This is a genomic window from Streptomyces virginiae (genome assembly GCF_000720455.1).
In the GTDB taxonomy this organism is placed as follows: Bacteria; Actinomycetota; Actinomycetes; order Streptomycetales; family Streptomycetaceae; genus Streptomyces; species Streptomyces virginiae.
The window spans coordinates 1-56,440 of sequence record NZ_JOAK01000006.1 but is presented as its reverse complement, the minus strand read 5'-3'; the positions used below and the strand labels follow the sequence as shown (position 1 = coordinate 56,440).

General features: G+C 72.8%; 54 protein-coding genes and 1 pseudogene (1 of these 55 cut by a window edge). 32 read left to right on the top strand and 23 right to left on the bottom strand.

Annotation, left to right across the window (positions count from 1 at the left end):
* The 4 genes in view from IG86_RS0112290 to IG86_RS0112275 are tightly spaced (at most 10 nt apart) and all read right to left on the bottom strand, a layout consistent with a single transcriptional unit that may run on beyond the window.
* On the bottom strand, positions 1-888 hold the 5' portion of the coding sequence (locus IG86_RS0112290; RefSeq protein ID WP_234316344.1) for a GH1 family beta-glucosidase. It extends 492 nt beyond the left edge of the window; only the first 888 of its 1,380 coding nucleotides appear in the window; the start codon lies at positions 886-888; its stop codon lies off the left edge, out of view.
* Positions 885-1,778: a carbohydrate ABC transporter permease gene (locus IG86_RS0112285; protein WP_030828211.1), complete on the bottom strand. Its 894-nt coding sequence runs from the start codon at positions 1,776-1,778 to the stop codon at positions 885-887. The genes IG86_RS0112290 and IG86_RS0112285 overlap by 4 nt, the downstream gene beginning before the upstream one ends.
* Positions 1,768-2,838 carry a carbohydrate ABC transporter permease gene (locus tag IG86_RS0112280; RefSeq protein WP_078848644.1) on the bottom strand — a complete coding sequence of 357 codons (1,071 nt, stop codon included), beginning with the start codon at positions 2,836-2,838 and terminating at the stop codon, positions 1,768-1,770. Before IG86_RS0112280 ends, IG86_RS0112285 begins: the two co-directional genes overlap by 11 nt.
* Positions 2,839-2,848: 10 nt before the next feature.
* Positions 2,849-4,219 carry an ABC transporter substrate-binding protein gene (locus IG86_RS0112275; RefSeq protein WP_045937410.1) on the bottom strand — a complete coding sequence of 457 codons (1,371 nt, stop codon included), beginning with the start codon at positions 4,217-4,219 and terminating at the stop codon, positions 2,849-2,851.
* Positions 4,220-4,416: 197 nt separating this feature from the next.
* On the opposite strand from IG86_RS0112275, the gene IG86_RS0112270 reads away from it, so the two are divergent.
* The 5 genes from IG86_RS0112270 to IG86_RS42945 all read left to right on the top strand — a co-directional run bounded on the left by IG86_RS0112270 (position 4,417) and on the right by IG86_RS42945 (position 8,721).
* Positions 4,417-5,721: an ROK family transcriptional regulator gene (locus IG86_RS0112270; protein WP_030896728.1), complete on the top strand. Its 1,305-nt coding sequence runs from the start codon at positions 4,417-4,419 to the stop codon at positions 5,719-5,721.
* Positions 5,722-5,837: 116 nt separating this feature from the next.
* On the top strand, positions 5,838-6,677 hold the full coding sequence (locus IG86_RS0112265) for a class I SAM-dependent methyltransferase (RefSeq protein WP_037942325.1): 840 nt from the start codon (positions 5,838-5,840) through the stop codon (positions 6,675-6,677).
* A gap of 231 nt (positions 6,678-6,908) precedes the next feature.
* On the top strand, positions 6,909-7,325 hold the full coding sequence (locus IG86_RS42950) for an Ig domain-containing protein (RefSeq protein ID WP_030828197.1): 417 nt from the start codon (positions 6,909-6,911) through the stop codon (positions 7,323-7,325).
* 97 nt (positions 7,326-7,422) lie between these two features.
* Positions 7,423-8,043, top strand: coding sequence for a nucleoside/nucleotide kinase family protein (locus IG86_RS0112255; protein WP_030896724.1), 621 nt, complete (start codon positions 7,423-7,425; stop codon positions 8,041-8,043).
* 126 nt (positions 8,044-8,169) lie between these two features.
* Complete coding sequence (locus tag IG86_RS42945; RefSeq protein WP_030896722.1) at positions 8,170-8,721, top strand: hypothetical protein; 552 nt, start codon at positions 8,170-8,172, stop codon at positions 8,719-8,721.
* 54 nt (positions 8,722-8,775) lie between these two features.
* Here IG86_RS42945 and katG read toward each other — a convergent pair whose 3' ends face one another.
* Positions 8,776-10,968: a catalase/peroxidase HPI gene (katG, locus tag IG86_RS0112245; protein WP_030896721.1), complete on the bottom strand. Its 2,193-nt coding sequence runs from the start codon at positions 10,966-10,968 to the stop codon at positions 8,776-8,778.
* A gap of 309 nt (positions 10,969-11,277) precedes the next feature.
* Here katG and IG86_RS0112240 point away from each other — a divergent pair, with 309 nt between their 5' ends.
* Positions 11,278-11,706 carry a Fur family transcriptional regulator gene (locus IG86_RS0112240; RefSeq protein ID WP_030828186.1) on the top strand — a complete coding sequence of 143 codons (429 nt, stop codon included), beginning with the start codon at positions 11,278-11,280 and terminating at the stop codon, positions 11,704-11,706.
* A gap of 14 nt (positions 11,707-11,720) precedes the next feature.
* Here IG86_RS0112240 and IG86_RS0112235 read toward each other — a convergent pair whose 3' ends face one another.
* Positions 11,721-11,942, bottom strand: a complete 222-nt coding sequence (locus IG86_RS0112235; RefSeq protein WP_030828182.1) for a hypothetical protein — start codon at positions 11,940-11,942, stop codon at positions 11,721-11,723.
* A gap of 270 nt (positions 11,943-12,212) precedes the next feature.
* On the opposite strand from IG86_RS0112235, the gene IG86_RS0112230 reads away from it, so the two are divergent.
* The gene (locus IG86_RS0112230; RefSeq protein WP_030828180.1) at positions 12,213-12,968 is read left to right on the top strand and encodes a crotonase/enoyl-CoA hydratase family protein; all 756 of its coding nucleotides are present in this window, start codon (positions 12,213-12,215) and stop codon (positions 12,966-12,968) included.
* A gap of 19 nt (positions 12,969-12,987) precedes the next feature.
* The gene (locus tag IG86_RS0112225) at positions 12,988-13,587 is read left to right on the top strand and encodes a 2'-5' RNA ligase family protein (protein ID WP_030896720.1); all 600 of its coding nucleotides are present in this window, start codon (positions 12,988-12,990) and stop codon (positions 13,585-13,587) included.
* 209 nt (positions 13,588-13,796) lie between these two features.
* Here IG86_RS0112225 and IG86_RS41110 read toward each other — a convergent pair.
* Positions 13,797-14,492 (bottom strand): annotated as a pseudogene (locus IG86_RS41110) (LysR substrate-binding domain-containing protein); the annotation flags it as partial.
* A gap of 71 nt (positions 14,493-14,563) precedes the next feature.
* Between IG86_RS41110 and IG86_RS45025 the strand changes: the two are divergent.
* Positions 14,564-14,689, top strand: coding sequence for a hypothetical protein (locus tag IG86_RS45025; protein WP_267886303.1), 126 nt, complete (start codon positions 14,564-14,566; stop codon positions 14,687-14,689).
* Between the two features lie 822 nt (positions 14,690-15,511).
* On the opposite strand, the gene IG86_RS0112210 is transcribed toward IG86_RS45025, so the two are convergent.
* Positions 15,512-15,706 carry an antitoxin gene (locus tag IG86_RS0112210; protein WP_030828175.1) on the bottom strand — a complete coding sequence of 65 codons (195 nt, stop codon included), beginning with the start codon at positions 15,704-15,706 and terminating at the stop codon, positions 15,512-15,514.
* Between the two features lie 108 nt (positions 15,707-15,814).
* Complete coding sequence (locus IG86_RS0112205) at positions 15,815-16,132, bottom strand: SCO4225 family membrane protein (RefSeq protein ID WP_045937337.1); 318 nt, start codon at positions 16,130-16,132, stop codon at positions 15,815-15,817.
* A 321-nt stretch (positions 16,133-16,453) separates the two neighbouring features.
* Between IG86_RS0112205 and IG86_RS0112200 the strand changes: the two genes are divergently transcribed.
* Positions 16,454-16,690, top strand: coding sequence for a hypothetical protein (locus IG86_RS0112200; protein WP_030828171.1), 237 nt, complete (start codon positions 16,454-16,456; stop codon positions 16,688-16,690).
* A gap of 214 nt (positions 16,691-16,904) precedes the next feature.
* Here the strand turns inward: IG86_RS0112200 and IG86_RS0112195 are convergent, their stop codons facing one another.
* Positions 16,905-17,351 carry a C40 family peptidase gene (locus IG86_RS0112195; RefSeq protein ID WP_051785163.1) on the bottom strand — a complete coding sequence of 149 codons (447 nt, stop codon included), beginning with the start codon at positions 17,349-17,351 and terminating at the stop codon, positions 16,905-16,907.
* 312 nt (positions 17,352-17,663) lie between these two features.
* On the opposite strand from IG86_RS0112195, the gene IG86_RS0112190 reads away from it, so the two are divergent.
* The 3 genes from IG86_RS0112190 to IG86_RS0112180 are packed head-to-tail and all read left to right on the top strand — an operon-like array spanning position 17,664 to position 20,740.
* A complete protein-coding gene (locus IG86_RS0112190; RefSeq protein WP_045937338.1) occupies positions 17,664-18,992 on the top strand; it encodes an MFS transporter in 1,329 nt (442 codons plus the stop codon).
* Positions 18,989-20,176: an anhydro-N-acetylmuramic acid kinase gene (locus IG86_RS0112185; protein ID WP_037942322.1), complete on the top strand. Its 1,188-nt coding sequence runs from the start codon at positions 18,989-18,991 to the stop codon at positions 20,174-20,176. Before IG86_RS0112190 ends, IG86_RS0112185 begins: the two co-directional genes overlap by 4 nt.
* A 9-nt stretch (positions 20,177-20,185) precedes the next feature.
* Positions 20,186-20,740, top strand: coding sequence for a YbaK/EbsC family protein (locus IG86_RS0112180; RefSeq protein ID WP_030896712.1), 555 nt, complete (start codon positions 20,186-20,188; stop codon positions 20,738-20,740).
* A gap of 20 nt (positions 20,741-20,760) precedes the next feature.
* On the opposite strand, the gene IG86_RS0112175 is transcribed toward IG86_RS0112180, so the two are convergent.
* The 4 genes from IG86_RS0112175 to IG86_RS0112160 form a co-directional block, all read right to left on the bottom strand.
* On the bottom strand, positions 20,761-21,261 hold the full coding sequence (locus IG86_RS0112175) for a hemerythrin domain-containing protein (RefSeq protein WP_030896709.1): 501 nt from the start codon (positions 21,259-21,261) through the stop codon (positions 20,761-20,763).
* Between the two features lie 83 nt (positions 21,262-21,344).
* The gene (locus IG86_RS0112170; protein WP_030828158.1) at positions 21,345-22,007 is read right to left on the bottom strand and encodes a methionine ABC transporter permease; all 663 of its coding nucleotides are present in this window, start codon (positions 22,005-22,007) and stop codon (positions 21,345-21,347) included.
* Positions 22,004-23,020 carry a methionine ABC transporter ATP-binding protein gene (locus IG86_RS0112165; protein ID WP_030828156.1) on the bottom strand — a complete coding sequence of 339 codons (1,017 nt, stop codon included), beginning with the start codon at positions 23,018-23,020 and terminating at the stop codon, positions 22,004-22,006. The genes IG86_RS0112170 and IG86_RS0112165 overlap by 4 nt, the downstream gene beginning before the upstream one ends.
* Positions 23,017-23,895: a MetQ/NlpA family ABC transporter substrate-binding protein gene (locus IG86_RS0112160; RefSeq protein ID WP_045937339.1), complete on the bottom strand. Its 879-nt coding sequence runs from the start codon at positions 23,893-23,895 to the stop codon at positions 23,017-23,019. The genes IG86_RS0112165 and IG86_RS0112160 overlap by 4 nt, the downstream gene beginning before the upstream one ends.
* 272 nt (positions 23,896-24,167) lie before the next feature.
* On the opposite strand from IG86_RS0112160, the gene IG86_RS0112155 reads away from it, so the two are divergent.
* Positions 24,168-25,367, top strand: a complete 1,200-nt coding sequence (locus IG86_RS0112155) for a serine hydrolase domain-containing protein (protein WP_385873322.1) — start codon at positions 24,168-24,170, stop codon at positions 25,365-25,367.
* 107 nt (positions 25,368-25,474) lie between these two features.
* Entirely contained in the window at positions 25,475-27,013 is a 1,539-nt protein-coding gene (locus IG86_RS0112150) for a glutamate synthase subunit beta (protein WP_030828150.1), read from the top strand.
* A gap of 67 nt (positions 27,014-27,080) precedes the next feature.
* On the opposite strand, the gene gap is transcribed toward IG86_RS0112150, so the two are convergent.
* Together gap and IG86_RS0112140 are read right to left on the bottom strand one after the other, a co-directional pair.
* Positions 27,081-28,079 carry a type I glyceraldehyde-3-phosphate dehydrogenase gene (gene gap, locus IG86_RS0112145; protein ID WP_030828147.1) on the bottom strand — a complete coding sequence of 333 codons (999 nt, stop codon included), beginning with the start codon at positions 28,077-28,079 and terminating at the stop codon, positions 27,081-27,083.
* A 128-nt stretch (positions 28,080-28,207) separates the two neighbouring features.
* Positions 28,208-29,164, bottom strand: a complete 957-nt coding sequence (locus IG86_RS0112140; RefSeq protein WP_030828144.1) for a GlxA family transcriptional regulator — start codon at positions 29,162-29,164, stop codon at positions 28,208-28,210.
* 251 nt (positions 29,165-29,415) lie between these two features.
* Between IG86_RS0112140 and IG86_RS0112135 the strand changes: the two genes are divergently transcribed.
* Positions 29,416-31,443 carry a HelD family protein gene (locus IG86_RS0112135; protein WP_030896704.1) on the top strand — a complete coding sequence of 676 codons (2,028 nt, stop codon included), beginning with the start codon at positions 29,416-29,418 and terminating at the stop codon, positions 31,441-31,443.
* A 102-nt stretch (positions 31,444-31,545) separates the two neighbouring features.
* Positions 31,546-32,778, top strand: a complete 1,233-nt coding sequence (locus IG86_RS0112130) for an FAD-dependent oxidoreductase (protein ID WP_030828138.1) — start codon at positions 31,546-31,548, stop codon at positions 32,776-32,778.
* Between the two features lie 76 nt (positions 32,779-32,854).
* Here IG86_RS0112130 and IG86_RS0112125 read toward each other — a convergent pair whose 3' ends face one another.
* The 6 genes from IG86_RS0112125 to IG86_RS0112100 all read right to left on the bottom strand — a co-directional run bounded on the left by IG86_RS0112125 (position 32,855) and on the right by IG86_RS0112100 (position 39,441).
* Positions 32,855-34,579: an acyl-CoA dehydrogenase family protein gene (locus tag IG86_RS0112125; protein WP_030828135.1), complete on the bottom strand. Its 1,725-nt coding sequence runs from the start codon at positions 34,577-34,579 to the stop codon at positions 32,855-32,857.
* 88 nt (positions 34,580-34,667) lie between these two features.
* Complete coding sequence (locus IG86_RS0112120; RefSeq protein ID WP_030828132.1) at positions 34,668-35,240, bottom strand: PadR family transcriptional regulator; 573 nt, start codon at positions 35,238-35,240, stop codon at positions 34,668-34,670.
* A 100-nt stretch (positions 35,241-35,340) separates the two neighbouring features.
* The gene (locus IG86_RS0112115) at positions 35,341-36,717 is read right to left on the bottom strand and encodes a carotenoid oxygenase family protein (RefSeq protein WP_030828129.1); all 1,377 of its coding nucleotides are present in this window, start codon (positions 36,715-36,717) and stop codon (positions 35,341-35,343) included.
* A gap of 71 nt (positions 36,718-36,788) precedes the next feature.
* Positions 36,789-37,166 carry an SRPBCC family protein gene (locus IG86_RS38620; protein ID WP_078905877.1) on the bottom strand — a complete coding sequence of 126 codons (378 nt, stop codon included), beginning with the start codon at positions 37,164-37,166 and terminating at the stop codon, positions 36,789-36,791.
* 128 nt (positions 37,167-37,294) lie between these two features.
* Complete coding sequence (locus IG86_RS0112105) at positions 37,295-38,791, bottom strand: MFS transporter (RefSeq protein WP_030828122.1); 1,497 nt, start codon at positions 38,789-38,791, stop codon at positions 37,295-37,297.
* A gap of 83 nt (positions 38,792-38,874) precedes the next feature.
* Positions 38,875-39,441 (bottom strand): TetR/AcrR family transcriptional regulator, encoded by a 567-nt coding sequence (locus IG86_RS0112100; RefSeq protein WP_030828119.1) that lies wholly within the window; start codon positions 39,439-39,441, stop codon positions 38,875-38,877.
* 137 nt (positions 39,442-39,578) lie between these two features.
* Between IG86_RS0112100 and IG86_RS0112095 the strand changes: the two genes are divergently transcribed.
* The 12 genes from IG86_RS0112095 to IG86_RS0112040 all read left to right on the top strand — a co-directional run bounded on the left by IG86_RS0112095 (position 39,579) and on the right by IG86_RS0112040 (position 51,470).
* Complete coding sequence (locus IG86_RS0112095; protein WP_234316324.1) at positions 39,579-39,908, top strand: hypothetical protein; 330 nt, start codon at positions 39,579-39,581, stop codon at positions 39,906-39,908.
* A 68-nt stretch (positions 39,909-39,976) separates the two neighbouring features.
* Positions 39,977-40,900 (top strand): alpha/beta fold hydrolase, encoded by a 924-nt coding sequence (locus tag IG86_RS39840; RefSeq protein ID WP_078848607.1) that lies wholly within the window; start codon positions 39,977-39,979, stop codon positions 40,898-40,900.
* A 501-nt stretch (positions 40,901-41,401) separates the two neighbouring features.
* Positions 41,402-43,531: a DUF6777 domain-containing protein gene (locus IG86_RS43915; RefSeq protein ID WP_051785108.1), complete on the top strand. Its 2,130-nt coding sequence runs from the start codon at positions 41,402-41,404 to the stop codon at positions 43,529-43,531.
* A gap of 252 nt (positions 43,532-43,783) precedes the next feature.
* On the top strand, positions 43,784-44,221 hold the full coding sequence (locus IG86_RS0112080) for a hypothetical protein (protein WP_030896701.1): 438 nt from the start codon (positions 43,784-43,786) through the stop codon (positions 44,219-44,221).
* Between the two features lie 90 nt (positions 44,222-44,311).
* Positions 44,312-44,797, top strand: coding sequence for an ATP-binding protein (locus IG86_RS42940; RefSeq protein WP_051785106.1), 486 nt, complete (start codon positions 44,312-44,314; stop codon positions 44,795-44,797).
* A gap of 269 nt (positions 44,798-45,066) precedes the next feature.
* Entirely contained in the window at positions 45,067-45,669 is a 603-nt protein-coding gene (gene sigK, locus IG86_RS0112070) for an ECF RNA polymerase sigma factor SigK (protein WP_030828105.1), read from the top strand.
* Entirely contained in the window at positions 45,666-46,418 is a 753-nt protein-coding gene (locus tag IG86_RS0112065) for an anti-sigma factor (RefSeq protein ID WP_030828102.1), read from the top strand. Before sigK ends, IG86_RS0112065 begins: the two co-directional genes overlap by 4 nt.
* A gap of 137 nt (positions 46,419-46,555) precedes the next feature.
* Positions 46,556-47,821: an NAD(P)/FAD-dependent oxidoreductase gene (locus IG86_RS0112060; protein WP_030896696.1), complete on the top strand. Its 1,266-nt coding sequence runs from the start codon at positions 46,556-46,558 to the stop codon at positions 47,819-47,821.
* Positions 47,818-48,567 (top strand): DUF1365 domain-containing protein, encoded by a 750-nt coding sequence (locus IG86_RS0112055; protein ID WP_030828088.1) that lies wholly within the window; start codon positions 47,818-47,820, stop codon positions 48,565-48,567. The genes IG86_RS0112060 and IG86_RS0112055 overlap by 4 nt, the downstream gene beginning before the upstream one ends.
* Positions 48,564-49,889 (top strand): class I SAM-dependent methyltransferase, encoded by a 1,326-nt coding sequence (locus IG86_RS0112050; RefSeq protein ID WP_030896693.1) that lies wholly within the window; start codon positions 48,564-48,566, stop codon positions 49,887-49,889. Before IG86_RS0112055 ends, IG86_RS0112050 begins: the two co-directional genes overlap by 4 nt.
* Positions 49,886-50,707 carry a DUF1295 domain-containing protein gene (locus tag IG86_RS0112045; protein WP_030896691.1) on the top strand — a complete coding sequence of 274 codons (822 nt, stop codon included), beginning with the start codon at positions 49,886-49,888 and terminating at the stop codon, positions 50,705-50,707. Before IG86_RS0112050 ends, IG86_RS0112045 begins: the two co-directional genes overlap by 4 nt.
* A 73-nt stretch (positions 50,708-50,780) precedes the next feature.
* Entirely contained in the window at positions 50,781-51,470 is a 690-nt protein-coding gene (locus IG86_RS0112040; RefSeq protein WP_045937463.1) for an alpha/beta fold hydrolase, read from the top strand.
* On the opposite strand, the gene IG86_RS0112035 is transcribed toward IG86_RS0112040, so the two are convergent.
* Positions 51,471-53,597 carry an MMPL family transporter gene (locus tag IG86_RS0112035; RefSeq protein WP_030828073.1) on the bottom strand — a complete coding sequence of 709 codons (2,127 nt, stop codon included), beginning with the start codon at positions 53,595-53,597 and terminating at the stop codon, positions 51,471-51,473.
* Positions 53,598-53,839: 242 nt separating this feature from the next.
* On the opposite strand from IG86_RS0112035, the gene IG86_RS0112030 reads away from it, so the two are divergent.
* The 3 genes from IG86_RS0112030 (at position 53,840) to IG86_RS0112020 (ending at position 56,346) form a co-directional block, all read left to right on the top strand.
* Positions 53,840-54,454 carry a dihydrofolate reductase family protein gene (locus tag IG86_RS0112030; RefSeq protein ID WP_030828070.1) on the top strand — a complete coding sequence of 205 codons (615 nt, stop codon included), beginning with the start codon at positions 53,840-53,842 and terminating at the stop codon, positions 54,452-54,454.
* 3 nt (positions 54,455-54,457) lie between these two features.
* The gene (locus IG86_RS0112025; RefSeq protein ID WP_199814512.1) at positions 54,458-55,741 is read left to right on the top strand and encodes a ClC family H(+)/Cl(-) exchange transporter; all 1,284 of its coding nucleotides are present in this window, start codon (positions 54,458-54,460) and stop codon (positions 55,739-55,741) included.
* A 95-nt stretch (positions 55,742-55,836) separates the two neighbouring features.
* Entirely contained in the window at positions 55,837-56,346 is a 510-nt protein-coding gene (locus IG86_RS0112020) for an SRPBCC family protein (RefSeq protein WP_030896689.1), read from the top strand.
* The last annotated feature ends 94 nt before the right edge of the window (positions 56,347-56,440 follow it).

Here is a 56,440-nt window from a genome sequence, read left to right as displayed (position 1 = left end):
GGCGATGGCGGCGGGGTCCCCGGCGCGCTCGGGGAGGTCGACCCCGTACACCTCGCGCATGTCGGCGGGGAAGCCGCGGCCGTGGACCGGGTCGAGCCACCAGCGGTTGACGTGCCCGTCCATGCGGCGGGCGGCGGCCAGGTCGGCCTCGCGGGGGGTCGCGGGCTCGACGGTGGAGAGGTTGTTCACGATGCCGACCCGGGCGCCGGGCGCGGCCGCGCGGACGGCGCGGGCGGCGAGACCGTGCCCCAACAGCAGGTGGTAGGAGGCCCGGACGGCGGCGGTCAGGTCGGTCAGTCCGGGGGCCATCCGGCCCTCCAGGTGGCCGATCCAGGCGGAACACAACGGTTCGTTGAGGGTGGCCCACTGGGTGACGCGGTCGCCGAGGCGCGCGGCCACGATCCCCGCGTACGAGGCGAAGTGCTCGGCGGTGTCCCGTAGGGGCCAGCCACCGCGGTCCTGGAGGGCCTGCGGCAGGTCCCAGTGGTAGAGGGTGACGGAGGGCTGGATTCCGGCGGCGAGGAGCCCGTCGACGAGGCGGTCGTAGAAGTCCAGGCCCTTGGGATTGGCCGGGCCGTCGCCGCCGGGGACGACGCGCGGCCAGGCGACGGAGAGCCGGTAGGCGTTGGTGCCCAGCTCCCGCATCAGGGCGATGTCCTCGGGCCAGCGGTGGTAGTGGTCGCAGGCGGTGTCACCGGTGTGGCCGCCGTCGACGGCGCCGGGGACACGGGAGAAGGTGTCCCAGATGGAAGGGGCCCGGCCGTCCTCGGCGACGGCTCCCTCGATCTGGTAGGCGGAGGTTGCGGTGCCCCACAGGAAGTCGCGGGGGAGGGCACCGACGTCGACGGCGTCCATGCCGGTGCTGGGAAGGCTTTCGGAGAGGGTCATTTGACGGCTCCTGCCGTGAGTCCGGCCACCAAGTACTTCTGGAGCAGAAGGAATCCGGCGACGACGGGGATGCTGACGACGAGCGAGGCGGCCATGATCTGGTTCCAGTAGACGTCGTTCTGCGTGGAGTAGCCCTGCAGGCCGACGGCGAGGGTGCGGGTGGCGTCGTTGGTCATGACGGAGGCGAAGAGGACCTCGCCCCATGCCGTCATGAAGGCGTAGACGGCGACGGCGACGATGCCGGGCACCGCTGCCGGCACCACGACGCGGAAGAGGGCGCCGAGGGGCCCGCAGCCGTCGACGGTGGCCGCCTCGTCGAGGTCGCGCGGCACCGAGTCGAAGTAGCCGATCAGCATCCAGATGGAGAAGGGGAGGGAGAAGGTGAGGTAGGTGAGGATCAGCGCGCCGCGGGATCCGTAGAGGGCGATCCCGGTGGCGTTCCCCACGTTCACGAAGATCAGGAACAGGGGCAGCAGGAAGAGGATCCCGGGGAACATCTGGGTGGAGAGCACCGTCAGGGTGAACAGGCGCTTGCCGCGGAAGCGGTGGCGGCTCACGGCGTAGGCCGCGAAGACGGCGATGACCACGGACGCGACGGTGGCGGTGCCCGCCACGATCAGCGAGTTCACCAGGTACTTGGCGAGCGGGACGGTGTGCCAGATGTCGGTGTAGGGGCGCAGCGTGAGCCCGCTCGGGATCCACCGGAACCCTCCGGCGACGTCCTGGAGCGGTTTGAGGGAGCTGGTGACCATCACGAAGACGGGCAGCAGCGTGAAGGCCGCGAGGACGGTGAGGAAGACGGCCCGCAGCGCCCGGAACGAGGCCGGCGGATCGAGCGGGCCGCGGGTGCGGCGGCCGCCGCCCCGGGAGGAGTGCGTACTAGCGGGCATCGGCGTCCTTCCGGCCGCGACCGGTCAGGAGGAGGTACGCGGCGGTGACGAGGAGCAGGAAGAGCAGCAGCAGGACGGACATGGCCGATCCGGTGCCGAAGTTCCAGGTGACGAAGCTGGATTGGTAGATGTGGACGGAGACGAGGTCGGCGGCCTCGGGGGCCGATCTGCCGAACAGCAGGAAGGGGGTGTTGAAGTCGTTGAAGGTCCACAGGAACAGGACGAGGACGAGGACCTGGTTGACGGGGCCGAGCGAGGGCAGGGTGATGCGGCGGATCTGCTGCCACACGCCCGCGCCGTCGAGCGCCGCGGCCTCGTACAGGTCCCGGGGGATGTTCTGCAGGGCGGCCGTGACGATGAGGAAGGCGAAGGGCCAGCTCTTCCAGACGGAGACGGTCAGCATCGCCCAGAAGCTGTTGTCGCCGATGAGCCAGAAGGTGTGCTCGGCGCCGCCGAGGCCCAGCTGGTCGTGGATGACGTGGTTCACCAGGCCGTTGTCCCGCTGGAACATGAACGCCCAGGTGATGACCGCCGCGTAGGCGGGCAGGGCGTACGGGACGAAGAACAGCGCGCGCAGCAGACCGCGGCCGCGGAAGGAGTGCTGGGTGAAGACGGCGGCCGCGGTGCCCAGCAGCCAGCACAGGGCGACGGAAAGGAAGGTGAACAGGCAGGTGGTGAGGAAGGAGTCCAGGAGCGCCTTGCCGACGGGCCGGTTGACGTCGACGGCCAGCTCGTAGTTGTCGAAGCCCGTCCACGGGGCCCGGGACCAGTCCTGGATGAAGAACTGGGTGAGCTTGCGGAAGCTCATCAGGATGCCCATCACCATCGGGACGAGGTGGACGAGCAGTTCGAGCAGCAGGGCCGGCAGCAGGAGGAGGTAGGGCAGGGCGCCGCGGCGGGCCCGCCCCGGGCGGCGGGGGCCGCCGCCGGACCGGCGCAGGCGCGCGGCGACGCCGCCTCCGGTCCGGCCCGCGGCCGTCGGCCCGGCCGTGGGGGCGCTCTGGGGTGCGGTCCCCGGGGGGACCGTGCCGGGCGCGGAGGTCATGGGCGCGGAGGTCATGGCCGACGGCTCAGTTCGCCATCTGCTGCTGGGCCTTGGCGAGCTTGGCCCTGACCGACTCGGTGGTCACCGGCCGGCCCGCCGCGGCATCGGCGAAGAGCTCCTTGACGGCCGTGCCGACGGTCGTCTCGAACTGCGACTCCTCGGGCACCTGGGGGAGCGGGGCGGCGCTGGTGGCGAGCGTGTCGCGCAGGACGGTGAGGTCCTGGTCCGCGAAGGCGGGGTCGCCCTGCGCCGCCTTGACGGGCGGGATGGAGCCGTAGGTCCTGTTGAGGACCTTCTGCTCCTCGTCGCTCGTCATGAACCCCACGAACTTCAGGGCGCCGTCGAGGTTGTCGGTGTTCTTGAAGACGGCCATGTTGATGCCGGCGACCATGGAGTTGACGCTCGCGCCGCCCGTGCCCGGTGCGGCGCCGGCCGGGACCGGGACGGGGGCCGTGCCCCAGTCGCCCTCCTTCATGCCGTGGGCCTTGAACGAAGTGGCCGCGCTCTGCCACAGCACCATGGCGGTCCGGCCGCTCGCGAAGTCCTGGAGGGACTGGTTCTTGTCGTATTCGGCGTTGCCCGGCGCGACGATCCTGTCCCTGGCCATCAGGTCGACGTACTGCTTGACGGCGTCGACGTTGGCGGGGGTGTCGAAGGTGGGCTTGCCGGCGGCGTCGAAGAAGGAACCGCCGTGCTGCCGGGACAGGACGAAGACCTGGTGGATGTTGTTGGCGAGGTTGGCGCCCTCGGCTCCCAGCGCCCACGTGCCGGACGTGCCGCCGCCGCTGATCCTCCGGCCGGTCTCGACGAGCTCGTCCCAGGTGGCGGGCGGCTTCTCGATGCCCGCCTCCTGGAACATCCTCTTGTTGTAGTAGAGGGCGTACGCCATGGAGTAGAGGGGGACGGCGGCCGGGTCCTGGCCGGCGGCCCCGGCCGAGCCCATGGCGGACGCGACGAAACGGTCCCGGCCTCCGATGGCCTGGAAGTTCTCGGCGGTCCAGGGCAGCAGGGCCCCGGTGGCCTGGAGCGATGCGGACCAGGTGTTGCCGATGTTCAGGACGTCGGGGCCCTGCCCGGAGGCGGTCGCGGCGAGGATCCGGTTGAGCAGATCGGACCAGGGGATGACCTCCAGCTTGACCTTGATGCCGGTCCGCTCCTCGAACTTCTTCAGCTCCGGGCCGAGAGCCGCCTGGTCCGCGGCGATGTCGGCGCCTTGGTTGGAGGCCCAGTACGTGAGCTCGTCGGGGGCGGAGTTGGAGCCGGCGCCGTCGGTGGACCCGCCGCCGCACCCGGTGGCGGTGGCGAGCAGGGCGGCGACGGTGACGGCGGCGGCCGCGGCTCTGGCGGCGGCGTTGACGGCGGCGTTGGCTGTGGCGGTGGCTGCGGATCTGCGCATGACGGCTCGGTCCCTTTCGGAAGGGGTCGGGAGGAAGGCCGGTGTCCCGCGGCAATGCCTGGTGCGCTGGACCGACCGGTTTGGCCCAGGGCTTAATTTAGGACGTGAGTTAAGCCTCGTGGAAGGGTCGCGTCAAGTGGTCGCGCAAGGGTATGTTGCGAGCGGTGTCACGAGGACGTGACGGTGGAAGGGGCCAGATGACCACAGGGCGAAGCGGACGCACGGTACGGGACCTGCGGCGCGGCAACCGCAGTGCCGTGCTCCAGCGGCTGTACTTCGGGGGCCCGATGAGCCGCCAGGAACTCGGACCGGCGACCGGGCTGAGTTCCGGATCCGTCAGCAACGTCGTCGGTGAACTCGTCGCCGACGGGCTGCTGGAGGAGGCCGGCGTCGTCGACTCGGACGGCGGCCGGCCCCGTACCCTGCTGCGCGTCCGCCCCGGCAGCGCGTACATGATCGGCGTCGACGTGGGCGAGACCCGGGTCCGCGTCGAGCTGTTCGACCTGGCCCTGACCGAACTCGCCCGCACCGAGATGCCGTTGCTGCCGCGCGGCTGCTATGACGTCGGCCCGGTCGTCGACCACGTCAGGACGGGCATCGCCACCGTCCTGGCCGACGCGGGGATCGGCGCGGACCGGCTGCTGGGCGTCGGGGTCGGCGTGCCCGGCATCGTGGACCACGACGCACCGGGCGGATCCGTGGTCCACGGCCAGACCATCGGCTGGGACGCGGTCCCGCTGGAACGGCTGCTGCGGGCCACCGGGGCGCTGCCCGAGGAGGTCCCGTACCTCATCGACAACGGCGCGCGCACCCTCGGCCAGGCGGAGATGTGGTTCGGCGGCGGACGCGGGGCCAAGGACGCGGTCGTCGTCCTCTTCGGCTCGGGCGTCGGCGCGAGCCTGATCACCGACGGGTCGCCGGACGGCGGCACCACCGAGGGGACCCCTCTCGAATGGGGCCACCTGACCGTCTCGGTGCGCGGCAGGCGGTGCCGCTGCGGCGCGCTGGGCTGTCTGGAGGCCTATACGGGCGCGGAGTCGCTGCTGGCCCGGTGGGCGGAGCGCGGCGGCGGCCCGGCGCGGCCCGGGGCGGTGGACGAGGAGGAGGCCCTCGCGGAGCTGCTCGCGGCGGCGCGCGCGGCCGATCCGGTGGCCGTGGAGATCCTCGACGAGACGGCCGAGTACCTGGGTGCCGGCCTGTCGGACCTGGTCAACCTGTTCCAGCCGGAGCGGATCCTGATCGGCGGCTGGGCGGGGCTGCTGCTCGGCCCGTACATCCTGCCGTCGGTCCGCGAGCACGCGGCCCGCTACTCCCTTCGCCACCCGGCCGGACGGGTCACGGTGGGCCTCGGCTCGCTGGGACCGGACGCGGTCACGGTCGGCGCGGCCACGCTCCCGCTGTCGGCCTTCTTCGCCACGGGCGGACGCCGGGCCGCGCCGGAGCCGGCCGCGGAACCCCCGGCCTGGCACACGTCGCTCTCCACCCGGGCGGGCGGAGCCTGACGGAGCACGCCCGGTCCGGCACGCCCGGTCCGGCGCGGCGCGGTCCGTCACGGCACGGCACGGCACGGCGGACGGTGCACCACGCGCACGCGGCCGATCGAGGGGACAATTGCCCCATGGCTGACACAGGGCTGTCACCGGACGGCGCCGGATCCCCGGACGAGGGGCGCTACGGCGAGCGGGTCTTCCGGCCGGACCAGGGGGGCGAGGGCGACCGGATCGACCTCGGAGCCCTCACGTACGACGACACGTCCATGGCCCGGCTCCGCACCCTGGGGGCGGGCCCCGGCTGGACCTGCCTGGAGGTGGGGGCGGGAACGGGCACGGTGGCCCGCCGCCTGCTGGAGGAAGCGGGCGTGGCCGAGGTCCTCGCCGTGGACCGCGACGTCCGCTTCCTCGCCGCGCACCCCGTGACCGGACTGTCCGTGCTCCAGGCGGACGTCACCGCCGACGACTTCACCCCGGGCACCTTCCGGCTGGTCCACGCCCGCTTCGTGCTCATGCACCTGCCCTCCCCGCGCCGGACGGTCGCGGGGCTCAGCCGGCTGCTCGCCCCCGGCGGCGTCCTCGTCGTCAGCGATGCGGTCGACCTGACCACGGCCTCCGCACCCGACACGCCCTACACCCGTGCCATGCGGGCCATGTGGCAGGGGCTGCGCGACAGCATCGGCACGGACGTCACCCAAGTGCCGCGGTACCCCGAGCTGTTGAGGGAGGCCGGCCTGGAATCAGTGGCGGCCGAGATCCACGTACCGCCCCTCCAGCCGGGCAGCCCGATCAGCAGGTTCTGGGCCGACACCTGGGAGCGTGCCCGCGAGGCGATGGTGGGCACCGGCCTCGTCGACGACGGACAGCTGGACGAGGCCGTGCGCTACCTCGATTCCCCCGGATGCACAGGACTGTCCGCGGGCATGCTCACGGCCTGGGGCTGGAAGCCCGTGCCCGAAGGGTCGTGAACCACGACGCGCTCCACGGCTCCGCGGTTCCACGGCTCCGCGGTGCCAGGGGGCCTTTTCGCGGGGCGGGCGTCGAACGCGGGCGTGAGGGACCATCGACGCGGCGGGTGCGGCCGCCTATGATTCCGACGCCGTACCGCACCTCGAACACACATACCCAGCACGGGGGTTGAAGGCGCCCGGGACTCCTGCCGGAACCGCCCACGCCACCCGACGAGTTCGGAGGTCCTGTTGAGTACACACTTACGCACCCCGCGCAGACTGGCGGCCCTGGCCATCGGCCTGGCGGCCCTCCTGGCCGCGCCGACGGGCACGGCCCTCGCCGCACCGCAGGCCGCCGCCACCGGCGTCGTCCTCCGTGACGAGGCGGCCGCCCTGGCCGTGGTCAACCCCGGTAACCAGGTCGGTTACCAGTGGGACAGCGTCCGCCTGCAGATGAAGGCCACCGGCGGCGCCACACCGTACAGCTGGTCCGCGTCGAACCTGCCGCTCGGCACCTCGATCAACGCTTCGACCGGCCTGATCTCGGGCGTCCTGCGCGGCAGCGGGACCCGTACGGTCACCGTCACCGCCAGGGACGCCGCAGGCGCGACCGCCTCCACCACCTTCACCTGGCGCGTCATCCGCGACGCCTGCCCCCTCTGCTGAACGCGCCGGGCGGCGGCGCGGCGCGCAGCAGTGCGCGACGACCGCGGCGCCGCCGCCCGGCCCGCCCGCGGCGCGAGATCTCGGGCAGGATACGCACGTGCAGACGACGACGGAGCTGGTGGTGAGGGCGGCCGCGCTGGCCGGGCGGGGCGGCCGGCGGATCCTCGGCGTGGCCGGACCGCCGGGCGCCGGCAAGTCGACCCTCGCCGCCCGGCTGGCAGAGGAACTCGGTCCGCGAACGGCCGTGGTGGTCCCCATGGACGGCTTCCACCTCGCCCAGGCCGAGCTGGACCGGCTGGGGCGCGCCGACCGCAAGGGCGCCCCGGACACCTTCGACGCGGCCGGGTACGTGTCGCTGCTGCTCCGCCTGTGCGCCTCCGACGGCGCCACGGTCTACGCGCCCGCCTTCGACCGCTCCGTCGAGGAGCCGATCGCCGGGAGCATTCCCGTCCCGCCGGACGTACCGCTGGTGATCACCGAAGGGAACTACCTGCTGCACGACGCGGGGGAGTGGGCCGGTGTGCGGCCGCTGCTCGACGAGATCTGGTACTGCGCTCCGGACGAGGACACGCGCGTCCGTCGCCTGGTCGAACGGCACGTGCGCCACGGCAGGGAGCCGGCCGACGCGCGCGCGTGGGTGGCCCGTTCGGACGAGGCGAACGCCCGCCTCATCGCCCGCGGCCGTCACCGTGCCGACCTCGTCGTCGACACCGGCTGACGGCGGCCGGGGGGCCCGCAGGGTGCGGGCGTGGCGGAATGGCGTTGTCCGAATCCGCTGTTAGGGTGACGTGTGCTCGTCAAGGCGGGCGCATTTCGGTTCCTGATATTCCAACGGGGTTCAAACGTGAAGTTTCGTCATGTTCGTGCGATAGCCGTCTTCGGTATCGCCGTCGTCGCCCTGACCGGTGCCCGTGGTTCCCACGGCGCCAGCTGTGGCGGCGGCAGCCACTCCAGCTCCAGCTCCAGCAGCTCCGGCGGCAGCAGCGGCGGCAGCTCCACCAGCGGCAGCAGCGGCAGCAGCGGCAGCGACAGCACCAGCGGTACGAGCGGTACGAGCAGCAGCTCCGGTGGCACCACCACCGGCGGCACCAGCAGGGACAAGGCCGAGCGCGACATCAAGATCGACAGCTGCAAGCTGGACAGCACCGGCAAGAACCTGGTCGCCCGGCTGACCGTCACCAACAGCGGTTCTCTGGACCAGACCTACAGCATCACCATGAAGTTCAACCCGGCCGCCGGCTCCAGCGCGGTCGCGGCCCAGGCCCGGGTCACCGGACTCAAGGTCAAGGCCGGTGCCTCCCAGCAGACCGAGGCCACCGCGCCGTACACGGGCAAGGGCGACGGCAGCGAGTACAAGGAGTGCGTCGTCTCCACGGCCTCGAAGAGCTCCCTCTGACACACCGCTGACGTTCCGGCCGGCCGCCACGAGCGGCCGGCCGGGACGCTCGCGTCAGACGAGGTCGAACCGGTCGAGGTTCATGACCTTGTCCCAGGCCGCCACGAAGTCACGGACGAACATCTCCCGCGCGTCCTTGGACGCGTACACCTCCGAGATGGCCCGGAGCTGGGAGTTCGAACCGAAGACGAGGTCCACGGCGGTCGCGGTCCACTTGGGTTCGCCGTTGGAGCCGCGGCTGCGGCCTTCGAAGACGTTCTCGTCCGTGGCCGACACCTTCCACTGCGTGCCCATGTCGAGCAGATTGACGAAGAAATCGTTCGTCAGCGTCTCCGGCCGGTCGGTGAACACGCCGTGCGCGGACCGCCCGAAGCCGGTGTTCAGGGCCCGCATACCGCCGACCAGCACCGTCATCTCGGGCGCCGTCAGGTTCAGCATGCTGGCACGGTCCAGCAGCAGGGTCTCCGGCGACAGCTTCTCTCCCGCCGGCAGGTAGTTGCGGAACCCGTCGGCCCTCGGTTCGAGCACGGCGAAGGACTCCACGTCCGTCTGTTCCTGCGTGGCGTCCGTACGCCCCGGCGCGAACGGGACCGTGATTTTGTGCCCGGCGTTCTTCGCGGCCTGCTCGACCGCCGCACACCCGCCCAGGACGATCAGGTCGGCGAGCGAAACCTTCGTCCCGCCACCCTGGGAACCGTTGAAGTCCCGCTGGATCCCTTCGAGCACCCGCACCACTTCGGCCACCTCGGGCAGGTCGTTGACCTCCCAGTCCTTCTGCGGCGCGAGCCGGATCCGGGCGCCGTTGGCCCCACCGCGCTTGTCGGTTCCGCGGAAGCTGGCCGCCGACGCCCACGCCGTGGTGACCAGCTGGGAGACGGTCAGCCCCGAGGCGAGGATCCGGCCCTTGAGGGCGGCGACGTCCCCGGCCGAGACCAGCTCGTGGTCGACCGCGGGGACGGGGTCCTGCCACAGCTGCGGTTCGGGGATCCACGGGCCCAGGTACCGCGAGAGCGGCCCCATGTCGCGGTGCAGCAGCTTGTACCAGGCCTTGGCGAACGCCTCGGCGAGCTTGTCCGGGTTCTCGTGGAAGCTCTTCGAGATCGGCGCGTAGACGGGGTCCACCTTCAGCGCGAGGTCCGTCGTCAGCATCATCGGGGCGTGCCGCTTGGCGGGATCGTGCGCGTCCGGCACCGTGCCCTGCGCCGAAGCGTCCTTGGGGGTCCACTGCTGCGCCCCGGCCGGGCTCCTCGTCAGCTCCCAGTCGTACTTGAACAGATTGTCCAGGTACCCGTTGTCCCACTTCGTCGGCTCGGTCGTCCACGCGCCCTCGAGCCCGCTGGTGATCGTGTCGACGCCCCTGCCGCTGCCGTACGAGTTGTGCCAGCCGAGGCCCTGCTGCTCCAGCGGGGCGGCCTCCGGCTCCGGACCGATGTACTCGGGGTCGACCGCACCGTGACACTTGCCGAACGTGTGGCCGCCGATGATGAGCGCGACGGTCTCCTCGTCGTTCATCGCCATGCGCCCGAACGTCTCACGAATGTCCCTGGCGGCGGCGACCGGATCCGGATTGCCGTTGGGGCCCTCGGGATTGACGTAGATCAATCCCATCTGCACCGCGCCGAAAGGACCGGTGAGTTCCCGGTCGCCGCTGTAGCGCTCGTCCCCGAGCCAGGTGTCCTCGGAACCCCAGAAGACCTCCTCGGGCTCCCAGATGTCCTCCCGTCCGAAGCCGAATCCGAACGTCTTGAACCCCATTGATTCCATCGCGCAGTTGCCCGCGAAAACCAGAAGGTCGGCCCAGGAGATCTTCCGGCCGTACTTCTGCTTGACCGGCCAGAGCAGCCGGCGCGCCTTGTCCAGACTCGCGTTGTCCGGCCAGCTGTTGAGGGGGGCGAAGCGCTGCGCGCCGGAACCGCCGCCGCCGCGGCCGTCGGCGATGCGGTAGGTACCCGCGGCGTGCCAGCTCATCCGGATGAAGAGCGGCCCGTAGTGGCCGTAGTCGGCGGGCCACCATTCCTGCGAGGTCGTCATCACCTCGAAGACGTCCCGCTTCAGCGCGTCGACGTCGAGGGTCGCGAACTCTTCCGCGTAGTCGAAGTCCCCGCCCAGCGGATTGGCCTGGGGCGAGTTCTGGTGGAGAACCTGGAGGTCCAACTGATTCGGCCACCAGTCCCGGTTCGTCCTGGGACGAGTGGGCGCGGGGGTCGGGGAGGGGATTGCTGGGTTCTCGCTTTCGCTGCCGGACACGTCCGTCCTTCTTCCTGTCTCGGTGCTTCCAACTGCTGGCTGCTCGCTCTTGACGGCGTCCGTATGGTCGCGCACCGCAGACCGCGTGGCGGAGAGAACACGCAGGGCTTGCCCGCCCAACCGGCTTTCCCGGTTTCCGCCCGCGCGGGAAAGGGAGAGAACGAGGAAGATCGTATGATCATCGTTATCGGCCGGCCGTTATGGAAAGCCCCGCCCGCATCATCGCCGGGTAACCTGTACTCGCTTTTCGGGCCCGTGACAGGTCCGCCGACTTCCTTTGTCCCGCCGAGCCCGAACTGGTGAGCCGAAATGAGTGACCTGCTGGAGCGGCTGCGGGGGCGCGGCTGGCGCATGACGTCCCAGCGACGTGTCGTCGCGGAGGTCCTCGACGGAGAGCACGTGCACCTCACCGCCGACGAGGTGCACGCCCGTGCGGCCCGGCGGCTGCCCGAGATCTCCCGGGCCGGCGTCTACAACACCCTGGGCGAGCTGGTAGCCCTCGGCGAGGTCGCGGAACTCTCCGCGCACGGGCGTGCCAAGCGCTACGACCCCAACGCGCACCGCCCGCACCAGCACCTCGTGTGCTCCGGCTGCGGCCTCATCCGCGACGTCCACCCGACCGGCGACCCGCTGGCGGACCTGCCGGCGCAAGAGCGTTTCGGCTTCGCGGTGTCCGACGTCGAGATCGTCTACCGCGGGCTGTGCCCGTCCTGCACGGCCGGTCCGCCGCGCGCGTGACCACGGAGCGACGGCTACCACTCCGGGTGGACGTCGTGGCTGTCGTAGCGGTCGCCGGCGGCGGTGATCCAGGGCCGGAAGCGGCCGGGCCCGGTGCTGTCGTGGGCGTAGCCGACCGGCTCGCGGGTTTCGTCGGTCACGATGACGGCCCCGGCCCGCTGGGCACTGCGCAGGGCATGAGTCCAGTGGCGGCCGCGGTGGCCGGTGCGGTAGTCGGGGATCTTGCACTGGGACATCTCGGGTCTCGCCGTCTGCGTCTCTTCATCGGATTCGAACAGGACGTATACCCCCGTTCGACCCGGTTCGAACATGTATGTCCGGGCGGACGGCCGTCCCGCGGACCGGGCCCCTCTCGTGCCGGGCCCGTGATTGCCCCAGAGTGGTCGATCGCACCTCCTGCGCGTCCGCCCGCACCACTCGACCCATGGAGTTCCGCCGTGTCCACCACCTCCGAACCACCGGGGACGACACCCGCCGCCCCGCCCGCAGAACCGGCCGCCGTCCGGATCGAACGGGACGGTCCCGTCACCACGGTGATCCTCGACCGCCCGGGCGCACGCAACGCGGTCGACGGCCCGACCGCGGCCCGGCTCGCCGACGCCTTCCGCGCCTTCGAGGCGGACGAGGACGCGGCCGTCGCCGTCCTGTGGGGCGACGGCGGTACGTTCTGCTCGGGCGCGGACCTGAAGGCCGTCGGGACCGACCGCGGCAACCGGGTACGGGCCGAGGGCGACGGGCCCATGGGTCCCACGCGGATGGAGCTGACCAAGCCGGTGATCGCCGCGATCAGCGGGCACGCGGTGGCGGGCGGGCTCGAACTGGCCCTGTGGTGTGATCTGAGGGTGGCCGAGGAGGACGCGACCCTCGGTGTGTTCTGCCGTCGCTGGGGAGTACCGCTGATCGACGGCGGCACGGTGCGCCTGCCCCGCCTGATCGGCGAGAGCCGCGCCATGGACCTGATTCTCACCGGCCGCCCCGTGACCGCGGCCGAGGCGCACGGGATGGGGCTCGTCAACCGCCTCGTACCGCCCGGGGAAGCCCGCTCCGCGGCGGAACGCCTCGCGCACGAGATCGCCGCGTTCCCGCAGACGTGCCTGCGCCACGACCGGCTCTCCGTACGGGAACAGCACGGTCTTGGGGAGCGGGAGGCCCTGGCGGCCGAGTACCGGCACGGCCTCGTACCGCTCACCACCGGCGAGACCCGAGCCGGCGCCGACCGGTTCGCGGCCGGAGCGGGCCGCCACGGCTCCTTCACCGGGTGACCGGGGGCATCATGGCCGTGTGAACGTGTCCCCGGCCGCCGGCGGCGCAGCCGGCGTCCCCGGTTTCCTCGGGGTGGCCCCCACGCCCCGGACCGCCGTGGTGTGGCTTCCGCCGGCCGGCCTGTGGCCCGCCGTCCAGGGCATCCGGGCCGAGCACGACCCCCAGATCCGCCGCTGGCCCCCGCACGTGAACCTGGTCTTCGGTTTCGTCCCGGAGACCGACTTCGCCCGGGCCGCCCCGCTGCTGGCGGCCGTGGCAGCCGGCATCGAGCCGTTCGACGTCAGGCTCAGCGGGGTGCGCGCCTTCCGGCACCGCGGCTACGCCACCGTGTGGCTGGACCCCGCCGCGGCCGGCCTCGCCCCGTGGACGGCGCTCCAGGAGAGCCTCGCGGAACCCTTCCCGGCATGCCGCGGCCGGTTCCCGGAGTTCACCCCGCACCTCTCGCTCGGGCGTACCCGCGACCCCCGGGGCCTGGCCGCGCAATGCGCGGCCCGCCTGGGCAGCACCGCGGCACGGGTCGAGGAGGTCGTGCTGCTCGCCCGCCGCGATGACGAGCCCATGCGGCCCCGTGCCACGATCGGCCTGGGCACGGGCACGACCACATGGTCAGAGCGGTGACGCCGGCAGGGTGTCGCGCAAGCGCTCCAGGAGCGCCCGCGCCGCAGGACTCGCGGGCCCGGTGGCCGGCCAGACCAGGACGATGCGGCGCAGGCCGGGCTCCACGATCCGCAGCGAGCACAGCCCGCCGCCGGGCCGGGTCCCGCTTCCCCGAAGGGCATCACGGCGATGCCCAGGCCGCGGGCGGCGAACTGTGCGAGGACCTGCGGTGACGCCGCCTCGAAGGCGACCCGGGGCCGGAACCCGGCCCGGGCGCAGCCGCGTTCGAGTGACGCCCGTACGCCGGTACCGCGCGGCATGCAGATCAGCGGCCGGTCGCGCAGCTCGGCCAGGGGGACCGTGGTGCGGCCGGCGGGGACGAGCAGCGGGTCACCGGATGCCACGGCGGCGCAGAGCGGCACGTCGATGACCGTCCGGTGGGTGAGGCCGGGCGGAGGCTCCTCCCACGTGGGTCCGAGGAGGGCGATGTCGATCTCACCGGCCAGCAGCGCGGTCTGCATCCGCTCCGAGGTGTCCTCGGTCAGGGCGATCTCCAGGGCGGGATGGGCGCCGTGGAACTCCGCGAGGAACGCGGCCACGCCTTCGACGTCGAAGGCGTGGCCGGTGGCCCCGGAGAGCAGCCCGAGCGTGACCCTGCCGCGCAGCAGCCCGGTGCTCGTCCATGGTCTGCCGCACCGCGTCCGCGGCGGCCAGCGCCGCCCGCGCGTACGGCAGGACGGCCCGGCCACCTCGGTCGGCGTCACCGACCGGCCGGACCGGTCGAGCAGCGGCTGCCCGAGCTCCTTCTCCAACTGCCGGCTCTGGGCGCTGAGTCCGGGCTGGGCCAGATGCAGCCGGGCGGCGGCGCGGGTGAAGCCGCCCTCCTCGACGACGGCGACGAGATAGCGCAGTTGGCGCAGTTCCATAACCGGTGATGTTAGTGCGGAGCACATCAATCTATTGGAGCTATGGCGGAGTTGGCCGCAGGCTGGATCACATGGCGGACACGACTTCTCACCGGGCCTTGATCGCGGCGGAACGCCAGGAGCCGGCCGATCTGCTCGACGGCCTGCGGGAGGACCAGTGGAACGAGCCGAGCCTGCGCCGGCTGGCGGGTGCGTGAGGTCGTGGCCCACATGTCGATGGGGTTCCGGCTCTCCCTGCCCGCGACCATGGGCGAACTCGTCAAGGCGCGCGGGAACCTGCACCGCATGACCGACCGGGTCGCCCGCAGGGACGCGGCCGCCCATTCGACGGCCCGGCTCTCCGCGTTCCTGCGGGACGGCGCCCACCACCCGTGGACCCCGCCGGTCGGCGGGTCCGCGGCGGCCCTCGGCCACGACGTGGTGCACGGACTGGACATCACGGTCGCCCTCGGCCTCGACCGGCGCGTCCCCGAGGACCGGCTGCGCGTCCTGCTCGCCTTCGGCCGCAGGCTCCCGCCGGGCCGCCTCCACGGAGCCGTCCGGGACGGCCCCCGGCCGGTGTGCTGGGGCTCTGCCCCAGACCCCGCGCCTCAATCGCCGGCGGGGCTTGATGGTGCGGGCGGGTCGCGGGGCCGGGGAGGGGTGTCTCCTCGGCTCGGCGCGTCCGGGCCTTCTCGGTTGTGCTCGGGGGTTGCGCGCTCGTCCTGCGGGGACACCCCTCCCCGTGGGGGCACGGCGGAGTGTCCCCGCAGGACGAGCGCGCACCACCGGGCACAACCGAGACAGGCAGCACCGCGCGAGCCGAGGAGACACTCCGGCGGGGCCCCGCCCCACACCACCCAGCCCCGCCGGCGATTGAGGCGCGGGGCCTGAGGCAGAGCCCCAGAACACCAGCCGAGGCCCGGCCGCAGCCGGACCCGTTCAGGAACGCGCGAAACCAGCCCGGGCCGGCGCGGGGGCGGCCGGCGCCGGCTGGCGTCGCGTACGGAGGCGGCGCTGAAGGGGGCGCCGCAGCGGGGTCAGCCCTGGGGCGGCGGCGGGTTTCCCTGGTCGCGGCGCAACTGCTCCTTGAGCTTGTCCTGGGCGGTGTCGACCTGGCTGCTGTACTTGCTCTGCGTCCTGCCGTCGACGTAGTCACCGGCCTTGTCGATGCCCTGGTCGGCCTGGCTCTCGTGACCGCGCAGCATCTGCTTCAGCTTGTCCATCATTGACATGACGGCCTCCTTTGCGTCCGTCCCCCACGGCAAGGGTTGCCGATGATCGACCGGGCCGCATCTGCGAGGCTCTGACCTGGGCGAATACCCGTTCCGGTCGACGTCTGGTCAGAGGTCGACGCGGCTCGGTCCCCGGCGGACCGCACGGACGATCAGGCCGAGCAGGAAGGCCTGGAAGAGGTACGAGAACGCCAGGATGCACCAGATGGTGGCGTCGGTCTGCGCCCACGACCCCATCGAGTTGACCACCGAGAGCAGTACGGCCCCGGTGGGGACGGCCAGCATCAGGGCGAACAACCCGGCCGTCTGGTCGCCCCCGTCGCCGGCGCCGATCAGCAGCAGGAACGCGGCCAGGCCGAGGTACGCCCCCGACAGCCAGTTGCCGAAGGTGACGACGGCGAAGGTGCGCACCGGTCCGGAAAACATGGAACTCCTCGTGATGCCCGGGTGGGACGGTCGTGGGGCTTGATGATCACCATGGTGGGGCCGCCCCGCCGGGCGCGGCAGAGTACGCGTACTCAGGGCAGGTACTCAGGCGCGCCCTCCCACTCCACCCGGCCCCGCACCGGTAACGGACGCCGAGCCGGTGCCCGGAGCAGCCGGGACGGGTGCCGAGGGCGCCGGGTTCCGACGGGTACGGACAGCACCCGGGCGCCCGGCCGGCTCTCGGGGTCCGGGGTGTCATTGCGGACGGCCGACGCGCTGCCAATGGGCGGGACACGGCGGTCGGCATGGAACGATCTCCGCATGACAGAGAGCATGAGCCCGTACATGTCCTCGGCGCGGGTCACCGTCCTGGGGGTGCAGCCCGGCGACCCGCCCTTCCGGATCGTCGAGATCGACGGGGAGGTGGTCCGTATGGCGACATCCATGACCGACGTGATCCTGGCTGCCGCGGACGCGGGGATCACCATCCACGACCTCGACGATCCGGACGCGGTCCACTGGGTCGGCGGCGGAAAACTCACCTGGCGGCTGCACTAGCCGTACCGGGGCCCATCGGAGCCGTACCGGGCCCCTGGGAGCCGTGCCGGGCGGCTGCGCCGTGCCGTCGCCCGCTTCCAGGTCACGCACACCACCGAGAAAGGATCGGTGACCGGGGGGGGGCGGTCGACGTGCACGCGCGCGAGCGCCGGCCGCTGCCGGGCAGGCGGTGAACGCGAATGCGCCGCGAACGGGTGGTGGATCGGGTGGTGGATCAGGTGGCGCGTCCGTATCGGACCGCTTCGCTCCAGATCCGCTCCAGACGCACGGTCGTGCCGGGACGGGGAGCGTGCCAGATCCTGTCGTCGCCGGCGTAGATGCCGACGTGGGTCATGGTCGCTCCGCTGGGGAAGAAGACCAGGTCACCGGCCGTTCGATCGGCCTTGGGGATGTGGCGTGTGTGCTCGTACTGCTGATCGGCCGTGCGCGGGAGGCGTTTGCCGGCCTTCTTGAAGGCGTAGAGGGTCAGGCCCGAGCAGTCGAAGCGTCTGGGGCCGGTGGCGCCGTAGGCGTACGGCGAGCCCTGTTTGGAGGCGGCCACCTCGACGGCTTTCGCGCCGTACGACGGTGCCGCGTGGGCCGGGTCCGTGGGGCCGGCCAGGGCGCCGGCCGCGAGGAGCAGTATGAAGAAGACGGCACGTGCTCGGGGGCAACAGCACATCGGAGAAGTGCCCTTGAGGGCCTTCCGGAAGTCGGTCCTGGAGCAGGACATCGTGACACCTCCGCAATCGGTTGGCAGGCGACAAATCAGATCAGCGGCCTGGTCCTGTTCTCGGTGGCAGTCGTCTTGGCTCTGACGGCGGACCAGTTTTCCCGGACGCCCTGCCCCGGCCGCATCGGACACGATGTGATTTGTCCCGATTTTGCGTTCGATTCGAGATGATAGGAACGGATGGCCATCACACCGCCGCCGATGTGCTGAATCAGGACGCCGACAGGCATCGGCCGGCCGCCGAGCGGGCACGCAAGCCGGGTGACCCCGACCGAACTGCTCCCGGCGCCGCCACCCCACGCCGCGGCCCGCCGGGCCCTGCTCGCCGGCTCGGCGGGCAACCTCGTCGAGTGGTACGAGTTCGGCGTCTACGGCTGCTTCGCCACCGTCATCGCCGCCAACTTCTTCACCCCGCACCCGGGAACCCCCGGCGGCGGCGCCGAAGCGCTGGTCGCCACCTACGCCTCGTTCGCCCTCGCCTTCTTCTTCCGGCCCCTCGGCGCCCTGTTGTTCGGGCGCATCGGTGACCGCTTCGGCCGCCGCCCCGCCCTCGTGCTCGTCATCGGCCTCATGACGCTCGCCACCACCCTGATCGGGCTCCTCCCCACGCGCGCCGACATCGGCGCCGCCGCCCCCTGGCTGCTCACGTTCCTGCGCGTGCTCCAAGGGCTCTCCGCCGGAGGCGAGTTCGGCGGCGCGGTGTCCTTGATGGTGGAGTACGCCCCGCCCGGCCGCCGCGGCCTGTACGGCGCGTGGCAGTCCTTCACCGTCGCCCTCGGCCTGCTGGCCGGCGCGGGAACGGCCGCGGCCCTGGCCGCGGTCCTGCCGGCCGAGGCGCTGTACGCATGGGGGTGGCGGATCCCCTTCCTGCTGGCCCTGCCCCTCGGAACGGTCGCGCTGTGGCTGCGCACTGCGCTGGAGGAACCCCCGGGCGCGCATTCGCCCGGCCCGCCCGGCCCGCCCGGCGCGGCAGACGCGACCGGCCCGACCGGCCTGGGGGAGCAGGCCCGTGCCGTCGTACTCGGCATCGGACGGATCATGGGCTGGTCGGCGGCCGGCTACGCCTTCCTCGTCGTCCTGCCGTCCCATCTCCAGTCCGCGCTCGGCGCGTCGTTCCGCGACGCCCTGCTGGCCACCGCCCTCGTCAACCTCGGCTTCGCCGCGTCGATCCTGCCCGCCGGACTGCTCAGCGACCGTGTCGGGCGGCGCCCCGTCATGCTCGGCGGTGCGCTCGGGATCGCCGTACTCGCCCACCCCCTCCTGCACTTGCTCCAGTCGCCGGGGGCGTCCCCGCCGGCCCGGGCCGCTGCCGTGCTGACGGCCGGCGTGCTGGTCGGACTGCTCGCCGGGCCGGGACCGGCCATGCTGGCCGAGATGTTCCCACGACGCGTCCGCTGCACCGGGCTCGGACTGTCCTACGCCCTCGCCAACGCCGTGTTCTCGGGCTGCGCGGGGCTCTTCATCACCGCGCTCACCGCCCGGACCGCGGACACCGCCGTCCCCGCCCACTACGCCGCCGGCGCCTGCGCCCTCAGCGCCGTGGCGCTGCTGACCCTGCGCGGCAACGACCACCGGGAGCCGCTGAGATGAGGGTGATCGGCCTGATGTCCGGGACGTCGTACGACGCCGTGGACGCCGCCGCCTGCGACCTCGACCACCGGCCGGAGGACGGCGTACTGCGCCTCACCCCGCTGGGCATGGTCAGCGAGCCGTACCCGGCCGACCTGCGGACCGACCTCGCCCGGGCCCTGCCCCCCGCCCCCACCACACTCGCCGACGTGTGCCGCCTCGACACCCGCATCGGCCGGGCCTTCGGGCGGCTCGCCGTCCGCGCCGACCGTGAACTGTGCGAAGGCCGTGCCGAGTTGGTCGCCTCACACGGGCAGACCGTGTACCACTGGGCCGCGGACGGACGGGTCCACGGCACCCTCCAGCTCGGCGAAGCGGCCTGGATCGCCGAGGCCACCGGCCGCCCGGTCGTCTCCGGCTTCCGCACGCGCGACGTCGCCGCCGGCGGGCAGGGCGCACCGCTGGTCAGCCTGATCGACCTCATGCTGCTGCGCGGCCGCCCCGGAGTCCCGGCCGCCCTGAACATCGGGGGGATCGCCAACGTCACCGTCGTGCCCCGGCACGCGGACCCCGTGGCCTTCGACACCGGCCCGGGCAACGCACTGATCGACGCCGCGGTACGCGAACTGAGCGGCGGACGGCTCGCGTACGACGAGGACGGCGCGCTCGCCGCCTCCGGACGCGTGCACGAAGGCCTGCTGCGACGGCTGCTCACGGAGCCGTACTACCGGCTGCCCGCGCCGCGGACGACCGGCAAGGAGCTGTTCCACCAGGGGTATCTCCGTTCCCACCTGGGGGAGTTCGGGCGGCTCCCGCCGCAGGACGTCGTCGCCACGCTCACGCGTCTCACGGCCCGGACCGTCGCCGACGCGCTGCGGCCCCTGGGAGCCACCGAGGTCTTCGCCTCGGGAGGCGGGGTGCGCAACCCGACGCTGACGGCGATGCTCCGCGCCGAACTGGCCGGTACGCGGCTGCGCGCCTCGGAGGAGCTGGGGCTGCCCGCCGCGGCGAAGGAGGCGTACGCGTTCGCCGTACTCGGGTACCTCACCCTGCACGGCCTCCCGGGCAACGCGCCCGGCTGCACCGGGGCCGCCGGCCCCCGGCTCCTGGGGGCGATCACCCCGGGCCGCCGTCCGCTCCTGCTGCCCGCGCCGCCGTCGCTCGCCCCGCATGCACTGTCCGTGCGCGCGGACGGGCAGTGTTAACGTGCCGGTATGCGCGCTCCCATAGGGCCCTTCGACAACGCCGTGCCTGCTCCCGACTGCCTCGCGGAGCTGGTGGCGCCCGTCGCCCGGGCGGTCGAAGGATGGGCCGGGGACGTCCCCGCCGACCAGATCCTCTACGTCGACACCGACCCCGCCATCGCCGACACCGGCGCCTTCGTCGCGCACTACGGGCAGGACCTGCTCGGCCGGTCGGCGAACTGCGTGGTGGTCGCCGCCAAACGCGGCGGCGCGACCACCCTCGCGGCCTGCCTCGTGCCCTCCGCCGGCCGGGCCGACGTCAACGGCGCCGTCCGGCGCCACCTCGGCGCGCGGAAGGCGACCTTCGCGCCGATGGACATGGCCGTGGAGCTGACCGGCATGGAGTACGGCGGCATCACCCCGCTGGGCCTGCCGGACGGCTGGCCCGTCCTGGTGGACCCGGTGGTCGCCGACATGCCGTACGTACTGGTCGGCAGCGGCCGGCGCCGCGGCAAACTGATCGCTCCCGGCACGCTGTTCGCGCAGCTCCCCGGCGCGGAACTCATCGAGGGCCTCGCCCTCTGACGTCCCGGCCGGGGGGGCCGTCACTTCCCCACGATCTTGCGGACGTTCTCGATGCTGCCGCAGTCCGACGCCAGCTGCTTCTCCCGTTCCTCCAGGAACGCGGCACCCAGCTCCGCCCGGCGCTCGTCCGGGACGTTCTCCCTGGCGCCGTTGAGGATGGTCCGCTCCTCCTCGTCCAGGTGGTGGGTGACCGCCTTGACGAGGTCCTCCAGACGTTCGTCCCACTGGTCGGAGCCGACGTCTTCCACCTCCAGGAGCTTCAACAGCGCCTCGTTGCCCTCGGCGTGCTCCTCCTTGCCGTGCTCCACCTCGTCGTCGTCGACGCCCCGGAAGCGCTTGAGCGCGCCGTAGACCTTGGCCTCCTCGGCCTCACCGTGTGCGATGAGCAGCGCCGAGAACTGGTCCCGGGCCGCGGCGCGGTCCGCCTCGACGCTCCGCATCCGGCGGAACAGCTCCTCCATCGTCCGGTGGTCCTTGAGGATCACCGCGACCACGTCCTGGTCCTTGCCCTGGCCCGCCATTCCACACGCTCCTCGATCGGGGTTCGGTCACCTGGCGCTTGCTCGCTCGCCGCGGTCTGAAACATCCCGACCGTAGCCCGCCGTCAGCGGCGGAGCACCTTGCGGGACACCAGGTTGCCGAGCAGCTGGGCCGACTGGACCAGTGCGATCAGGACGAGCACCGTCACCACCATCACCGAGGTGTCGAACCGCAGGTAGCCGTAGGTCATCGCCAGGTTGCCGACGCCTCCGCCGCCCACCGTGCCGGCCACCGCCGAGAAGTCGATCAGGGCCACGAGCATGAAGGTCAGCCCCAGGACCAGCGGGCCGAGCGCCTCCGGGACGAGGACCGTGAGCAGGATCCGCAGCGGGCCGGCGCCCATGGACCGCGCCGCCTCGATCACCCCCGGTTCGACGGCGAGCAGGTTGGACTCCACGATGCGGGCCACCCCGAACGTCGCGACGACCGTCATGGGGAAGATCGCCGCGTTCGTACCGATCATCGTGCCGACCACCCCGCGGGTCACCGGAGCGAGCGCGACGATCGCGATGATGAACGGGACCGGCCGGATGATGTTGATGAGCGTGCCCAGGACCGCGTGCACGAACCGGCTGGGCAGGACACCGCCCTTGCGGGTGGCGTACAGCGTGAGCCCCACCGCCAGTCCGCCGACGGTCGACAGCGCCAGCGTGATGAGCACCATGTAGACGGTCTCGCCGGTGGCGTCGAGGACCTTGGGCCAGAACGTGCTCCAGTCGGCCTTCACCGGGCACCCGCTTCCGCCAGGCCGGGTACGCGGAGCCCGGCGACGACGGCTTCGACCGCGGCGGGTCGCCCGCGCAGCTCCAGGGTCACGCTTCCCAGGGGCCGTCCCCGGACCTCGCCGACACCGCCGTGCACCAGTGCGAAGTCCACGCCGTGGAGCTGCAGGAGCTCCGAGAGGCCCTCCAGGGCGGGGCTGCCGTCAGTGACGGGCAGGGTGACCAGGCGTCCCGGGTGGCGGGAGCGCAGCCGCTCCATGAGCGGTGCGTCCGGCTCGCTGTGCCGCTCGGAGCGCACGAAGGCGGCGGTGGTCGCGTGCCGGGGCCGCGCGAAGACCTCGTACACCTCGCCGCTCTCGACGACCTTGCCGTCCTCCATGACCGCGACGCGGTCGCACAGGGTCCGTACGACCTCCATCTCGTGGGTGATCAGGAGGATCGTGACGCCCAGCTCCCGGTTGACGCGGCCCAGCAGGGCCAGCACCTCTCCGGTGGTCTGCGGGTCGAGGGCGGAGGTCGCCTCGTCGCACAGGAGGACCTTCGGGCGGGTGGCGAGCGCGCGGGCGATGCCGACGCGCTGGCGCTGTCCGCCCGAGAGCTGCTCGGGGTAGCGCCCGCCGTGGCCGGCCAGTCCGACGAATTCGAGGGTCTCCTCGGCGCGGGCCCGGGCCGCGGCGCGGCCCATCCCGGCCAGGCGCAGCGGGTAGAGGACGTTGCCCAGCACGGTGCGCGAGCGGAACAGGTTGAACTGCTGGAAGATCATGCCGATTTCGCGCCGCAGGGGGCGCAGCCGGCGTTCCCCGAGCGCCGAGATGTCCTGGCCGTCCAGCAGGACGCTGCCCGAAGTGGGCTCCTCCAGGCCGTTGACGAGGCGCAGCAGCGTGGACTTTCCCGCACCGCTGTGGCCGACGACCCCGAAGACCGTGCCCGCTTCGACGGACAGGCTGACGCCGTCGACGGCGCGCGCTCCGCCCGGGAACTCCTTGGCCACGTCGCGCAGTTCCACGGCGGCGGTCATCGCCCCAGCTGCTTCTGGATGCGGGCGACCTCGGCCTGGAGGTCGGCGGCGGGCAGCTCGACGTGGTGCGCGGTGCCGTTGCTGGTGCGGCGGACCTCGTCCTGCACGGGCTGGGAGGCGTACAGCTCGACGATCTTCCGGTAGTCCGCGTTGTCCTTCTGGTCCGCGCGGGCGGCGATGACGTTGAGGTAGGGGACGGACTGCGGGGCGGCGGGGTCGTCCTTGAACAGCGCTGTGTCGGCCTTGATCCCGGAGAGTTCGGCGACCCCGTCGTTGATGACGGCGGCGTCCGCGTCCTGGAGGGTCCGGGGGGTCTGCTGCGCGTTCACCGGGGTGATCTTGATGTGCTTGGGGTTGGCGGTGATGTCGTCGGGGGTCGCGAAGAGTCCTGCCTCCGGGCGCAGTTGGACCAGCTTCGCCTGCTCCAGCACGCGCAGTGCGCGCCCCTGGTTGGCGGGGTCGTTGGGCAGGGCTATCTCGGCCCGGTCGGGGAGGTCCGCCAGCTGCTTGTGCTTGCCGGAGTAGAGACCGAGGGGGACCACGGTGGTCGCGGCGATGGGGGCGATGTCGGTCTTGTTCTCGGTGTTCGACTGCGCGAGGAAGACCAGGTGCTGGAAGGCGTTGAGCTCGATGTCGCCCGCGCTGAGGGCCTTGTTGGGCAGCGAGTAGTCGTCGAAGACGACGGTCTCGACGGTGAGGCCCTGCTTCGCGGCCTCCTTGGCGAGGACGTCCCACTCCGGCGAGTCGCCGGACACCCCGACCCTGATGCGGTGGCCGTCCCCCGCGCCGCCGCCGCAGCCGGACACGAGGAGCGCGAGGACGGTGGCGGCGGAAGCGGCGATCAGGGTACGTCGGCGCGGCAGTGCAGAAATCATTGTGTGATCCATGTGCAGAGGAAGAACCAGCTAAAGGGATGGGTGGATCGTAGATCGAATTCGCCTTCTTGCCTTCGAATGTGAGGTTCTGTTCATGAATGTGCAATGAATGGAAGGTCGTCGGCTGGAAGGGTGGCGCGGACCTCGTCCGCAGCGCCCGTCAGGGCCGGATGGGCCACGGCCGCCCGCGCCCGGCCGTGTCTGCGCCGGCATCGCCGCGGCCCCTGCCATCGTGGGCCACCGCGCTCCGTGTCTCCCCTGGAGGTTCCGCCGTGTCCCCACGCCCGTACGGCCACGCCCGCAGGATCCGTCCGTCCCTGCGTCTGGCCGCCGCCACCGCCGTGTGCGGCGCCCTGCTCGGCGTCTGCGTACTGCCCGCGCAGGCCGCGGCGGACCGCAACCCGCCGTCGCCCACCGCGGCGGACCTGCGCCGGGAGCTCCGGGAACTGGTGGACAGCCCCGACGGACCCCCCGGAGTCATCGCCGTCCTGCGCGACGGCGACCGCAAAGAGGTCTACCGCGCGGGCGTGGCCGACCTGGAGAGCGGCAGGCCGCCGAGCGCGACCGACCACATGCGCATCGCCAGCGTCGCGAAGGCCTTCAGCGGGGCGGTGGCCCTGAGCCTCGTCGACCGCGGCCGGCTGGACCTGGACGCCACCATCGGCGAGGTCCTGCCCGATCAGCCGGCCGCGTGGCACGAGGTGACGCTACGTCAACTCCTCAACCACACCAGCGGACTGCCCGACTACTCGGCCTCCCGGGAGTTCATCGACATCGTCTCCGCGGACCCCCGCCACCACTTCGACTCCCGGCGCCTGCTGGAGTTCGTCGCCGGCGAGGACCTCGAATTCCGGCCGGGCAGCCGCTACCACTACTCCAACTCCGACAACATCGCCGTCGCCCTCATGGCCGAGGCCGCCACCGGACGACGGTACGAGACGCTGCTGCGCGAGCTGGTGTACTGGCCGCTGGGCCTGACCGCCACCAGCCTGCCCCAGGACTACCGGCTGCCCGAGCCCTTCCTCCACGGCTACCAGATCGACCCGCAGGAGGGGCCCGTCGACGTCAGCGAGGCCGTGAGCGCTTCCGGAGCCTGGGCGGCAGGGGGCATCGTCTCGACGCCGAAGGACCTGACCGCCTTCATCCGCGGCTACGCCGGCGGCACCCTCGTCTCGGACCGCACCCGCCGCCAGCAGTTCACGTTCATCCCGGGCGCGCTCTCCCAGCCCCCCGGCCCCGGCCGCACCGAGGCGGGCCTGGCCATCTACCGCTACACCACCCGCTGCGGAAGGGTGTACGGCCACACCGGCAACACACCCGGCTACACACAGCTCGCGGCGGCCACGGCCGACGGCAGCCGCTCCCTGACCTTCACGATCACCACCCAGACGTCCCTGACGAACAACCCCGAGCTGCTCGCGCGGGTCCGGGCCGTCCAGGAGGACTTCGTCTGCGCCCTGCTGCGAAGGTGACCGCCACGCAGGCGGCGTAACCTGGTCGGACCGCCACTGAAAGCGCGCGCCGGTACCGGGTGCGCGCACCCGTACACCCCGCCGCGAACGATCCAGGGAGGCGGCGAGTGACCGATCCGTTCGGCTTCCTCAGGATCCCCCGCGAGCCCGTCCCGGCCCGCCCCGTCGAGGAACGGCTCGGCGACTGGCGCGAGGTCCACGCGGGCCAGGCCCTGCTCCCGCTCGTCTCCCGGCAGGCCGACCGCTGCATGGACTGCGGCATCCCCTTCTGCCACACCGGCTGCCCCCTGGGCAACCTCATACCCGAGTGGAACGCCTACGCCGCCCACGGGGACTGGCGCGCGGCGTACGAGCGGCTGCACGCGACCAACAACTTCCCGGAGGTCACCGGACGGCTCTGCCCGGCTCCCTGTGAGGACGCCTGCGTCCTCACGATCAACGCGGACCCGGTGACCATCAAGAACGTCGAGCAGACGATCGCGGACGAAGGCTTTCGGCGCGGATACATGGGGCCGAGGCCGCCGGAGCGGCACAGCGGCAAGTCCGTGGCGGTCATAGGCTCCGGTCCGGCCGGCCTGGCCGCGGCGCAGCAGCTGACCCGGGCCGGTCACGCGGTCACGGTCCACGAGCGGGCCGACCGGATCGGCGGCCTGCTGCGCTACGGCATCCCCGAGTTCAAGATGGAGAAGGCGCACCTGGACCGCCGGATCGAGCAGATGCGCGCCGAGGGCACGGTGTTCGTCACGGGCCACGATGTCGGAACCGCGGCCGACGCGAGCACGGATGCCGACGGCGGTGCCGACGCCGCCGAGCTGCGCGGCCGGTGCGACGCCCTCGTCGTCGCGATAGGAGCCGGCGAGCGCAGGGAACTGCCCGTCCCCGGCCGCCGGCTCCACGGCATCCACCAGGCCATGGACTACCTGACCTGCGCGAACCGGGTACAGGAGGGCGACCGGATCGACTCGCCCCTCACCGCCGAAGGCAGGCACGTGGTCATCGTCGGAGGCGGCGACACCGGATCCGACTGCATGGGGACGGCCCTGCGGCAGGGCGCGATCTCCGTGGTCCAGCTCGACATCAACCCGGAGCCCGGCCCGGACCGCACCGACGACGAACCCTGGCCGGTGTACCCGAAGACGTACCGGATCTCCCACGCCCACGACGAGGCCCGCGGGCGCGAGGGCCGCGACCCCCGGCTGTTCGCCTGCGCCACCCTGCGCTTCGAGGGGGACGACGCGGGCCGGGTACGGGCCCTGCGCCTGACCGCCGTCGAGCCGGTGGGCCGCAGCCCGCTGGCGGGTACCGAGCGGGTCCTGCCGGCCGGGCTGGTACTGCTGGCGCTCGGCTTCTCCGGCCCCGAGCGGGCGGGCGGCCTGCGCGAGCAGCTGGGCCTGGAACTCGACGAGCGCGGCAACTTCGCGCGGGACGCCGCCTTCGCGGCCCGCGGCGGGCGGGCGCCGGGGGTGTTCGTCGCGGGCGACGCGGGCCGGGGCCAGTCGCTGGTGGTCTGGGCCATCGCCGAAGGCCGTGCGGCGGCGGCCGCCGTGGACCGCTACCTCACCGGCTCGACGTGCCTGCCGGCCCCGGTCGCCGCGCACGACCTGCCGATGTCGGCGCTCGGCCGCATGCGCTACGGGGACTACTGAAAACGGCACGCTCCGGCCGGCCCGAGGGGCCGGCCGGAGCGCGGGTCACTGACGGCGGGGCGGCTGCTCAGCCCGCGGCCAGGAGCGTGAGGGTGTCGATCACGCGGTTCGAGAAGCCCCACTCGTTGTCGTACCAGGCGACGACCTTGACGTGCCGGCCGTCGACGCGGGTGAGCTCCGAGTCGAAGATCGACGAGGCGGGGTTGCCGGTGATGTCCGACGACACCAGCGGGTCGTCCGAGTACTCCAGGACACCGGCCAGCGGTCCCTGCGCTGCGGCGCGGTACGCCTCCAGGATCTCCTCGCGCGTCACCTCGCGGGCGACGGTCGTGTTGAGCTCCACGATGGAACCCACCGGGACCGGCACGCGGATCGAGTCGCCCTGCAGCTTGCCGTCCAGCTGCGGCAGCACCAGGCCGATCGCCTTCGCGGCGCCCGTGGAGGTCGGCACGATGTTGACGCCGGCGGCGCGGGCGCGGCGCGGGTCGCGGTGCGGGCCGTCCTGCAGGTTCTGCTCCTGCGTGTAGGCGTGCACCGTCGTCATGAAGCCGTGCTCGATGCCCGCGAGCTCGTCGAGGACCGCGGCCAGCGGGGCGAGCGCGTTGGTCGTGCACGACGCGTTCGAGACGATGGTGTGCACGGCCGGGTCGTAGGCGTCGGTGTTCACGCCGTAAGCCAGCGTGACGTCGGCGCCGTCCGAGGGCGCGCTGACCAGTACCTTCTTCGCCCCCGCCTTGAGGTGGGCGCGAGCGGCCTCGGCCGAGGTGAAGCGGCCGGTGGCCTCCAGCACGATCTCGACGCCGAGCTCGGCCCACGGCAGCTGCTCCGGCTCCCGCTCGGCCAGCACCGTGATGCGGCGGCCGTCGACGACCAGGGTGTTGCCGTCGACCGTCACCGGGCGGCCGAGCCGGCCGGAGGTGCTGTCGTACGCGAGGAGCCGCGCGAGGGCCTTCGGCTCGGTGAGGTCGTTGACGGCGACGACCTCGAGGTCGCTTTCGCGCTCGAGCAGCGCGCGCAGCACGTTGCGTCCGATGCGGCCGAATCCGTTGATGGCGATGCGAGTCATGAGCGAGTCCCTTTCGTTCGCCATCAGGTTCGCCGCCCGCGGCCGCCCACGACAGCGGCGTGATCGCCACTGTTCAAAAGGATCTCGCCAAGCGGGGTGGCGGGATCCTCACGGGCCCCGCACGGGTCCTACTCGCCCTTCGTGAAGGTGCGCCGGTACTCGGTCGGGGTGGTGCCCAGGATCCGCTGGAAGTGCAGCCGCAGGTTCGCGCCGGTGCCGAGGCCGACGTCGGCGGCGATCTGCTCGACGCCGCGCTGCGAGCGTTCGAGCAGCTCACGGGCCACGTCGATGCGGGCCCGCATGACCCACTGCATCGGCGTGTACCCGGTGTCCTCCGCGAACCGCCGCGAGAACGTACGGGGCGACACCCCGGCGTGCCGGGCCAGGGACTCCAGGGTGAGCGGCTCGCCGAGGCGGATCAGCGCCCACTCCCGCGTGGCGGCGAACCGCTCGCCGAGCGGCTCCGGAACACTGCGCGGCACGTACTGGGCCTGCCCGCCGCTGCGGTAGGGGGCGGCCACCAGGCGCCGCGCCGCGTGGTTGGACGCGGCCACACCGAGGTCGCTGCGCAGGATGTGCAGGCACAGGTCGATGCCGGAGGCGGCGCCCGCCGAGGTGAGGACGCTGCCCTCGTCGACGAACAGGACGTTCTCGTCGACCCGGACGAGCGGGTGCTTGGCCGTGAGGGCCCGGGCGTAGTGCCAGTGCGTCGTCGCGCGCTTCCCGTCCAGCAGGCCCGTCGCGGCGAGCGCGAACGCGCCCGTGGAGATGGCGGCGAGCCGGGCGCCCCGCCCGTGGGCCGCGATCAGCGCGTCGATGACGGGCCGCGGCGGGTCCTCGCGGTCCGGGAATCGGTAGCCGGGGACGAAGACGATGTCGGCCCAGGCGAGGGCGTCCAGCCCGTGCGTCACGTGGTAGGAGAGCCCGTCGCCGCCGGCCACGAGCCCGGGCGCCGCCCCGCACATCCGTACCTCGTACGGCATGCTCGCGCGGGTCGTGAAGACCTGCGCGGGGATGCCGACGTCGAGCGGCTTCGCGCCTTCCAGGACGAGGACGGCGACGCGGTGGAGACGGGAGGCTGGCACGGGGTCGAGCCTACGCGGCGCCCGGAGGCGGATCGCCGCATCCCCGACCGGGCTCCCGCAAGGCATGCGGGAATCGAAAGCGCAATCAGCGATTACGGGCAAAGAAATGCGAGGGGCCATGGCCCGTCAGGTAAGTCAAGACTTACCTTCGGGGAATTTCAATCGTATGGTGTGGCTCGAATCGAAGGAGCCCCCTGTTGTCGAAAATGAATGGTCCTGCTGTGCGTGCGATTGAATCGGAGCGGGATTATGTGTCCTCCTTATACGAGCTGCTCACCGAGCGGATTTCCGAGACGCGAGAACAGTGGTCGAATGCGCTGAAGGCCCCGGCGGAAAACGCCGGTGAGGCATACGAGAGAGAAATCGCCGCCGAACGGCTGGCCAAGGAAATCAGCCGGCTGGAAGGCGCCGAAAAAGGGCTGGTCTTCGGGCGCATCGACTGGACGGACGGCACGGCCCTGCGCATCGGGAGGATCGGACTGCATACCGAGGAGGACGACCTGCCCCTGCTCGTCGACTGGCGCGCGAACGCCGCGCGGCCCTTCTACGAGGCGACACCGGTCCACCCGATGGACCTGCGGCGGCGCCGGCACCTGCGCCTGGAGGACCGCACGGTCGTCTCGGTGAGCGACGAACTGCTGGACGGGACCGCCCCGACCGACGAGGACGTCGTGGGGGACGGCCCGTTGACCGAGGCGCTGTCGGCCCGTCGTACGGGCAGGATGCACGCGGCCGTCGCCACGCTGCAGGCGGAACAGGACGAGATCGTCCGCTCCGCCCACCGCGGGGTGACGGTGGTGCAGGGCGGGCCCGGCACCGGCAAGACGGTGGTCGCCCTGCACCGGGCGGCCTATGTCCTGTACGCGTTCCCGCGCGCCGCGGAGGAGGGCGTCCTGGTGGTGGGCCCCAACACCCGGTTCCTCGACTACATCTCCCAGGTCCTTCCCTCACTCGGGGAGAACGACGTCGTTCTGGCGACCTGCCGGGAACTGGCCGGAGTGTCCACGGACACGGCGGACCCGTTCGACACGGCACGTCTGAAGGGCGGCTGCGACCTCGCCGACGCCTTGGCCGGCCTGTTGCGCGTCCACCAAGCCCCCGCCGGTGGCTTCACCGTGCGGGTCGGACAGGAACCGGTTCACCTGTCCGCCGAGGAAGTCGCCGCCGCACGCGACGCCGCCGTGGCAGCCGCACCGGGGCACAACACCGCGCGCCAGGTGTTCAAAGAGCTCCTGGTCGACGCCGTCACCGACGCGATGCAACGGGACATGGGCGACCTGTTGGAGCAGATCGACGCCGATGCCGAAAGGATGACGGGCATCAACCTCGACCGGTTCACGGGAGCAGCCCGGCGCCGCGTCGAAGGCGCGGCCGACGCGGGTCCGGCCCACGAGCTGGACCTGGACTCCCTCCGAGCCGATCTCCTCGAAGACGCCGGCGTCGACCGAGCGGTCGAGGCGCTGTGGCCGCGGCTGGTACCCGGTGACCTCGTGAAGGCGCTCCTGACGAACGCCGACGCACTCGCCGAGCGCCTGCCCCGCCTGACCACGCAGGAACGGTCCCTCCTGCTGCGGGCTCCGGACGACCCGTGGACCGATGCCGATGTGCCGTTGCTGGACGAGGCGGCGAGCCTGGTCGACGGCCCTCCCGAGCGGACGTACGGGCACGTCGTCGTCGACGAGGCGCAGGAACTGACCGCCATGCAGTGGCGGATGATCGTCCGACGCTGCCCGGCGAGGGCGATGACGCTGGTGGGTGACTTCGCCCAGGCGGGCCCGGTGGCGACGGCACGCGACTGGAAGGAAGCCCTGGGCCCCCACGTCGGACCGCGGTTCGAACTGCACCACCTGACCGTCAGCTACCGCACCACGCAGGAGATCCTGGAGAGCGTCCGGGACCTGCTCACGCGGATCGCTCCCGACCAGAAGCCCACACAATCCCTGCGCAGCGGCGAGCGCCCCCGCACCGTGACCGCGCCCCCGGACGGGTCGGCCGCCGCCGTCGTCCAGGAACTCCGCGCCCAGAGCACCGCGCACCCGGGCGAGCTCCTGGGAGTGATCTGCGCCGATGTCAGGGTGGGCGAACTGACGGCCCAGGGCATCGCCCACCACGCCCGCATCGTGCCGGCGTCCGAAGCGCGCGGCCTGGAATTCGACGGCGTCGTCGTCATGAACCCCGAGGAAATCATCACGGCCCGCCCCGGTGGGGAAAGGGACTTGTACGTAGCCCTGACCCGGGCCACCAAGCGCCTCTGCACCGTCACGGCCCGGCCCGCCTGACGACGGGGTGATCCCCCCAGAGGGTGTCTCCCGGGGCGGTCGCCGCCGGTGCGGTATACGTCCCCTGGGGATCGCCCGATCCCCGTGGAGGGAGTGGTTGTCGTGGAGCGAACGACCTGCTGCGTGGTGGGGGGCGGCCCGGCCGGAATGGTGCTGGCGCTGCTCCTGGCCCGCGCCGGTGTGGAGGTGACGGTACTGGAGAAGCACGGTGACTTCCTGCGCGACTTCCGGGGCGACACCGTGCACCCCACCACCCTGTCGCTGCTGGACGACATCGGCCTTGCCGAACGCTTCGCCCGGCTGCCGCAGCGCCGCGTCACCACGGTGCAGCTGCCCATCGGGCCGGACCGGTCCCTGGTCACCGTCGGGAACATCGGGGCCCTGCCCGGGAAGTACAACTACATCGCGATGGTGCCCCAGTGGGACCTCCTCGACCTCCTCGCCGACGAGGCGGCCCGGGAACCCTCCTTCCACCTGCGCATGGACACCGAGGCGACCGGCTTCCTCGTCGAGGGCGGACGCGTCAACGGCGTGCGCCACCGCACCGCGGACGGCGCCGCCGGCGAACTCCGGGCCACCCTGACGGTGGCCTGCGACGGCCGCGGCTCACTGGCCAGGGCGCTGCCCGAACTCGGCCTGGAGCACTTCCCGTGCCCCATGGACGCCTGGTGGTTCCGCCTGCCGCGGCATGAGCACGACCCCAGCGGGCTCGTGGGCGGCCTGGGCGACAGGTTCTTCACCGCGCTCATCGACCGCGGCGACTACTGGCAGTGCGCCGCGCTCATCCCGAAGGGCACCGACGCCGAGCGCCGCGCCGAAGGCCTGGAGCGATTCATGACCCGCTTCGCGGAGGCGGCCCCCTGGCTGGCCGACCGCAGCCACGCCGTCACCTCCTGGGACGAGGTGAAACTGCTCGACGTACGACTGGACCGCCTGCGCCGCTGGCACCGCCCCGGGCTGCTGTGCATCGGCGACGCCGCCCACGCGATGTCACCGGTGGGTGGCATCGGCATCAACCTCGCCGTGCAGGACGCGGTCGCCGCGGCCCGACACCTCGTGCACCCGCTGCGCGACGGCAGGGTGGGCCTGAACGACGTGCGCCGCGTCCAGTTCCGCCGTTGGCCCACCACCGTGGCGACGCAGCGCCTCCAACAGCTGGCCCACACCCAGGTCTTCGAACCCCTCCTCGAAGGCCGCACCGCCTTCGGCAACCCCCGACGCGCCAAGCGGATGACGGAACTCATCACCGAATCGCCCTGGCTGAACCGCGTCCCGGCGTACTTCATCGCCTACGGCGCCCTCCGCGAGCGCCCGCCGGCCGAATCCCTGCGCTGAACGCCAGGTCCCCGTCCCACGGGCTCCCCGACGGCCGCCACGGACGGTTGTCGTGGCGGCCGCCGGGGACGGGCCGCTACTGCGCCATCTCGTAGGCGCCGGCGAGGGCCTCGACGCGGGACCACACGCGGGCCGAGCGGGCCTCGTCGATGACCGGGCGGCGGACGGAGGCCAGGGCCCACGTCTGCTGCTCCGGCGTGCTGGAGTCCTTGCCGTGCAGCTCGACGGCGTGCTGGGAGAAGTCGCGCACCAGCACCGAGAACAGCTCGTCCAGCACCGATTCGTCCAGGTCCGTCAGGCGGGCCTGCTCCAGGATCAGCTGTCCGTGGACGACGAGGGCGAACAGCTGCCCCACGGCGAGGAGGAAGTCGAGGTCGCGGCCCTGCGCCTCGTCGGGCGCGATGGTGGCCGCGAACTCGGCCAGGGCGTCGGCCTGTTCGCGGAAGCGCGCCACGTTCGGCACGGCGGCGTAGGCGTCGTACGCCGGGCGCCAGTCGTGGAAGCGTACGGAGCCCAGACCGCGGGCCGGTCCCTGCCGGAACAGGAAGTCGTCGTCGGCCGCGTCGAGGCGCGTCGGGACGGGCGCGTACTCGGCCGGCTCCAGCAGGTGGTTGCGCATGAACTTCAGGATCAGCGCGAGATTGACGTGGACCGTGCCTTCCAGCTTCGGCAGGCCGCGGATCTCGACGGCCGCCTGGGCGAAGTAGTTGTCCTTCTCGAAGCCCTTGGCGGCGATCACGTCCCACATCAGGTCGATGACCTTCTCGCCCTCCGTCGTGACCTTCATCTTGGTCATCGGGTTGAAGAGCAGGTAACGGCGGTCGTCAGGTCCGGCGGAGCGGAAGTAGTCGACGGCGCGGTCGCTGAACAGCTTCATCCCGACGAGGCGGACGTAGGCGTCGGCCAGCTCGCGGCGCACGTGCGGGAAGGCGGTGACGGGCCGGCCGTAGAGGATCCGGTTGTGCGCGTGCGTGACGGCCTCGTACATCGCGTGCTCGCAGATGCCGATCGAGGCGGTGCAGAGGTTGAACTTGCCGACGTTGACGGTGTTGAGCGCGGCGTCGAAGGCGGCGCGGCCGGTGTGCAGGACGTCCTCGGTGGCCACCGGGTAGTCCTCCAGGCGGAACTCGCTGACGTACTTGGAGGAGTCGACGACGTTCTTCACGAGCCGGTACGCCGGGTGGCGGCTGTCGGCGGCGAAGAAGACGTAGCCGTCGGGACCCTCGACGTCGGTGCGGCGGCCGAAGACGGAGACGAGCCCGGCGGCGTTGCCGTTGCCGATGTAGTACTTGGAGCCGCTGGCGCGGAAGCCGCCGTCGCCGTCCGGCTCCAGCAGCATGTCGGTGGAGTAGATGTCGGCGCCGTGGGTCTTCTCGGACAGGCCGAAGGCGAACACCTCACCCTCCGACAGGAGTTGCGCGGCGCGTTCGTGGGCGGCGGCGTTGTCGCTCTGCCAGACCGGGCCGAGGCCGAGGATGGTGACCTGCCAGGCGTACCAGTAGTCGAGGCCGTAGAAGCCGAAGATCTCGTTGAGGGCGGCGATCCGTGCCGTGTCCCAGCGCTTGTCCGGCTCGTCCTCGCCGGCGGCGGCCGCCGGGGTCAGGAAGGTCGCGAAGAGCCCTTCCTTGGCGGAGAAGGCGAGGAAGTCGGCCAGCCAGGCACGGGTGCGGTAGTCCTCGATGATCCGCCGCTTGCCGCGGGCCTCGAACCAGTCGACGGTCGCGCGCAGCAGCCTGCGGGTCTCCGGGTCGAAGTGGGCCGGGTCGTAGGTGTGCGGGTGGAACAGCAGAGGGTCGGACATGGCGGATCACCTTCCGAGGGGTCGGAGTCGGGGTTCGCGCGGGTGCGCGGAGGGAGGAAGAGGAGGCGAGGGGGTGGGCCGCGGCGGCTCAGCCGGTCGAGGTCGGCGTGCTCCGGCCCAGCCGGTGGAGGGTGGCCAGGACGTCGTCGAGCCAGGCGATCGTCATGCGCTCCTGCGCGATCCCCCCGCGCAGCACGACGTGCTGGAGTTCCTGGCCGGCGTCGAGCGGTGCCGGGGCGTCGGGCCCGGTGAAGTCACGCAGTTCCCCGGCGAGATAGCGCGCGAGACGGTCCCGGTGGGCCTGCTGGTGCCGCTCCACCTCGCGGATCAGGGAGGCCGGGTCGTCGAAGGCCGCCCCGCGGATCTTCACGGCGAGGTCGTGCCGCAGGCTCTCCGGCTCGATCGGCTCGTGCAGCCACTGCGCGAGCGCCGCCCGGCCGGGAGCCGCGGCCGAATACTCCTTCTTGTCCGGCCGGCCCTGTTGCGGGACCGTACGGACGGCGAGCATGCCCTCGCTCTCCATGCGTTTGAGCACGCGGTAGATCTGCTGGTGCGTCGCGGTCCAGAAGTAGCCGATCGACCGCTCGAACCGGCGGGCAAGCTCATAGCCGGAGCCCGGCTTCTCCAGCAGGGAGACGAGGATCGCGTGTTCGAGCGCCATGCCCCGATCCTGCTATGCAACTCGTTGCATAGACAAGCGGCGGCGCCCAGGTGAGACGCGGCTCACCCGGGCGCCGGTCGATCGCCGGTCACGCGCCTGATCAGGCGGCGGCGTCGGGGATCCAGGAGCCGTGGATCATGGCCGGGACCCGGCGCGGCAGGTGGATCGTGGCGACCGGCGGGACGGTCAGGTCGGAGGCGTCCAGGACGAGCAGCTGCGAGGCGTCGGCGTCGAGGTCGCTGACCACGGTCAGCAGGTACCCGGCATCCTCCTGCGAGGAGCCCGCGCCCTCGGCGGGTACGAAGACGGCCTCGCTGGGGAGCCGGCCGGCGCCGAACGGCAGCAGCTGCCGGGCCCCGGTGGTGCGGTCGTACTTCACGAGCGTGTGGGCCGCGATCCCCAGGTCGTCGGGGAAGGCGAGCGCGTACTGGTAGCGGTGTTCGATGCCGAGGAAGGCCTCGTTGATGGTCGGGAACTCCACGGTGAGGTCGTCGGTCACCTCCTCCTTGACGGCTCCGGCCGCCAGGTCGACCGTCCAGCGGGTGCTGCGCGAGCCGTGGTTGGGCTCGGCTCCGCGGTCCTCGGCGCCGACCCACCAGTTCCAGGACCGCTGCCAGCCGTCCCGGCCCACGCTCGGGCCCTCGACGACGATGCGCCCGTACGCGTCCTCGTAGGCGTTGGCGAAGTGCATGCCGTAGCCCTGCCGGATCTCGAACCAGCGGATCTCGCGGGCCCTGCCGCCCGCGCCGGCGGCCGTGCGCGGCATGACGCCGATGCGCGCGATCTGCTCGTCGTTCCAGCTGTAGGGGATGCCCGAGTGCTCGGCCGGGTCGAAGGTCACGGAGCCCTCCAGGAACACCACGTAGTGCTCGGTGAGGGCGAAGTCGTGCTTGAGCGCCGCGCTCGCGCCCGGTACCTCCTGGCTCTCCAGCACCTTCCCGTCGGCGGAGGCGACGTGGTGGATCAGGTACGGCGGGAAGGGGGAGGAGGCGAAGAAGTGCAGTTCGCCGCTGACCGGGTCCTCCTTGGGGTGGGCGGTCATCGCCGAGGTCAGCCTGCCCCCGAAGTCATAGGCTCCCACGGTCTCCAGATCCGCCGTCAGTTCGAAGGGCAGGGCCGCCTCGCTGAGGGCGAGGAGCCGTCCGGCGTGTTCGATGACGTGGGTGCCGGCCGTGCTGGCGGTGAGGTCGGGGCCCTTCTCGGTCATGTAGGGGGCGCCGTCGAGGGCGGGGGTGTGGACCCAGCGGTTGCGGTACCACTCGGCCTGCCCGTCACGCAGGCGGATGCCGTGGACCATGCCGCTGCCCTTGAACCAGTGGGTGGGGGTGACGCCGGGCTTCGGGTTGTGGCTGTTGCGGATCAGGCGGCCGGTCAGCTCGGGCGGGATGGTGCCCTCGACGGTGAGTCCGGTGGCGGTGATCTCGTCGGTGACGGGGGTGTAGTGGCCGGTCAGGTAGGGCTTCGGGGTGCTGGTCATGGCGTGGTCCTCGACTCTCGGGCGGCGCAACGAAACGATCGGGAAGCGGTGCGTGAAGGGGCGCGGTGCGGTCAGTGCCGTTCGGCGGAGGCGGAGGCGCCCGCCGCGGCCTCGGCCCGGGCCTTCAGGGCGGCGAGCCAGGCGTCCAGCGACTGCCGCAGCACCTGTTCCATCTCCGTGCGGCGGGCCTCGACGGGCGCACCGCCCCAGGACTCCTCGGTGCGGACCGTCACGGTGCCCGGCGCCGTCTCCTGGAACGTCCAGACGTGGATCCCGTCGATGCCGTGCGCCGGGCCGCCCCACACGATCCGCTCGCCGGGGACGACCTGGTGGACGGTGGAGGTGATGTCGAGGCCGTGGGTCAGCCAGCGGAACGCGGTGCCGGGGGCCAGCGGGCCGGCGTACTCCACCCGCTCCACGTCCGTGTTCCATTCGGCCCAGGCGGCGATGTCCGTGCAGGCCCCAGACGGTCGCGAGCGGGGCGTGCACGGTGGTCTCGACGCGGACGACGACCGGGGCTCCGGTGTCGACGGTGGTGGGGTGCGTGGTCATGGGAGGTACTCCTTCGACGGTGTGATCAGCGGGTTCGGGAGGACGGGCGGAGGGCGGCCGGCGCCGGGGGAGTGGCGGGGACCGTCTCCGGCACCGGCCGGGCCCTGCGGGCGAGCAGCGGGGTGAGGGCCGCCCCGACGCCCAGGACGGCGGCCGAGAGGAGGAAGGCGCCGCGGTAGCCCTCGGTCAGGGCCGCGGTGTGCGGCAGGCCGGGCGGTGCGGCGGCGGTACGGGCGGCGGCCAGGGTGCCCAGTACGGCGAGACCGACGGCGCCGCCGATCTGGCGGGTGGTGTTGACCAGGCCGCCGGCCAGTCCCGCGTCGGCGGGCTCCACCCCGCTGACGGCCGCTCCGGTGAGCTGGACGAAGGCCACGCCGAGGCCGGCTCCGACGAGGAGGACGGGGCCGAGGAGGTGGACGAGGAAGGTGCCGTCGGCCGGGATCCGGGCCAGCCACAGGAATCCGGCTGCCTGGACCGCCAGCCCGGCGAGGAGGGTGCGGTGCGGGCCGACGCGGCGGGACAGTACGGGCGCCAGGCCGGAGCCGATCATGTTCGCTGCGGCCAGCGGCAGTTGGGAAAGGCCCGCTTCCAAGGGGCCCGCGCCGAGGACCTGTTGCTGGTAGAGGGGCAGGAAGAAGAACAGGCCGACCCAGACCGCACCGAGCAGCGCCATGACGAGGTTGGCCGGGCCCACGGCGCCGCGGGTGAGGAGCCTCGACGGCAGGAGCGGGGCGGGGTGCCGCCGTTCGACCCGTACGAAGAGGGCCAGCAGGACGGCCGCCGCGCCGAAGGAGCCGAGGACGAGGGGGTCGGTCCAGCCGGAGCGGCCCGCGGCCGTGAGCCCGTACACGAGCGCGACCAGGCCGGAGGTGACGGTGAGGGATCCGGCCACGTCGAGCCGTGGGCGGGGCCCGGTGGCCTCCTTCGGGTCGGCGGGTACGAGCCGCACCGTGGCGGCCAGGACCGCCGCGGCGCCGATGCCGGAGGCGTGGAACACCCAGGGCCAGCCGGGGCCTTCGGTGAGGATCCCCCCGAGCAGGACCCCGGCCGCGCCGCCCGCGCCGGAGACGGCGCCCCAGACGCCGAGGGCCCTGGCGCGGGCGGGCCCGGGCGGATGGAGCCGCATGACCAGGGAGAGGGCGGCGGGCGCGATCGCGGCGGCGCCGACGCCCTGCGCCGTGCGGGCGGTGACGAGCATCCAGGGGGTGCTCGCCAGTCCGGCGGCGACGGCCGCCACGGCGAAGAGCGCGAGGCCGGCCGTCAGGACGCGGCGCCGCCCCAGGAGGTCGGCCGCCCGGCCGCCGAGCAGGAGCAGCGCGCCGAAGGCCAGGCCGTACGCGTTGACGACCCAGGACATGCCCGCGTCGGACAGTCCGATCCCGTCGCGCACGGCGGGAAGGGCGACGTTCACGATCGAGGTGCTGAGGGTGACCGCGAACTGGGCGGCGGCCAGCGCGGCGAGGGTTGCCGCGGCGGTCGCCGCGGAGGGGGCGGTCTGTCGGTCGGGCGGTGTGGCGTACATGCGCGATCTCCTGTGTGTGGTTGACCACTCACTTTTTTGTCCGAAAGGAGGGCGGACCGTGTGGGTCCGCCCGAAGTGGTCCGCTAGTAGTGCCGGATGCCGGCCGAGAGCGTCCGGGACCAGGGCGCGTCCACTTCGTGCGCGTCCAGTGACACCAGGAGGTGGCAGAGCATGCCGGTCGCGAAGAACTGCTGGACGTCGGCCTCCGCCGCGCCCGACGCGCCGCGCACGTACTCAACCATGCGGGCGTACCCGGCGCGCACGGCCTCGCGCACGGCGGTCTCGGACACGGCCGCCGCCTGGGCGTGGGTCAGGACGAGGAGCAGGTCCTTGTCGGCGATCAGGTGGGCGTACGTGTCGCCCATCGTGTGCAGAACCGCCTCGGGGTCGCTGCCCTGCGCCCGGGTGGCGCCTTCTTCGAGGCTGGCCCGGACCCGGGAGAAGCAGCGCTCGACGACGGCGGTGAAGAGCGCCTCCTTGTTCGGGAACAGCCGGTAGACGTAGGCCTGGGAGATCCCGGCGGCCTTGGCCACCTCGGTGGTCGTCGTACCGAAGTAGCCGCGGGCCGCGAAGGCCCCGATGGCCGTCCGCAGGACGGTCTCGCGGCGCTCTTCGGCCGAGGAGAGTTGGCGTCGTCGTTCCGTGTTCATGTGAGTAATAAACCACTCACACTTTGGGCTGTCAACGCCCCGTGCCGCATTCGGGGGCGGATACTCAGGGGGCCCGGCCGGCACCTGAGTATCTCCGCTCAAGCGGCGCCGCAGGCGCTCCGCATAGCCTGCCGTCCATGAGTTCCCTGAAGCAGGACGCCGATCCCGCGCACCAGGAAGACCCTCGGAGCCGCGGCACGGGATCGCTGGTGCTGGGCGTCCTCGCCGCCGCCGCGTTCGGCTGCCCGTTCCTGCCCGAAGCGCTCCCGCCCCTGGTCCGCTACTTCCCGCTCTACCTCGTCCTCCCCCTCGGCATCTGCGCCGTCGTCTGGGGCCTTCCCGACCTGTGGCGGGCGTGGGGCACCGAGGACTCCAGTCCGGTGCGCGCCCGTACCGGGGTCCTCCTCGGCGCATTGGCCGTCCTGGCGCCGCTCGTCTGGCTCTTCTTCTACTTCGGCGCCGGGTGACCGGAGCGACCGGCGACCGGCCCGCCGCCTCGTTGGCGGGGTGACGCGCGGCGGGGGAAGCTGAGGACATGCGATGGCGTGTCCCGGGTGCGGTGGTGGCCACCATGGCCGCCGTCCTGCTGGTGGCCGGCACACCGGCGCCGAGCGGTGGCGGGGACAGCGAGCAGCGGGTGGACATCGGCGGCGGGCGGAGCCTGTACCTGCGCTGCTCCGGCTCCGGGAGCCCGACCGTGGTGCTGCTCTCCGGACTGCACGAGGCGTCCGACCCGTGGTCACTGACCGACACCGCCCCGCCCGTGCCGAAGGCCCCGGCGGTGCTGCCGGGCGTCGCCGCGTTCACCCGCGTGTGCACGTACGACCGGCCCGGCACCATCCGCTACACGCAGCCGCCCACGCTCACCACCCGCAGCACGCCCGTGCGCGGCACCCGTACGCTGCCCGCCATGGTCCAGGACCTGGACCGGCTGCTGACCGCCGCCCGCGTACCCGGCCCGTACCTGCTGGTGGGGCACTCCTTCGGCGGGATGCTCGCCCTGCGGTACGCGCAGGAGCACCCGGAGCGCACGCGCGGACTGGTCCTCGTCGACGCGCTGGGGCCCGCGCTGAAGCCGGCGATGGGGGCGGACTGGACGGCGTACGTCGAGGCGCTCCGGCATCCCGGCACGCCGTTCGACGCCGACCCGGAATTCGAGCAGGTCGACATCGACGGCGGGGTCACCGCCATCGACCGCGGCGGCGCGCTCCCGCCCGTTCCCGTCGCGGTGCTCAGCAAGACCGAACCCTTCGCCGCACCGTCCACCATGTCCAAGGACCTGCTGGCGAAGCTCGAGGCTGCCTGGCCCAAGGCCCAGCAGGCACTGGTGGGCATGCGGCCGCAGACCCCCCACCTGCTGGCGACCGGCAGCGACCACTACGTGCAGCTCCACGACCCGGATCTCACGATCGCGGCGGTACGCCTGATCGTCGACCGGTCGGCGGCGGCCCGGCCGTAGTCGGCCCGGCCCTGTCAAGTCCCGAATGGTCGCGACATGACGCGGCCCGGGGGCAGCGGGCTTACTCAAGGGACGGGCTCACACCCAGTACGTGGCCCCATCGATGTCGCAGGTGATCAGACGGCCCCGCCGGGGTCGTCCCTTCGCCGACTTCTGCTTCGCGGCACCGGTTTCGAGGTTTCCCCTCCGGGATGTGGAGGCGTTGACGGCCAGAAGGAGCGAGCGCATGCGAGTCCGAGTCCGAGTCACCATCGTTGTCCCGGTGCCCCCTGTCAGGGGGCGAGTGTCGTGAGTTCCATGCCTTCTTCGTCCGAGCACCCCACGGGCCCCCCGCCCGGCCCGCTGTCGGGCCGGGGGTCGCAGCCTCAGCCCGCGCCCCCACCGGAGGCTCCACCGCCGGTGCCGCCTCCGCCGCCTCCGTCCCTCACGGGACCCTCCGCTTCCCCCGCCGACGGCGGGGAAGCGCGGCCCAAGCGGCGTTGGCGGTCGCGCAGGACCCTGGTGAGTGCGAGCACGGCGGCCGTCGTGGTCTCGGCGGCGGTCGTCAGCTTCACGGTGCTGGGCGGCAACAGCGCGGCCGGCGGCGAGGTCTTCCTGGAGGCAGCCGCGGCGGCCGGGCTCGATCCGTTCACGCCGTCGACGGCCACGGACTCCGAGGAGGCCGTGGCCGCGCCCCAGACCACCGGGACGGTACAGGGCGGTACGAGCGGCGCGCGCACCCTCGAAGTCGACGGCGGACACCCGGGCCTGTACGGGGGCACCCGGAACGTCGCCAGCTGTGACGTGGAGAAGCAGATCAAGTTCCTCACGAAGCACACGGACAAGGGCGGCGCCTTCGCCGCCACGCTGGGCGTCCGGCAGGCAGGGATCCCCTCCTACCTGCGCTCGCTCACGCCGGTCCGGCTGGGCTGGGACACCCGGGTCACCAACCACGGGTACCGGAACAACGCACCCACCGGCTACCAGGCGATCCTGCAGGCCGGTACGTCCGTACTGGTCGACGGCCGTGGTGTCCCGCGGGTCCGGTGCGCCTGTGGCAACCCTCTGACACCACCTGTCGCGGTCCAGGGCAAGGCCAGGCTCAGCGGTGCGGAATGGTCCTCGTTCCGGTCCGCCGAGCTGGTGGCGGTCAGGCCCGCCGCGAAGCCGGTGAAGGCCGTCACGGTCTTCGACGCGGGCAGCAAGGCCTGGTACGAGCGCCCGGGCGGCGCGGCGCGGGGCCGGACCGACCGCGAGGTCGAGCCGCCGCCGGGCCGGCCCGCCGGCTCGCCGTACCCGGCGCTGCCCCCGGCCCACCAGGGATCGGTCCGGACGAGCCCCGCGGACGCGGACACGAAGCCGGCGACGAACCCGGACGGCGCTCCCGACCCGGCTCCGGGGGTCGCCCCGGGCCGAAACCCCGACCCTGAGCGGGAGTCCGGCGACGAACGACACCACGGGGACACGCGCAAGGCGCCGAAGAAGGCTTCCCCGAAGCGGCCCGACAAGGCGCCGGACGACTTTCCGCACGAACGACGCCCGCACCATGACAGGGACTCCGTGAAGGAGCCGGGCACGCACCAGGGCAGGGAACCCGGCGGAGAGTCGGGCAAGGCTCCGGGTCGGGAGTCGGGGACGGGCCGCGGGAAGGACCCGGGGAAGGCGCCTGCGAAGGTGCCGGACAGGGACCGGGAGAAGGAGTCCGGTCAGGACACCGGCGAGCCGCCCGCCGAGGCTCCGGGTCGGGAGTCGGGGACGGGCCACGGGAAGGACCCGGGGAAGGCGCCTGCGAAGGTGCCGGACAGGGACCCGGTGAAGGAGTCCGGTCAGGACACCGGCAAGCCGCCCGCCAAGGACCCCGGCAAGCTGCCGGACGAGGCTCCGGCGAAGGAGCAGGGCACCGACCAGGGCAACGATCCGGCGAACGTTCCCGGCAAGGTGCCTGGACAGGAGTCAGGAACGGACCCTGGCAAGGCACCGGGCCAGGAGCCGGGCACCGGCCACGGGTCGGACAAGGCACCTGGGTCGGTGCCGCAGGAGCCTGGCGGGGTGCCGGAGAAGGGCACGGGCAAGGCGCCCGGTCAGGAGTCCGGCAAGGGCAACGGCCAGGTGCCGGGGCAGGGATCGGGCACGGGCCAGGGCAAGGCCCCTGAGAAGAATCCGGGACGGCAGGAGCCGGGCTCCGGCGACCAAGGGTCGGGCCAGGCACCCGGGTCGGCGCCGCAAGAGCCCGGAGGAGTGCCGGACAAGGGCTCGGGCAAGGTGCCGGGCAAGGGTTCCGGCCGGCAGCCGGGCAAGGGTTCCGGCCGGCAGCCGGGCAACGGATCCGGCGAGGGCACGGGCAAGGCCCCCGGTCAGGGTTCCGGCGAGGGTACGGGCAAGGCCCCCGGTCAGGGCGCCGGGAAGGCGCCCGGCCAGGAGACGGGTACCGGCAGCGGCAAGGTCCAGGGCGGGGGACAGGGACAGGGGTCGGGGCAGGCGCCCGGCAAGGCAACGGGCGGCCGGGACCAGGGCCGGGGGACCGGGCGGGATTCCGGCCATGAGCCCGGGAGGGACCGGGTCCAGGACGGCCCTGTCGAGGGGGGTGCGCAAGAGCAGCCGAGCCGATCCGACGGTTCGGGGAGCCGGGAGGAGGAGCCGCTGCTCAGGTAGCCCCCTGGATGCCTCGGCCGAGGCCGCCGTGACTCCCGGAACGGGTCCCGAACCCGGTGGCGAGCGCAACACGGTCCGAGCGGCGTCGACAGGGTTCACGGCACGCACTCCGAAGGGAGAGATATGGCGGTTTGAATGTCTTGGCAATCCTTCACTCCGTTCGTCACGAATCTGTGGTGACGCTCCAGATGGTGAAGGAGCCGACGAAGCCGAATGCTTGATGAACCTGATGAAAGGGAGGAGGTGAGCCCGATGACCGCTTCTCCGCACATGAAGCGCGTGGTCGTCGGTGTCGCATCCGCCGGGCTGCTGGCAGGCGGTTCGCTGCTGGGTCTGTCCGGTACGGCGAGCGCCGCCCCGGCGGCGACGAACTCCATGCCAACCGGCACCAGCACCAGCACCAGCACCAGCGACCGTGATCACGACCGTGACAACCGGCATGACCGCCGGGACCGCCGACACCACGATCGGTGCACCTGGATCGAGGGCCACTGGACCACCGGCAAGTGGGGCAAGGGCCACTGGGAGTACAAGTGGCACTCGGGCAGCTGGCACCACGGCTACCAGGACCACCACGGCAGGTGGCACGACGGCTGGTGGAGCAAGGGCCACTGGAAGCAGCACTGGGTGCCCGGCCACTCGGTGAACCACTGGGTGCCCGGGCACTGGAACTGCCACAACAAGTGGTAGCGCCGCCCCGGGCCCGGCGGGGGTCCCGAGGCCACGGCCCCGGACCCCCCGCCGATCCGCCCCCTGTCGGATCAGGCATCAGGAACCACCATGAACATCGCCACCGCCACCGCCACCGCCACCGCCACAGCCACCGCCACCACCGCCATCGCACCGGCACCGGCACCGGAAGCCGAACCCCCCACGCGCCCGTCAACGGTGCACCACCCCCTGCCACCAGGCCCGCAAGCCGCCCGAGAAGCCCGCCGCGTGGCGTCGTGGCTGCTCGCCGTCCACCCCGTGGGCCGCCCGCACGACACCACCGAGGACATCCTCGTCATCGTCTCCGAGCTGACGTCCAACGCCGTCCGGCACGCCCGACCGCCCTACGCGCTCACTCTCAGCGTGGAGTCGGGCCGGGCCGGGATCGCCCTCAGCGATGCCTCCCCCTCACTGCCCCGGCAGCACGACGGCCGTGGTCCGCTGGCCACGCGCGGGCGCGGCCTCGCGATCATCCGCGCCCTCGGCGCCGAACTCTTCGTCAGCCCCGCACCCCTCGGCAAGCAGGTCATCGCGGTGCTCACCTGGCCCGAGTAGCGACAGGCAGAGTCCGGCAGGGGCAGGCAGGCAAGGCCGACCGGCAATCCCACGGGCCCCGCCGACACGCTCATCTGCTCCATTTGCCAAAAGTCCGGCCATCCGTACGCACTTCCGCTACGAAGAACCCGTCGGACACACCTCACGGCCCGGCTCCACGTACCAAGAACGAGGACAAGGACAAGGACCACCATGCGATGGACACCCCGCCCCCGGCAGGCCGGCATCGGCTGCCCCTTCGTCTTGTCGCCGCAGCCGGAGCCCGCCCCGTGAACCAACCACTCCCGTTCGGTCCAGGCCGCACCGGCCGTGCGAGTCACGCCGGCCGCAGCGACCTCTCCGAGGTCATGGACGAGGTCGCCCACGGTGACAAGCAGGCCTTCTCCACCCTCTACGACGCACTCGCACCCATGGTCTTCGGGATCGTGGTCAGAGTCGTACGCGACCGGGCCCAGTCGGAGGAGGTCGCGCAGGAGGTCATGATCGACCTGTGGCGGCAGGCCGCCCGCTACCGGCCCGACCACGGCAGCGTCACCGCGTGGGCGGCGACCATCGCCCACCGGCGGGCCGTGGACCGGGTCCGCTCCGCCCAGGCGTCCGCCGACCGGGAACAGGCCCAGGCGGCGCGCGAGCACCAGACGGCGTTCGACGAGGTCTCCGAGCAGGTCGAGACCCGCCTGGAGAGCGAGCAGGTACGCCGCTGCATGCGCGGCCTGACCGAACTGCAGCGCCAGGCCGTGACCCTGGCCTACTACCGTGGCCTGACCTACCGTGAGGTCGCCGAAGCCCTTCGCACACCGCTGCCGACCATCAAGACACGCATGCGCGACGGGCTGATCCGGCTCCGCGACTGCATGGGGGTGACCACATGAAGCAACACCACTCCGACGTCCACACCCTCGCCGCCGCCTACGCCCTCAACGCCCTGGAACCCGCCGAGCGGAAGGCGTTCACCGAGCACCTGCCGCAGTGCCAGGCGTGCCGCGAGGAGGTCGCCGAGTTCGAGGCCACCGCCGCGCGCCTGGCGGACGCCACCGCGCAGTACCCGCCGGCCGCGATGAAGCACCACGTCATGGCCGCCGTCGACGGTGTGCGCCAACTGCCCCCGCGCGTCCCGGACACCGCGCCGACCGCGACCCTCGGCAGCGCGCTGCGACGCCGGGCCGTACCCCTCGCGCTGGCCGCCAGTGTGGTCGCGGCCGCGTCGTTCGCCGGTCTGGCCGCCTGGCAGAACCAGCAGAGCGAGCAGTACCAGCAGCGGGCCACCCAGGCCGAGCAGCGTCTCGACGACGTCAGCACCGTCCTGGCCGCGCCCGACGCCCGCACGGCCCACGGCCGGGCCAGCAACGGAGCGGCCACCACCGTCGTCGCCTCCGAGCGGCAGAACAGGGCCGTCTTCACCGCTTCCGGCCTGCCCGCACCCGCCCCCGGCAAGACCTACCAGCTCTGGCTCGACCACGACGGCACCATGCGCCCGGCCGGTTTCATCCGCCAGGACGGCACCGTCCTCATCGACGGGGACACCGCCGACGCCGGCGCCGTCGGACTCACCATCGAACCGGCCGGGGGTTCCCGCCGCCCCACCTCCGCCCCGCTGCTCCTGATGGCCCTGCCCACCTGACGGAACGCCGCCCCGCCCCGGCGCGTACCCCGCCGATCCGCCCACCCGGCGATCTCCACCAATCCGCCCGCCCCTCCGCTGCGAAGTACGGGTGCGCGACCGCACCCGGCGGCGCGGTGAGTGGCGGGAGTGCTGAGGTGGAACACCGGAAAGCAGCGGTGATCGGCGCCGGGGTCGCGGGCCTGACGGCCGCCCACGTCCTGGCGCGCTCGTACGAGGTCACCCTCTACGAGGCCGACGGCCGCCTCGGCGGCCACGCCCACACCCATGAGCTCACCGGCCCGGACGGGCGGCCCATGGGTGTGGACTCGGGGTTCATCGTGCACAACGAGCGCACCTATCCGACCCTGCTCCGGCTCTTCCGCGAGCTGGGGATATCCACCCAGGACGCCGAGATGAGCATGTCGGTCCGGTGCGACGGCTGCGGCCTGGAGTACGCGGGCGCCCGCGGCCCGGCCGGCCTGCTCACCGGCCGGGCGGCGCTGCGCGGCCGCTACCTGCGCCTGCTCGCGCAGGTACCCGTCTTCCACCGCAAGGCCCGCCGGCTGCTCGCCGACCCGCCCTCCCACCACGTCACCCTGGGCGACTTCCTCCGCGAAGGGCGCTTCTCCCCGTACTTCGTCAGCCATTTCGCCCTCCCGCTGGTCTCCGCGGTGTGGTCGTGCCCGGCACGCACGGCGCTGTCCTACCCTGCCGCCCACCTCTTCACCTTCCTCCACCACCACGGCCTCCTGTCGGTCACGGGCTCCCCGCAGTGGAAGACCGTCACCGGCGGGTCCGCCGCCTACGTCGAGGCCGTGGCCAAGGGCGTGCACCGCGTCCGCACCTCCAGTCCCGTCCAGGCCGTCCACCGGGCCGCACGCGGCTCCGGCGCCTGGATAACCACCGAGAACGGCGCCACCGACGGCTACGACGCCGTCGTGATCGCCACCCACCCCGACCAGGCCCTCCGCCTGCTCGCCGACCCCACCCCGGACGAACGCAGGCTCCTCGGAGCCTTCACGTACGCGCCCAACCCCACGGTCCTGCACACCGACACGAGCCTCCTGCCCCGCTCGCCCCGCGCCCGCGCCTGCTGGAACTACCACCTGCCGGCCTGCGACCCCTCCGCCGAGGCCGTCCGCGTCAGCTACGACATGCGGCGCCTGCAGAACCTGCCCGACGGCGCCGACTACGTGGTGACCCTCGGCGCCGACGACCGCGTCGACGCGGACCGGGTCGTGCGCCGGATGCTGTACGAACACCCCGTCTACACGCCCGCCTCGGTCGCCGCGCAGAAGGAACTGCCCCGCCTGAACACCGGCGTGACCGCGTACGCCGGAGCATGGCACGGCTGGGGCTTCCACGAGGACGGCTGCCGCTCCGGCGTGGCAGCCGCCCGCGCCCTGGGGGTGCGCTGGTGACCCGGGAAGCGGCGGCGCCCCCCGCCGCGCTGTACGAGTGCGTGGTCGTCCACACCCGTACCGCCCCCCTGCGTCACGACATCCGGCACCGCACCTACCTGTGGTGCGTGGACCTCGACCGGCTGCCGGTCCTGCCCCGCCCGCTGCGCCCGCTCGCCCGGTTCGACCCGCGTGACCACTTCGCGGGCCGGGCGCCCACGATCCGCGCCGGACTGGAGGAGTTCCTCGCCACCCGCGACATCGACATCACCGGCGGGCGCGTGGTGATGCTCGCCCACGCCCGCGTCTTCGGCTTCGTCTTCAACCCCCTCAGCGTCTACTGGTGCCACGACGCCTCCGGGTCCCTGGTGTGCGTCGTCGCGGAGGTCCACAACACGTACGGGCAGCGGCACTGTTACCTGCTGCACCCGGACGCGGGCGGCCGGGCGCGGGCGGAGAAGCGGTTCTACGTCTCGCCGTTCTTCCCGGTGGAAGGCCACTACCGGATGCGCCTGCCGCTCCCCGAGGAACGCCTCCACCTGACCGTGCACCTCGACACCGAGGCCGGCCGGCCGTTCACCGCCACCGTGCGGGGACGCGCCCGCCCCGCCACGGCCCGCGCCCTCCTGCGGGCCGCCGCCCGCCGGCCCTGGTCGACCGCCGCCGTACGGGCGGGGATCCAACTCCACGGCATCCGCCTGCTCCTGCGCGGCCTGCCCGTACAGCCCCGCCCCCGGCACACCCCGCAGAAGGGAATGGTCCCGTGACCCGCCCGGCCACCACGCCCGACCACCAGCCCAGGACGTCCGATCCGAACCCCGGGGCGCCCGGCCGCGCCGCCGCGATCCCCCGGCAGGCGGGCGCCGCGCGCTGGCCGGACGTCGCCCGGCTGCCGACCGCCCGGCCCGCCCGGACCGCCGTCGCCGCACACCTGGTCGGCCGGGCCCTGAACAGGCTCCCCCTGGACGTCAACGCCGGCCCCACCCGCGGCCCCGACACCACCCGCCGCCCGGACATCACCCTCCACGACCCGGACGCCTTCTTCCGGCGCATCGGATGCGACGGCCTGATCGGCTTCGGCGAGTCCTACATGGCCGGCGAGTGGGACAGCGACGACCTGACCGGCCTGCTGACCGTCCTCGCCACGCACGTCGACGACCTCGTCCCGGCCCCGCTGCGCGGACTGCGTCCGCTGTGGGTGTCCGCCCGCCCCGGCCGCGACCGCAACACCCGGCGCGGCGCGCGCGAGAACATCCACCGCCACTACGACCTGTCCAACGACCTGTTCGCGTCCTTCCTCGATCCGACCCTCACCTACTCCTCCGCCGTCTTCACGGCCTTCCCCGCCCGGGCCGAAGACCTCCCAGCCGCCCAACACCGCAAGATCGACCGCCTGCTGGACCTCGCGCACGTCACGGACGGCACCGAACTGCTGGAGATCGGGACCGGCTGGGGAGAGCTCGCGCTGCGCGCCGCCGCCCGCGGCGCCCGCGTCACCACCCTCACCCTCTCCGCCGAACAGGCCGGACTGGCCCGCGCCCGGATCCACGCCGCCGGCCTCACCGACCGCGTCGACGTCCAACTGCGCGACTACCGTGACGCCGAAGGCCGGTACGACGCCGTGGTCAGCGTCGAGATGATCGAGGCCGTCGGCGCCGAGTACTGGCCCTCCTACTTCGCGGCCCTGCGCGGCGCGCTCCGCCCCGGCGGCCGCGTCGCCCTCCAATCGATCACCATGGGACACCGGCAGATGCTCAACACCGCCGCCACCCACACCTGGATCAGCAAATACGTCTTCCCCGGCGGCCTGATCCCCTCCCGCCGCGCCATCACCGAGCACGCGGCGGCGGCCGGCCTGCGCACCGTGTCCGACGAGGGATTCGCCGAGCACTACGCGCAGACCCTGCGCCTGTGGCGGGAACGGTTCACCGAGAGCCGGCAGACCGTCACCGACCTCGGCTTCGACACCGTCTTCCAGCGGCTGTGGGAGTTCTACCTGGCGTACTCGGAAGCCGGATTCCGCTCCCGGTACCTGGACGTCCGCCAGATCGTCCTCGCCGAGAAGCCGCCCACGGCGGAGCGGTCGTGACCGGCACCGCCTGGGGCGCCCTCGGCACCAGCCTCGCGGCCGGCGCGGCCGTCGCGACGGCCGTACTGCTCGCCGCGTTCGCCGTCGGCACCCGCCTTCGCCTGCACCGCGTCGTCGACATCGCCTGGGGCATCGCCTTCAGCGCCGTGGCCACCGCCACCTACCTGCTGTCCGCCGGACACGGAGACCCCGAGAGACGGCTGCTGGTCGCCGCGGCGACCGTGGTGTGGGGACTGAGGCTGTCCGCGCACATCGCATGGCGCTCCCGCGGCCACGGGGAGGACCCGCGCTACACCGCACTGCTCGACAAGGCACGCGGAAACCGGACCTGGTACGCGCTGCGCACCGTCTACCTCCTCCAGGCCGCGCTGGTCTGGCTGATCTCCCTGCCCGTCCAGGTGGCCTCGTACGCGGCCGTCCCCGTGGGAGCCCTCGGCGTGCTCGGGCTGATCGTATGGGCGGCGGGACTCGGCTTCGAGGCCGTGGGCGACCACCAGCTGGCACGGTTCAAGGAGGACCCGGCCAACCGGGGCCGCATCATGGACCGCGGCCTGTGGGGCTGGACCCGCCATCCCAACTACTTCGGCGACAGCCTCCTGTGGTGGGGCCTGTACCTGCTCGCCTGCACCAGCCTCCCGGCGGCGCTGGTGAGCCTGGTCTCCCCGGTCGTCATGACGGCGCTGCTGACCGTCGGCAGCGGCAAACGCCTGCTGGAGAAGCACATGGCGGACCGCCCCGGCTACGCCGAGTACGCCGCCCGCACGAGCGGGTTCCTGCCCCTGCCACCCCGCCGTCACCCCGCGGAGCGCAGGAGGTGAGGCGGTGAACCCGTCACATGAGCCCACCGGCGGACGCGGCGGGGAGCCGGCCCGCGAGCCGTCCGGGCCGGCCCTGATCCCCGCCCGGGGCCACCGGCTGTCGCGGCGGACGGACGCCGCGGTCCTGCTGCTGCACGGCGGCCGGGCGGACGCGCCGGAACCACCGCCCCGGCTGAACCTGCCCGCCCTGCGCATGCGGCCGTTCGCGTCCGCCGTCACGCGCGCCACCGCCCACGCCGACGTGCTCGTCGCCCATGTCCGCTACCGCCACCGCGGCTGGAACGGCCACCACGCGCATCCGGTCGCCGACGCCCTCCGGGCCCTCGACGAACTCCGCGCCGTCGCCGGCCCGGTCCCCGTCGTCCTCGTCGGCCACTCCATGGGCGGCCGAGCCGCCCTGCGCGCCGCCGCGGACCCGCAGGTGGAAGGAGTCGTCGCACTCGCCCCCTGGTGCCCGCCGGCCGAACCCGCCGCCCACCTGCGCGGTCGCGCGGTCGTCGCCCTCCACGACGAGCACGACCGCGTCACCCGGGCGGCGGACACCTGGGCGTACCTCACGCGCGCCCGGGAGGCTCGAGCACGGGTCCACGGCGTCCGGATGCCCCGCGGCGGCCACGCCATGATCGCCGACGCCGGTCTGTGGCACCGGATCACCGCCGGAGCCACCGCGGCGCTCCTCGGGCTCACCCCGTTCCCGGCAGACCTCGCCGGCCTGGCCGGCCCCGCCGGGGACCCGACCGCAACGCCGTGGCCGGCCCGGTGATCACCGGGCCCGCGCCGCCGGTTCGGTGCGCGGGCCGGTTCCCCGGCCCGGCCGGGACAGCGCGCTGGGCCACCAGGCGCGCGGGCCGATGTCGATGATGAGGGCCGGCACCAGCAGGGAACGCACGACGAGGGTGTCCAGCAGGACTCCGAACGCGACGATGAAGGCGATCTGGACGAGGAAGGCCAGCGGGATCACCATCAGCGCGGCGAAGGTCGCGGCGAGGACGACGCCGGCGGAGGTGATGACCCCGCCCGTGGTGACGAGCCCGCGCAACACGCCCTCGCGGGTGCCCGACCGGACGGTCTCCTCGCGCACGCGGGACATCAGGAAGATGTTGTAGTCGACGCCGAGGGCGACCAGGAACACGAAACCGTAGAGCGGCACGGAGGCATCCGTGCCGCTGAAGCCCAGCAGGTGCCCGAAGACGAGCGCGGACACGCCGAGCGTCGCGAGGAAGTTCAGCGCGACCGTCGCCACCAGCAGGACGGGCACGAGCACCGACCGCAGGAGCGCGACCAGGATCAGCAGGATGATGCCGAGGACGATCGGGACGATCACGGTGCGGTCGCGTGCCGAGGTCTGCTGGGTGTCGAACTGCTGGGCCGTGTAACCCCCGACGAGCGCGTCGGCCCCCGGCACCGCGTGCACGCGCTCGCGCAGCCGCTGCACCGTCCGCTTCGCGGCGTCGCCGTCGGCCGAGGCCTCCAGCGTGGCGTCCAGCCGCACCCGGCCGTCCACCACGAGCGGAGCGCCCGGGCCGCCCGGCCGGCCGCCGCCCGCGGTGACGGGTACGACAGCCGCGACCCCGTCCGTGCCCTCGGCGGCCGCCCGTACCTCGGCCGCCCGGTCGGCGTCCGCGATGACGACGGCAGGATTGCCCGAGCCGCCGGGGAAGTGCCGGGCGAGGGTCTGCTGCGCGCCCACCGAAGGGGCGTCATTGACGAAGATCTCGTCCAGCGGCACCCCCTTGGACGAGAGCGCGGGCGAGAAGCCGGCCAGCACCACGAGCAGGACGGAAGCGGAGATCCACACGCGCCGCGGCGACCGGTCGATCAACCCGGCGATACGGCGCCACACGCCGTGGCCCTCGCCCGCGGCGTCGGCCGGCCCGGGCACGGCGGGCCAGTACGCGGTCCGGCCCAGCAGGACCAGAACCGCCGGCAGGAAGGTCAGCGAGCTCAGCACCGCGCAGACGATCCCGATCGCACCGACCGGCCCGAGCGCCCGATTGTTCGTCAGGTCGCTCGCCAGCAGGGCCAGCAGCCCCAGCGCCACGGTCGCCGCGCTCGCGGTGACCGCTCCCGCCGACCGGCGCACGGCGGCCAGCGCCGCGTCCGCCCGGTCGCCCCGTACGGCGAGTTCCTCGCGGAAGCGCGCCGCGACGAGCAGGGCGTAGTCGGTCGAGGCCCCGATCACGAGGATCGACAGGATCCCCTGGACCTGGCCGTCCACGCGGACGGCGCCCCGGTCGGCCAGCGCGTACACCACCGCGCAGGCCAGCCCCAGGGCGAACACCGCACTGATGATGATCACCAGCGGCAGCAGCACGCTGCGGTAGACCAGCAGCAGGATCAACAGCACCGCTCCGAGGGCCACGCCCACCAGCAGCCCGTCGATACCCGCGAACGCGTCCGACAGGTCCGCCTGGGTGGCCGCCGGGCCGGCGATCCCCACCGAGGTTCCCGGCACCCGCTGCGCCGCCTGCCGCACCTCGTCCAGGACCGCCGGAAGTTCCTCGCCCAGGTCGGGCGCGAGCGGGACGACAGCCTGGACGGCCAGCCCGTCGGCGGAGACGACCGCCGGCGAGGGCGGCCCGGTGACCCCGGGCCGACCCGCGAGGCCCCCGACGGCCCGCGCCGCGGCCTGCTGCTGCCCGGCCGTCACCCGGGCCCCGTCCGCAGTCCACACCACGATCGCGGGAACGGACTGCGCCCCCTCGAACGCCTTGCGGGCTTCGAGGACCTTCGTCGACTCGGCGCTGCGCGGCAGGAACGCCGCCTGGTCGTTCGTCGCGACCTCGCGCAGCTTCCCCGCGTACGGTCCGAGCGTCCCGCCGATGCCGAGCCATACCAGCAGGAGGGCGAGCGGAACGATCCAGCGGGCCCAGCGCGGTGCGTTTCTCAATGCGAATCCTCGGGTCTGGACAGGTGTGTCGGCCGGTGAAGACCGTCCCAGGCAACGACCCTCATCTCCCCTTCCGCGCGAGCACCCGATCGGGTTGCACTTCCTGCGCACACCATGCCGGGAAAGTGCCGGGGGTGACGCAGCCGCCGTGCGGGTGAATGGCCCGGGTACCGGCCACCGGGTGCCCTTGGATGGGTCCGTACGCGAACGGACGGACCGACCACCAGCTCCCGGAGACCGGTATGAGGAAGATCAAGGCGCAGCTGTTCATCTCGCTCGACGGCGTCGTCGAGGCACCCGACCAGTGGCACTTCCCCTACTTCAACGAGGAGATGGGCGCCGCAGTCGACGCCACCCTCGGCCGGGCCGACACCCTGCTCCTCGGGCGCAGGACCTACGACAGTTTCGCGGGCGCCTGGCCCGAGCGGGAAGCGGCGGGCGGGGAGGACGCGCCCTTCGCCAAGGTACTGGGCGACGCCCGCAAGATCGTGGTGTCGCACAGCCCGCTCGACTTCACCTGGCGCAACTCCGAACAGCTCGCGGGCGACCTCACCGAAGGGGTCGCCGCACTCAAGGAGGAGCCGGGCGCCGGGGCACCCGTCTGGATCAGCGGCTCGGTCTCCGTCGTGCGCCGGCTGATCGCCGCCGGGCTCCTGGACGAACTGAACCTCCTGCTGCACCCGATCGCCGTGCGCACCGGCATGCGCCTGTTCGAACAGGACGCGCCCCCGGTCCCGCTGGAGCTGGTGTCCGCCGAGACGTTCCGCACCGGTGTCCTGAACCTCTCCTACGCCCTGGCCGCCGCACCCGGCGAGGCGACGTACGACGACGCCAAGACCCACCTGCCCCAGCACTAGGTGGTGACTGTCGCGGACCGGGGGAGAGGCGGCCGCGCCTTCGTCGTCGCGGCGCTCGCGGGATGTCTGGTCGGGCTGGTCGGCGGCGGCTTCCGCTGGTGCCTGGACCACGCCGACCTGCTGCGCACGGCACTGCTCGAAGCGACCGCCGGACAGAGCGGTGCGGGCCGCCTGGTTCCCGTCGCCCTCACCGCGGCGGGCGCGGCCGTGGCCTGCGCGATCGCCCGGCGGGTCCCGCACGCCCCGGGCAGCGGCATCCAGCACGTGGAAGCGGTGTGGCGGCAGGAGTCCGAGGCAGGTCCGGCCCGGCTGCTGCCCGTGAAGTTCCTCGGCGGACTCGTCGCGATCGGTTCGGGCCTGGTGCTGGGCAGGGAGGGGCCGATCGTCCACATGGGCGCCGCGATCGGCTCCGGGGCGGGCCGGCGCGGCCGGCTGGACGCCGAGGACGCCCGTATGCTGCACACCGCGCTCGGCGGGGCCGGCCTGGCGGTGGCCTTCACCGCCCCGCTGGGCGGGCTGTTGTTCGTCTGCGAGGAGATCACCGGCACGGTGCGGCCCCGCCTGGTGCTGCTGACGCTCGTCGGCACCGTCACCGCCGTGGCCGTCTCCCGGCCCATCGTGGGAGACGCGCTCGTCCTGCCCATGGCGGCCGTCCCCGCGCCACCGCTGTGGATGCTGCCGGTCTTCCTGCTGTGCGGTGTGACCGCCGGCGCGCTGGGCGCCGCGTACAGCGCGCTGGTCGTGGGGACCCTGGAGGCGTGCGACCGGCTGACCCGGGTACCGCTCGTCGCCCGGGCGGCCGCCATCGGGGCCCTGGTCGGCGCGCTGATGGCCTTCGACCCGCTCCTCACCGGCGGCGGCGACCAGCTGAGCGAGCGCCTGCTGGCGGGCGGAGGCCTGACGGCGGCCGCCCTGACGGTCTGTCTCGCCGTACGGTTCGCGGCCGGACCGCTCAGCTACGCGGCCGCGACGCCCGGCGGGCTGTTCGCCCCGCTGCTGGCCCTCGGCGCCCTCTGGGGGACGCTCACCCATGCACTCGTCTCCCCGCTGCTCCCGGCCGGTGCGGCGGGGCCGGCCGCGTTCGCGGCGGTGGGGATGGCCGCCGTGTTCACCGGCGTGGTGCGGGCACCGCTCACCGGCACCGTCCTGGTGGCCGAGATGACGGGTGCCGGCGTGCTCCTGCTGCCCTTGCTGACCGCCTGCTTCGCCGCCGCCGTGACCGCGGACCGGCTGGGGAGCGAACCCGTCTACGACACCCTGCGGCGCCGGATGCGGCAACGGACCTGACGGGGGCCGCCGGACGCGAGCGGGGACGCGAGGCGGGGGCGCCGGTTCCGGACGGGGCGGTGACCGCTACCGTCGTGCTCCGAGGAGGGAGCCACATGCCCCGTACGTTCAGCGTCCACGACTCCATCATCGTCGAGGCCGACCCGTCGACGGTCTACCAGCACGTCTCCGACCCGGCCCTCATGGGACGTTGGAGTCCGGAGAACCTGGGCGCGACCCCGGCCGAGGGCCCCGGCACCGCGACCCGCGTCGGGATGGTCTTCGACGGCCACAACAAGCGCGGCCCGTTCCGCTGGACGACCCGCTGCACGGTGACGGCCGCCGACCCGGACGAGGTGTTCCGCTTCAGGGTCCACGCCATAGGCCTGCGCCGCCCGTGGGTGCGCGGCCCGATCGCCACCTGGGAGTACCGTTTCGCCGCCGTACCCGGGGGCACCGAGGTGACGGAGACGTGGACCGACGACCGGCGCGGCTGGCCCGACCCGGTGGCCAACACGTTCGACAGGATCGCGACGAGCGGACACACCTTCGCCGAGTTCCAGCGCAAGAACATCCGGGCGACCCTGCGCAAGCTGAAGTCGGAGCTGGAGGCCCACCCCGCCTAAAGGGTGTTGCAGAAGGCTCAGTCTTGGGCATTTTGCCTGTATGGGTGGGGTGTTGCGGGCTGAGCCGGTGTGGGTGGAGACGTTCACGGGCTTG

What these genes read in the sequence shown, in the direction of transcription:
- IG86_RS0112285 (WP_030828211.1), bottom strand. Translation starts at nt 1,778, where the DNA reads ATGCCCGCTAGTACGCACTCCTCCCGGGGCGGCGGCCGCCGCACCCGC.
- IG86_RS0112280 (WP_078848644.1), bottom strand. Translation starts at nt 2,838, where the DNA reads ATGACCTCCGCGCCCATGACCTCCGCGCCCGGCACGGTCCCCCCGGGG.
- IG86_RS0112275 (WP_045937410.1), bottom strand. Translation starts at nt 4,219, where the DNA reads ATGCGCAGATCCGCAGCCACCGCCACAGCCAACGCCGCCGTCAACGCC.
- IG86_RS0112270 (WP_030896728.1), top strand. Translation starts at nt 4,417, where the DNA reads ATGACCACAGGGCGAAGCGGACGCACGGTACGGGACCTGCGGCGCGGC.
- IG86_RS0112265 (WP_037942325.1), top strand. Translation starts at nt 5,838, where the DNA reads ATGGCTGACACAGGGCTGTCACCGGACGGCGCCGGATCCCCGGACGAG.
- IG86_RS0112240 (WP_030828186.1), top strand. Translation starts at nt 11,278, where the DNA reads ATGAGTGACCTGCTGGAGCGGCTGCGGGGGCGCGGCTGGCGCATGACG.
- IG86_RS0112235 (WP_030828182.1), bottom strand. Translation starts at nt 11,942, where the DNA reads ATGTCCCAGTGCAAGATCCCCGACTACCGCACCGGCCACCGCGGCCGC.
- IG86_RS45025 (WP_267886303.1), top strand. Translation starts at nt 14,564, where the DNA reads ATGGCGGACACGACTTCTCACCGGGCCTTGATCGCGGCGGAACGCCAG.
- IG86_RS0112210 (WP_030828175.1), bottom strand. Translation starts at nt 15,706, where the DNA reads ATGTCAATGATGGACAAGCTGAAGCAGATGCTGCGCGGTCACGAGAGC.
- IG86_RS0112205 (WP_045937337.1), bottom strand. Translation starts at nt 16,132, where the DNA reads ATGTTTTCCGGACCGGTGCGCACCTTCGCCGTCGTCACCTTCGGCAAC.
- IG86_RS0112200 (WP_030828171.1), top strand. Translation starts at nt 16,454, where the DNA reads ATGACAGAGAGCATGAGCCCGTACATGTCCTCGGCGCGGGTCACCGTC.
- IG86_RS0112195 (WP_051785163.1), bottom strand. Translation starts at nt 17,351, where the DNA reads ATGTGCTGTTGCCCCCGAGCACGTGCCGTCTTCTTCATACTGCTCCTC.
- IG86_RS0112185 (WP_037942322.1), top strand. Translation starts at nt 18,989, where the DNA reads ATGAGGGTGATCGGCCTGATGTCCGGGACGTCGTACGACGCCGTGGAC.
- IG86_RS0112180 (WP_030896712.1), top strand. Translation starts at nt 20,186, where the DNA reads ATGCGCGCTCCCATAGGGCCCTTCGACAACGCCGTGCCTGCTCCCGAC.
- IG86_RS0112175 (WP_030896709.1), bottom strand. Translation starts at nt 21,261, where the DNA reads ATGGCGGGCCAGGGCAAGGACCAGGACGTGGTCGCGGTGATCCTCAAG.
- IG86_RS0112165 (WP_030828156.1), bottom strand. Translation starts at nt 23,020, where the DNA reads ATGACCGCCGCCGTGGAACTGCGCGACGTGGCCAAGGAGTTCCCGGGC.
- IG86_RS0112160 (WP_045937339.1), bottom strand. Translation starts at nt 23,895, where the DNA reads ATGATTTCTGCACTGCCGCGCCGACGTACCCTGATCGCCGCTTCCGCC.
- gap (WP_030828147.1), bottom strand. Translation starts at nt 28,079, where the DNA reads ATGACTCGCATCGCCATCAACGGATTCGGCCGCATCGGACGCAACGTG.
- IG86_RS0112125 (WP_030828135.1), bottom strand. Translation starts at nt 34,579, where the DNA reads ATGTCCGACCCTCTGCTGTTCCACCCGCACACCTACGACCCGGCCCAC.
- IG86_RS0112120 (WP_030828132.1), bottom strand. Translation starts at nt 35,240, where the DNA reads ATGGCGCTCGAACACGCGATCCTCGTCTCCCTGCTGGAGAAGCCGGGC.
- IG86_RS0112115 (WP_030828129.1), bottom strand. Translation starts at nt 36,717, where the DNA reads ATGACCAGCACCCCGAAGCCCTACCTGACCGGCCACTACACCCCCGTC.
- IG86_RS0112105 (WP_030828122.1), bottom strand. Translation starts at nt 38,791, where the DNA reads ATGTACGCCACACCGCCCGACCGACAGACCGCCCCCTCCGCGGCGACC.
- IG86_RS0112100 (WP_030828119.1), bottom strand. Translation starts at nt 39,441, where the DNA reads ATGAACACGGAACGACGACGCCAACTCTCCTCGGCCGAAGAGCGCCGC.
- IG86_RS0112095 (WP_234316324.1), top strand. Translation starts at nt 39,579, where the DNA reads ATGAGTTCCCTGAAGCAGGACGCCGATCCCGCGCACCAGGAAGACCCT.
- IG86_RS39840 (WP_078848607.1), top strand. Translation starts at nt 39,977, where the DNA reads ATGCGATGGCGTGTCCCGGGTGCGGTGGTGGCCACCATGGCCGCCGTC.
- IG86_RS0112080 (WP_030896701.1), top strand. Translation starts at nt 43,784, where the DNA reads ATGACCGCTTCTCCGCACATGAAGCGCGTGGTCGTCGGTGTCGCATCC.
- IG86_RS42940 (WP_051785106.1), top strand. Translation starts at nt 44,312, where the DNA reads ATGAACATCGCCACCGCCACCGCCACCGCCACCGCCACAGCCACCGCC.
- IG86_RS0112065 (WP_030828102.1), top strand. Translation starts at nt 45,666, where the DNA reads ATGAAGCAACACCACTCCGACGTCCACACCCTCGCCGCCGCCTACGCC.
- IG86_RS0112030 (WP_030828070.1), top strand. Translation starts at nt 53,840, where the DNA reads ATGAGGAAGATCAAGGCGCAGCTGTTCATCTCGCTCGACGGCGTCGTC.
- IG86_RS0112020 (WP_030896689.1), top strand. Translation starts at nt 55,837, where the DNA reads ATGCCCCGTACGTTCAGCGTCCACGACTCCATCATCGTCGAGGCCGAC.